This window comes from Priestia sp. SRI_019 (assembly GCF_057586255.1).
In genome coordinates this window covers 1-49,170 of sequence record NZ_JBYCZN010000011.1, presented here as the reverse complement: position 1 = coordinate 49,170, position 49,170 = coordinate 1, and the positions used below count along the sequence as shown (strand labels likewise).

51 protein-coding genes and 2 tRNA genes are annotated in these 49,170 nt (G+C 37.7%); 3 read left to right on the top strand and 50 right to left on the bottom strand.

The features are described 5' to 3' along the window. Positions 1–267: 267 nt before the first annotated feature. The 15 genes from lysS to spoIIE all read right to left on the bottom strand — a co-directional run bounded on the left by lysS (position 268) and on the right by spoIIE (position 17,202). Positions 268–1,752 (bottom strand): lysine--tRNA ligase, encoded by a 1,485-nt coding sequence (lysS, locus tag AC2YJL_RS26350; RefSeq protein ID WP_050691233.1) that lies wholly within the window; start codon positions 1,750–1,752, stop codon positions 268–270. Between the two features lie 272 nt (positions 1,753–2,024). Continuing rightward, entirely contained in the window at positions 2,025–2,570 is a 546-nt protein-coding gene (gene folK, locus AC2YJL_RS26345) for a 2-amino-4-hydroxy-6-hydroxymethyldihydropteridine diphosphokinase (protein WP_230931636.1), read from the bottom strand. Then, complete coding sequence (gene folB / locus AC2YJL_RS26340; RefSeq protein WP_013054892.1) at positions 2,571–2,930, bottom strand: dihydroneopterin aldolase; 360 nt, start codon at positions 2,928–2,930, stop codon at positions 2,571–2,573. A 21-nt stretch (positions 2,931–2,951) separates the two neighbouring features. Then, positions 2,952–3,815: an aminodeoxychorismate lyase gene (gene pabC / locus AC2YJL_RS26335; protein ID WP_251569143.1), complete on the bottom strand. Its 864-nt coding sequence runs from the start codon at positions 3,813–3,815 to the stop codon at positions 2,952–2,954. 4 nt (positions 3,816–3,819) lie between these two features. Next, positions 3,820–4,401, bottom strand: coding sequence for an aminodeoxychorismate/anthranilate synthase component II (gene pabA, locus AC2YJL_RS26330; protein ID WP_028412652.1), 582 nt, complete (start codon positions 4,399–4,401; stop codon positions 3,820–3,822). A 2-nt stretch (positions 4,402–4,403) separates the two neighbouring features. Continuing rightward, entirely contained in the window at positions 4,404–5,819 is a 1,416-nt protein-coding gene (gene pabB, locus AC2YJL_RS26325) for an aminodeoxychorismate synthase component I (RefSeq protein WP_195695615.1), read from the bottom strand. A 97-nt stretch (positions 5,820–5,916) separates the two neighbouring features. After that, on the bottom strand, positions 5,917–6,855 hold the full coding sequence (gene cysK, locus AC2YJL_RS26320; RefSeq protein WP_013054888.1) for a cysteine synthase A: 939 nt from the start codon (positions 6,853–6,855) through the stop codon (positions 5,917–5,919). 202 nt (positions 6,856–7,057) lie between these two features. Beyond that, the gene (gene hslO, locus AC2YJL_RS26315) at positions 7,058–7,936 is read right to left on the bottom strand and encodes an Hsp33 family molecular chaperone HslO (RefSeq protein WP_251569144.1); all 879 of its coding nucleotides are present in this window, start codon (positions 7,934–7,936) and stop codon (positions 7,058–7,060) included. 12 nt (positions 7,937–7,948) lie between these two features. Then, positions 7,949–8,716: a type III pantothenate kinase gene (locus AC2YJL_RS26310; protein ID WP_013054886.1), complete on the bottom strand. Its 768-nt coding sequence runs from the start codon at positions 8,714–8,716 to the stop codon at positions 7,949–7,951. A gap of 218 nt (positions 8,717–8,934) precedes the next feature. Next, positions 8,935–10,845: an ATP-dependent zinc metalloprotease FtsH gene (gene ftsH, locus AC2YJL_RS26305; RefSeq protein ID WP_013054885.1), complete on the bottom strand. Its 1,911-nt coding sequence runs from the start codon at positions 10,843–10,845 to the stop codon at positions 8,935–8,937. A 93-nt stretch (positions 10,846–10,938) separates the two neighbouring features. Further along, positions 10,939–11,478, bottom strand: a complete 540-nt coding sequence (gene hpt / locus AC2YJL_RS26300) for a hypoxanthine phosphoribosyltransferase (protein WP_013054884.1) — start codon at positions 11,476–11,478, stop codon at positions 10,939–10,941. A 27-nt stretch (positions 11,479–11,505) separates the two neighbouring features. Then, positions 11,506–12,882 (bottom strand): tRNA lysidine(34) synthetase TilS, encoded by a 1,377-nt coding sequence (gene tilS, locus AC2YJL_RS26295; protein ID WP_244658408.1) that lies wholly within the window; start codon positions 12,880–12,882, stop codon positions 11,506–11,508. A gap of 96 nt (positions 12,883–12,978) precedes the next feature. Continuing rightward, positions 12,979–13,944, bottom strand: coding sequence for a protein kinase domain-containing protein (locus AC2YJL_RS26290; protein WP_251569146.1), 966 nt, complete (start codon positions 13,942–13,944; stop codon positions 12,979–12,981). After that, positions 13,913–14,653 carry a VWA domain-containing protein gene (locus AC2YJL_RS26285; RefSeq protein ID WP_013054881.1) on the bottom strand — a complete coding sequence of 247 codons (741 nt, stop codon included), beginning with the start codon at positions 14,651–14,653 and terminating at the stop codon, positions 13,913–13,915. Before AC2YJL_RS26285 ends, AC2YJL_RS26290 begins: the two co-directional genes overlap by 32 nt. A gap of 71 nt (positions 14,654–14,724) precedes the next feature. Continuing rightward, on the bottom strand, positions 14,725–17,202 hold the full coding sequence (spoIIE, locus tag AC2YJL_RS26280; protein ID WP_013054880.1) for a stage II sporulation protein E: 2,478 nt from the start codon (positions 17,200–17,202) through the stop codon (positions 14,725–14,727). Positions 17,203–17,514: 312 nt separating this feature from the next. Between spoIIE and AC2YJL_RS26275 the strand changes: the two genes are divergently transcribed. Then, positions 17,515–17,588, top strand: a tRNA-Met gene (locus AC2YJL_RS26275). Positions 17,589–17,598: 10 nt separating this feature from the next. After that, positions 17,599–17,670: transfer RNA gene (locus tag AC2YJL_RS26270), tRNA-Glu, on the top strand. A gap of 119 nt (positions 17,671–17,789) precedes the next feature. On the opposite strand, the gene AC2YJL_RS26265 is transcribed toward AC2YJL_RS26270, so the two are convergent. The 25 genes from AC2YJL_RS26265 to metG form a co-directional block, all read right to left on the bottom strand. Next, positions 17,790–18,257 carry a S1 domain-containing RNA-binding protein gene (locus AC2YJL_RS26265; protein ID WP_013054879.1) on the bottom strand — a complete coding sequence of 156 codons (468 nt, stop codon included), beginning with the start codon at positions 18,255–18,257 and terminating at the stop codon, positions 17,790–17,792. Positions 18,258–18,345: 88 nt separating this feature from the next. Further along, the gene (locus AC2YJL_RS26260; RefSeq protein WP_013054878.1) at positions 18,346–18,717 is read right to left on the bottom strand and encodes an FtsB family cell division protein; all 372 of its coding nucleotides are present in this window, start codon (positions 18,715–18,717) and stop codon (positions 18,346–18,348) included. 4 nt (positions 18,718–18,721) lie between these two features. Further along, positions 18,722–19,345, bottom strand: coding sequence for a spore cortex biosynthesis protein YabQ (gene yabQ, locus AC2YJL_RS26255; RefSeq protein WP_050691224.1), 624 nt, complete (start codon positions 19,343–19,345; stop codon positions 18,722–18,724). After that, on the bottom strand, positions 19,342–19,647 hold the full coding sequence (gene yabP / locus AC2YJL_RS26250) for a sporulation protein YabP (protein ID WP_013054876.1): 306 nt from the start codon (positions 19,645–19,647) through the stop codon (positions 19,342–19,344). The genes yabQ and yabP overlap by 4 nt, the downstream gene beginning before the upstream one ends. 99 nt (positions 19,648–19,746) lie before the next feature. Then, complete coding sequence (locus AC2YJL_RS26245; RefSeq protein WP_230931633.1) at positions 19,747–20,013, bottom strand: RNA-binding S4 domain-containing protein; 267 nt, start codon at positions 20,011–20,013, stop codon at positions 19,747–19,749. A 20-nt stretch (positions 20,014–20,033) separates the two neighbouring features. After that, the gene (gene yabN / locus AC2YJL_RS26240) at positions 20,034–21,494 is read right to left on the bottom strand and encodes a bifunctional methyltransferase/pyrophosphohydrolase YabN (protein ID WP_050691223.1); all 1,461 of its coding nucleotides are present in this window, start codon (positions 21,492–21,494) and stop codon (positions 20,034–20,036) included. A 12-nt stretch (positions 21,495–21,506) separates the two neighbouring features. After that, positions 21,507–23,111, bottom strand: a complete 1,605-nt coding sequence (locus tag AC2YJL_RS26235; protein ID WP_251569148.1) for a putative polysaccharide biosynthesis protein — start codon at positions 23,109–23,111, stop codon at positions 21,507–21,509. 229 nt (positions 23,112–23,340) lie between these two features. Beyond that, positions 23,341–23,877: a stage V sporulation protein T gene (gene spoVT, locus AC2YJL_RS26230; protein WP_013054872.1), complete on the bottom strand. Its 537-nt coding sequence runs from the start codon at positions 23,875–23,877 to the stop codon at positions 23,341–23,343. Positions 23,878–24,126: 249 nt separating this feature from the next. After that, the gene (gene mfd / locus AC2YJL_RS26225) at positions 24,127–27,657 is read right to left on the bottom strand and encodes a transcription-repair coupling factor (RefSeq protein ID WP_251569149.1); all 3,531 of its coding nucleotides are present in this window, start codon (positions 27,655–27,657) and stop codon (positions 24,127–24,129) included. A 69-nt stretch (positions 27,658–27,726) separates the two neighbouring features. Then, positions 27,727–27,957, bottom strand: a complete 231-nt coding sequence (fin, locus tag AC2YJL_RS26220) for an anti-sigma-F factor Fin (RefSeq protein WP_013054869.1) — start codon at positions 27,955–27,957, stop codon at positions 27,727–27,729. 59 nt (positions 27,958–28,016) lie between these two features. Further along, a complete protein-coding gene (pth, locus tag AC2YJL_RS26215; RefSeq protein WP_025753163.1) occupies positions 28,017–28,574 on the bottom strand; it encodes an aminoacyl-tRNA hydrolase in 558 nt (185 codons plus the stop codon). Between the two features lie 139 nt (positions 28,575–28,713). Continuing rightward, entirely contained in the window at positions 28,714–29,343 is a 630-nt protein-coding gene (locus AC2YJL_RS26210) for a 50S ribosomal protein L25/general stress protein Ctc (protein ID WP_230931631.1), read from the bottom strand. A 186-nt stretch (positions 29,344–29,529) separates the two neighbouring features. After that, positions 29,530–30,483 carry a ribose-phosphate diphosphokinase gene (locus AC2YJL_RS26205; RefSeq protein ID WP_014462059.1) on the bottom strand — a complete coding sequence of 318 codons (954 nt, stop codon included), beginning with the start codon at positions 30,481–30,483 and terminating at the stop codon, positions 29,530–29,532. 18 nt (positions 30,484–30,501) lie between these two features. Beyond that, entirely contained in the window at positions 30,502–31,881 is a 1,380-nt protein-coding gene (gene glmU, locus AC2YJL_RS26200; protein WP_014462060.1) for a bifunctional UDP-N-acetylglucosamine diphosphorylase/glucosamine-1-phosphate N-acetyltransferase GlmU, read from the bottom strand. A 194-nt stretch (positions 31,882–32,075) separates the two neighbouring features. Next, a complete protein-coding gene (spoVG, locus tag AC2YJL_RS26195; protein WP_013054864.1) occupies positions 32,076–32,366 on the bottom strand; it encodes a septation regulator SpoVG in 291 nt (96 codons plus the stop codon). Between the two features lie 155 nt (positions 32,367–32,521). Next, positions 32,522–32,899: a RidA family protein gene (locus AC2YJL_RS26190; protein ID WP_013054863.1), complete on the bottom strand. Its 378-nt coding sequence runs from the start codon at positions 32,897–32,899 to the stop codon at positions 32,522–32,524. A gap of 21 nt (positions 32,900–32,920) precedes the next feature. Beyond that, positions 32,921–33,742, bottom strand: a complete 822-nt coding sequence (purR, locus tag AC2YJL_RS26185) for a pur operon repressor (protein ID WP_195695624.1) — start codon at positions 33,740–33,742, stop codon at positions 32,921–32,923. A 56-nt stretch (positions 33,743–33,798) separates the two neighbouring features. Further along, positions 33,799–34,668 (bottom strand): 4-(cytidine 5'-diphospho)-2-C-methyl-D-erythritol kinase, encoded by an 870-nt coding sequence (ispE, locus tag AC2YJL_RS26180; protein ID WP_025753156.1) that lies wholly within the window; start codon positions 34,666–34,668, stop codon positions 33,799–33,801. A gap of 198 nt (positions 34,669–34,866) precedes the next feature. Continuing rightward, positions 34,867–35,037, bottom strand: coding sequence for a small, acid-soluble spore protein, alpha/beta type (locus AC2YJL_RS26175; protein ID WP_013054860.1), 171 nt, complete (start codon positions 35,035–35,037; stop codon positions 34,867–34,869). A 194-nt stretch (positions 35,038–35,231) separates the two neighbouring features. Next, the gene (gene veg / locus AC2YJL_RS26170) at positions 35,232–35,465 is read right to left on the bottom strand and encodes a biofilm formation stimulator Veg (protein ID WP_013054859.1); all 234 of its coding nucleotides are present in this window, start codon (positions 35,463–35,465) and stop codon (positions 35,232–35,234) included. A gap of 273 nt (positions 35,466–35,738) precedes the next feature. Further along, the gene (gene yabG, locus AC2YJL_RS26165) at positions 35,739–36,611 is read right to left on the bottom strand and encodes a sporulation peptidase YabG (RefSeq protein WP_025601509.1); all 873 of its coding nucleotides are present in this window, start codon (positions 36,609–36,611) and stop codon (positions 35,739–35,741) included. A gap of 77 nt (positions 36,612–36,688) precedes the next feature. Beyond that, positions 36,689–37,567: a 16S rRNA (adenine(1518)-N(6)/adenine(1519)-N(6))-dimethyltransferase RsmA gene (gene rsmA, locus AC2YJL_RS26160; RefSeq protein WP_195695625.1), complete on the bottom strand. Its 879-nt coding sequence runs from the start codon at positions 37,565–37,567 to the stop codon at positions 36,689–36,691. After that, on the bottom strand, positions 37,561–38,124 hold the full coding sequence (gene rnmV / locus AC2YJL_RS26155; RefSeq protein ID WP_013081337.1) for a ribonuclease M5: 564 nt from the start codon (positions 38,122–38,124) through the stop codon (positions 37,561–37,563). Before rnmV ends, rsmA begins: the two co-directional genes overlap by 7 nt. Positions 38,125–38,347: 223 nt before the next feature. Next, a complete protein-coding gene (locus AC2YJL_RS26150) occupies positions 38,348–39,118 on the bottom strand; it encodes a TatD family hydrolase (RefSeq protein WP_050691219.1) in 771 nt (256 codons plus the stop codon). A gap of 71 nt (positions 39,119–39,189) precedes the next feature. After that, complete coding sequence (gene metG / locus AC2YJL_RS26145; RefSeq protein WP_251569150.1) at positions 39,190–41,172, bottom strand: methionine--tRNA ligase; 1,983 nt, start codon at positions 41,170–41,172, stop codon at positions 39,190–39,192. 565 nt (positions 41,173–41,737) lie between these two features. Between metG and abrB the strand changes: the two genes are divergently transcribed. Beyond that, positions 41,738–42,028, top strand: coding sequence for a transition state genes transcriptional regulator AbrB (gene abrB / locus AC2YJL_RS26140; protein WP_170836841.1), 291 nt, complete (start codon positions 41,738–41,740; stop codon positions 42,026–42,028). Positions 42,029–42,060: 32 nt separating this feature from the next. Here abrB and rsmI read toward each other — a convergent pair whose 3' ends face one another. From rsmI to AC2YJL_RS26090, 10 genes are all read right to left on the bottom strand, one after another. Then, entirely contained in the window at positions 42,061–42,933 is an 873-nt protein-coding gene (rsmI, locus tag AC2YJL_RS26135; protein WP_016762698.1) for a 16S rRNA (cytidine(1402)-2'-O)-methyltransferase, read from the bottom strand. After that, a complete protein-coding gene (locus tag AC2YJL_RS26130; protein ID WP_013054850.1) occupies positions 42,911–43,198 on the bottom strand; it encodes a GIY-YIG nuclease family protein in 288 nt (95 codons plus the stop codon). The genes rsmI and AC2YJL_RS26130 overlap by 23 nt, the downstream gene beginning before the upstream one ends. Beyond that, positions 43,185–43,931 (bottom strand): tRNA1(Val) (adenine(37)-N6)-methyltransferase, encoded by a 747-nt coding sequence (locus AC2YJL_RS26125; protein WP_013054849.1) that lies wholly within the window; start codon positions 43,929–43,931, stop codon positions 43,185–43,187. Before AC2YJL_RS26125 ends, AC2YJL_RS26130 begins: the two co-directional genes overlap by 14 nt. A gap of 78 nt (positions 43,932–44,009) precedes the next feature. Further along, a complete protein-coding gene (gene yabA, locus AC2YJL_RS26120) occupies positions 44,010–44,375 on the bottom strand; it encodes a DNA replication initiation control protein YabA (RefSeq protein WP_013054848.1) in 366 nt (121 codons plus the stop codon). 14 nt (positions 44,376–44,389) lie between these two features. Continuing rightward, complete coding sequence (locus AC2YJL_RS26115; protein WP_028410357.1) at positions 44,390–45,217, bottom strand: PSP1 domain-containing protein; 828 nt, start codon at positions 45,215–45,217, stop codon at positions 44,390–44,392. Positions 45,218–45,221: 4 nt separating this feature from the next. Further along, on the bottom strand, positions 45,222–46,214 hold the full coding sequence (holB, locus tag AC2YJL_RS26110; RefSeq protein WP_230931629.1) for a DNA polymerase III subunit delta': 993 nt from the start codon (positions 46,212–46,214) through the stop codon (positions 45,222–45,224). 33 nt (positions 46,215–46,247) lie between these two features. Next, positions 46,248–46,577, bottom strand: coding sequence for a cyclic-di-AMP receptor (locus tag AC2YJL_RS26105; RefSeq protein ID WP_063248177.1), 330 nt, complete (start codon positions 46,575–46,577; stop codon positions 46,248–46,250). A gap of 63 nt (positions 46,578–46,640) precedes the next feature. Continuing rightward, on the bottom strand, positions 46,641–47,267 hold the full coding sequence (gene tmk, locus AC2YJL_RS26100) for a dTMP kinase (protein WP_043979046.1): 627 nt from the start codon (positions 47,265–47,267) through the stop codon (positions 46,641–46,643). Positions 47,268–47,283: 16 nt separating this feature from the next. Next, entirely contained in the window at positions 47,284–48,708 is a 1,425-nt protein-coding gene (locus AC2YJL_RS26095) for an aminotransferase class I/II-fold pyridoxal phosphate-dependent enzyme (RefSeq protein ID WP_251569151.1), read from the bottom strand. A 153-nt stretch (positions 48,709–48,861) separates the two neighbouring features. After that, a complete protein-coding gene (locus AC2YJL_RS26090; RefSeq protein WP_230931627.1) occupies positions 48,862–49,044 on the bottom strand; it encodes a sigma factor G inhibitor Gin in 183 nt (60 codons plus the stop codon). Positions 49,045–49,170: the final 126 nt, after the last annotated feature.

The following is a 49,170-nucleotide window of genomic DNA, read 5'->3' as shown; positions in this document are numbered from 1 at the left end:
ATTTAAAAAAATAAAAATTAACGTTGACGTTTGTCGCTTTGTTCAGTTTTCAAAGTTCAACTGCCGCTCTTAAGCGACTTTACTATCTTATCAAGTTATTAACGTAATGTCAACAACTTTTTTTATTTCTTTTTGTTGTTTTCGCTTATCTGCGTTAGCAACAGATATAAATATACCAAATCGTTTTCATAAAAACAAGAGGTAAATTAAAAGTTTAAATTTTCTAATATTATTAACTAAAAAAAGATGGCCGTAGCCATCTCTTTTTTAGCGTTGACGCATATGTGGGAATAATAGTACATCACGGATTGACGGTGCATTTGTTAGTAACATAACAAGACGGTCAATACCGATTCCTAGACCACCTGTAGGTGGCATACCATATTCTAATGCCTCAATAAAGTCATCATCCATCTCATGTGCTTCATCGTTTCCTTGTTCTTTCTCTTTCAACTGAGCTTCAAAGCGCTCACGTTGGTCAATTGGATCATTTAGCTCTGTAAATGCGTTGGCGTGTTCACGTGCAACGATAAACAGCTCAAAACGGTCAGTAAAACGCGGATCTTCCGCATTTTTCTTAGCCAATGGAGAGATTTCTACAGGATGTCCGTAAATGAACGTTGGTTGAATTAACTGCTCTTCTACTTTTTGTTCAAAGAATTCATTTACAATATGTCCATATTGCATATGTTCAGTGATTTCTACCCCGTGTTCTTTCGCTAAAGCACGAGCTTCTTCAACAGATGTTTCTCCCCAGAAGTCTACGCCCGTATATTGTTTAATAGCATCGACCATATGAAGTCTTGTCCATTCTGGAGTTAAATCTACCTCTTGATCGCCATACTGAATCTTTGTTGTGCCAAGTACTTCTTGCGCAATGTGTGCAATTAAGTTCTCTGTTAAAGCCATGATATCTTTGTAGTCCGCATACGCTTCGTACAATTCGATCATTGTAAATTCAGGATTGTGACGTGTAGATATACCTTCATTACGGAATACACGGCCAATTTCATATACTTTTTCTAATCCACCTACGATTAAACGTTTTAAATGAAGTTCAATCGCAATACGCATATAAAGTTCCATATCAAGCGCGTTGTGGTGTGTCACAAACGGACGAGCTGCTGCTCCACCTGCGATTGAATGCATCATCGGTGTTTCAACTTCTAAATATCCATGATTATCTAAGTAACGGCGCATCGATTGAATAATGCGGCTTCTTGAGATAAATGTTTGTTTACTTTCTGGGTTTGTAATTAAATCTAAGTAACGTTGACGGTAGCGCTGTTCAATATCTTTTAAACCATGATATTTATCTGGAAGTGGACGAAGCGCTTTTGTTAGTAACGTAAAATCTTTTACTTTAATAGAAAGTTCGCCAACTTTTGTTTTGAATAAAACACCTTCAACCCCTACCAAGTCACCAATATCTACGCTGCTGAAGATTTCGTACTGTTCTTCGCCAATTGCATCTTTACGTACATAAAGCTGAATTTGTCCTGTTAAATCTTGAACGTGAGCGAAACCTGCTTTTCCTTTTCCACGCTTTGTCATAATACGACCAGCTAGTGACACAGGCACTTCATTTTCTTCTAACTGTTCTTTTGTTAACTCGTCATACTCACTAATTAATTGCTGTGATGTATGTGTACGTTCAAAACGTTGACCAAACGGATCAATACCTTGATCTCGTAGGTTGCTCATTTTTTCGCGACGAACGAGAAATTGATCATTTAATTCTTCATGACTCATCGTTTACTCATCTCCATCGTATAATTAAGTTTTCCGAAACAGAAAAAAGGCCAGCATGTTTACTGGCAACTACTACGTTTCTTTAAAATTATTATAGGTTCAGTCGTTTCTCTATGTCAAATCGCTTTATTCTTGCTTTGCTTCTCTTTTTCTTCGATTTCTCTAACAAGCTACCGAATAAACCAACAACCTGCGAACCCAAACCTCAAAGTTTTTACTCAGAACTCTACTTTACGCCAATATAAAAATGAATCAACTAATAAGATTCATTTTCACTTATGTAAATCATTACGATTATTTTCGAACATATCTAGTATACCCGTTGTTTGCTCTTGAAATAATTTTACATCTTTTAAATCTGATAAACGTGTTGTGATGGTTTCAACTTTTTCTTCTGCTACAGGGAGAATAAGAGATGGAGCTAGTTCGTTTAGAGGAACCATCACAAACGCTCGTTCAAACATTCGGGGATGAGGGACGCTCAGTCTATCCGTATGAATGATTTCATTACTATAAAGTAAGATATCTAAATCAAGGGTTCTAGGTCCCCATACAATCTCTCTTTTTCGGCCTGCCGTTTGTTCAATGGCTTGCAAACAATCTAAAAGGTGCTCTGACGAATACGTTGTTTGTATTTTTACTACCATGTTTAAAAAGCTTGCTTGATTCGTATACCCGACCGGGGCCGTTTCATAAACAGATGAAACAGCCACTACCTTAATCTCAGAGTGTTTCATCAAGCCAGTAACTCCTGACTTCAAATGTTCCATTCGATTTTCAATATTTGATCCTAATGCAATATATGCTTCTGTTGTCATTCAACGGCTCCTTTTAATTTCAATAGCTACCGATTGATAATAACCGGGAATTGGCGGATCGGGCTTATATACTTTTACTGTACAAGCCTGCACGAGTTCGTAATTAGCAAGCAATTCAGATGCAATCGTTTCAGCCACCGTTTCAACTAACTTGAACGTGCGCTTCTCTACAACTTCCTGGCATGTTTGGTATAAATCTGCATAGCTCACCGAGTATTCTAAATTGTCCGTAGTACCAGCTTGCTTTAAATCTAGTTCCACAGCTAAATCCACGTGAAAACGCTGCCCTAATTTATTTTCTTCTGGAAATACGCCATGATAGCCATAGAAACGCATATCATTCACATAAATTTTATCCATCTTTAGTCTCTCCTTTCGCTTTTATACATGTAGCTCGTGTCGACTCATTAGCGACATAGTGTAAGAGCGATACTCTTTTTGCAACTGAGCTGTCAGCGTATGGTCTCCTACTGAAAACTGCTTATCCTTTATACTTCGAAGAGGTACGATTTCTTGAATGGAATTTGTAACGAAAGCTTCATCACCCTCCAAGAGCTGTTCCACCGTAAATAAGCCTTCTACAACCTCTATGTTTTTCTTTTGTAAAAGCGTAAAGATAAACTGTCTCGTAATTCCATTTAAGATACCTGTTTCAAGAGACGGCGTATATACACAATCATCTTTTACAAAAAATAAATTGGACACAATACCTTCGGCTAAGAACCCTTCTTTTGTTAAAAAGATACCCTCTTTATTTAAGTCTGAACCAACTTCTCGCTTAGCTAGTACATTATTTAAATAATGATGAGACTTTAACCTCATGGTTCCTTCAGGCGTATTTCGTTTCGTCTCAAGAATAAGCCCCTCTTTTACAAGGGGGCTCGATGGATGAGGCATTGATTTCATATATACTATTGTAGATGGCTTGTCGTATTCTTCCACCTGCAAGCCAATTCCGCCATTTCCTGCTGAGACATTTAATCGAACATACGCATTCCTCTCATTGTTTTTCATTAACAGACTATTAATGATTTCCAACACGTCCTGTGTAGAGTAGTCCCATACAATATTTAATTCACGTAAGCTGCTACACAGTCGATCCAGATGGTCTTCCACTAAAAATGGATGACCTTCATAAACTCGTAACGTTTCAAACAGCCCTAGGCCATACATATATCCGTGATCAAACGGAGAAATAGTGGCTTCAGACGCAGGCTTTACTTCGCCATTTACGTATATATACATATCATTACACTCGCTTTTTTTCGTAAGTTTCAATAAAATTCTTCAACATTTCTTTACCGTAAGAAGTCATGATAGATTCAGGATGGAACTGTACTCCTTCAATAGGTAATGATTTATGGCGAATCGCCATAATTTCATCTTCTGCTGTCCACGCTGAAATTTCAAAACAATCCGGCAGTGAACTTTTTTCTACAATCAAAGAATGGTATCGCGTTGCCGTGAACGGATTATCAAGATCTTTAAAGATAGTACGGCCATCATGATGCATTTCAGATGTTTTACCGTGCATTAATTTATCCGCACGAATCACATTCCCTCCAAAAGCTTGCCCAATCGACTGATGCCCTAAGCATACACCGAATATTGGAATCTTACCTGCAAAATACTCGATGGCTTCTAGACTGATTCCCGCTTCATTAGGACTGCATGGTCCCGGGGAGATCATCAAGAAATCTGGATTTAGCACTTCAATTTCAGAAAGTGTAATTTCATCATTTCTTTTTACAAGAAGCTCATGCCCTAGCTCACCTAAATACTGTACTAAATTAAACGTAAAAGAATCATAATTATCAATCATTAATATCATCTTTACTCACCCTCACTCAGCTCATTTTCGCTCTGCTCTTTTGCTTTCCATAGTGCAATTGCTTTTTTCAGTGATTCTTTGTATTCGTGTTTCGGATTTGAATCAATCACAACACCCGCACCAGCCTGCACATAAGCTTGGCCGTCTTGAATAATCATAGTGCGAATCGCAATATTTAATTCCATATCTCCATTAAACCCAATCCAACCAATCGATCCTGTATAAATTCCTCGTCGAACTGGTTCAAGTTCTTCAATGATTTCCATTGTACGAACTTTAGGTGCTCCAGTAATCGTTCCTCCAGGAAAAACCGCATCTACGATATCTACAAAATCTTTGTTGCGCGCGAGCTTGCCTTTTACATTAGACACAATATGCATCACATGTGAATATTTTTCAATAACCATAAACTCGTCAACATGCACAGTACCATATTCGCTTACTCTACCAAGATCATTACGCTCCAAGTCAACAAGCATCACATGCTCTGCACGCTCTTTTTCGTTGTGAATAAGCTCATCCGCTAACTGTTGGTCTTCTTGATCATCTTTACCGCGAGAGCGCGTTCCCGCAATCGGTCTCGTACTGATTTCATCACCGGCTTTTTTCACTAATAGTTCTGGTGAACAGCTCACAATGTGAAATTCTTCTGTCTGCATATAAGACATGTAAGGAGACGGGTTGATTTTCCGTACCTGTTCGTAGATGTGCATAGGATGAGTTTGAAGCTGTTGAGACTGTCGAACAGATAAGTTCACTTGAAACACATCGCCTTGCCCGATGTACTCATGTACGCGAGTAGTGGCATCTGAAAAAGCAGCTTCAGACATCGAAACCTCAATCTTTTCGGCAACACGATGAATCCGCTCATATGAGAGTCCTTCATCACTTGCCTCCATCCAGTCCTTTTTGTATTGATCAATACGCTTATGTGCCTGCTCTTTGCAATCTGCTTCGTCATTAACGATAATCCAGAGCTTTTCCTTTTCTTGATCGTATACAAATACGTCATCGAAAATAAGGAAATAAACGTCCGGCGTTTTCAATGAATCTTCAGCAAGGTCAGGTATGGTTTCTACATAGCGGATATAATCATAGCTAATAAAGCCAATTGCTCCACCTTGAAAAGGAGGAAGATCTGGATTCACCTCTGCTTCAAACTTCTTCACCCAGTCTCGCATAAGATGAAGCGGATTACCTTTTTGAACAGTAGCTTGGTCATCCGTTTTGATATGAAGCTCGTTTTGTTCGCCTCGCAAAATGGCTACAGGTTTTAATCCCATCATTTGAAACTTTCCGCCTCGACCGCTTTCAAGCAGGATATGATTCGGTTCCTCTTTTGACAACTCTTGATATTTTTTGAACCATTGGTTTTTAGAGATAGAAATAGATTCGCCCCAAGTCATTCTTTGCTGCATTTGTTCACTCTCCTAAAAATAAATCACCTGCTTTCATTTTACATGATTCTTAGATGAAAAAAAACAGCTTCATATAGAAGCTGTTTTTTTATCGTTTTTATGCTTGTGTTTGTTCCTCGAATTGGAACAATGGAGTACTTAGGTAACGCTCACCGTTACTTGGAATAATCGCTAACACTTTTTTACCTTTTCCAAGCTGTTTTGCAGCTTTTAACGCAGCATAAATCGCAGCCCCAGAAGAGATACCTACTAGTACACCTTCTGTTTTTGCTACTTTACGGGCATATTCAAAAGCTTGGTCGTTTTGAACAGCGACAACTTCGTCATATACTTCCGTGTTAAGCGTATCCGGAACAAAGTTTGCACCAATTCCTTGAATTTTATGAGGTCCTGGTTGACCACCGCTTAAAATCGGAGAATCAGCTGGCTCTACCGCATAAATTTTGATATTTGGGTACTTTTCTTTTAACACTTCACCAGCACCTGTAATAGTACCGCCAGTACCAATACCTGCCACAAATCCATCTAACTGATCGCCAAACTGCTCGATAATTTCTTTAGCCGTTGTTTGACGGTGCACTTCTGGGTTCGCCTCGTTTTGGAACTGTTGAGGAATAAAGTAGCCGTGCTCTTTTGCAAGCTCAGTTGCTTTATTAACCGCCCCTTTCATTCCTTCTGGACCTGGTGTTAACACTAACTCTGCACCGTACGCACGAAGCAGATTACGACGCTCAATACTCATCGTTTCAGGCATTGTTAAAATAGCACGGTATCCTTTTGCTGCAGCTACCATTGCTAAGCCAATCCCTGTGTTACCACTTGTTGGTTCAATGATTGTGTCGCCAGGTTTTAACACACCTTTTGCTTCCGCATCTTCAATCATCGCTAATGCGATACGATCTTTTACGCTGCTTCCCGGGTTCATAAATTCTAATTTTAAATATACATCCGCCATATCTTCTTCAACTAGACGGTTTAGTTTTACGATTGGTGTTTGACCAATTAACTCTGTAATTGAATTTGCAATACGTGCCATATGACCACTCCTAATACCAACTAATTTTATTGATTTTGTATACAATTTATCAGATGTTTTCTAAATTGTCAATCATTTTGTCTTTCCATTTACCTAATTTTGTTATATTTTTAGATCAATATATACAGAAATAGAACTTAATATTTATAAAAAAAAGGCGCTCATTTATAAAATGACGCCTTTTAAGAATCTTTTATTTTTTTTAAATTGCTTGTTCTTTCATTTCTTCAAGCTGCTTTTTATCAAAACGATAGGTCTCATTACAGAAATGACACTGGGCTTCAGCTTGGCCATCTTCCTCAATCATTGATTGAATCTCTTCTTGTCCTAAGCTGATAATAGCATTGGCAATTCTTTCTTCTGAGCACTGACATTTGAACTCTACAGGCATTGTCTCCAGAAACTTTACATTTTCTTTTCCAAGAACTTCTTCTAAGATTTCCTCAGGAGAAAGACCTTTTTGAATCAGTTTTGAAATTGGCTCAATCGTCTGTAAGCGTTGTTCAATAGCTGTAATCGTTTTATCATCTGTTCCTGGCAGAAGCTGAATGATAAATCCGCCCGCAGCTAAGATCGTGTTATCAGGGTTAACAAGTACTCCTACACCTACTGAAGATGGGACTTGTTCAGATGTCACAAAATAATACGTGAAATCTTCTCCTAATTCTCCCGATACAATAGGTACTTGTCCGTTAAATTGATCACGCATTCCGATATCTTTTACGACACTCAGCGTGCCATCTGTACCTACAGCACGTGCTACATCTAATTTTCCATGCTGATTTAAATTGAAGTGCGTTTGTGGATTCGTTACATATCCACGCACTTCCCCTTTAGCATTGCTGTCTACTAAGATAACGCCAATTGGGCCGCGGCCTTCAATTTTAATTGTTAGCTTTTGCTCACCCTTTAGCATAGCCCCCATCATGACTCCCGCAGTCATTGAACGTCCCAATGCTGCAGAGGCTGTAGGCCATGTATAGTGACGGCGCTGCGCTTCTCCAACTGTATCCGTTGTTTTTACTGCATAAGCGCGAACTTGACTATTGTAAGCTAGTGCTTTTACTAAATAGTCACCCATAATATACACCTCTTACTCCATATTTTTTGTATAAATTATTTGCAATCCTTTTAAAGTCAAAAATGGATCCACAATATCAATAATATCCGACTCTTTAGCAATCAATGTTGCGAGTCCTCCAGTAGCAATAACTTTAGGATTTACTGTTGCTTGCTCTTTCATTCTTGCTACAATTCCTTCTACTTGTCCAACGTATCCATATAAAATACCTGCTTGCATCGCAGATACTGTATTTTTTCCCACAATGCTATTTGGTCGCGCAATTTCAATTCGCGGAAGCTTAGATGCTCTTGAATAAAGAGCTTCTGTCGAAATATTAATACCAGGGGCAATCGCACCACCCATATATTGCTTATTTTCATCAATATAGCAATACGTGGTTGCGGTACCAAAATCAACGATAATTAAAGGGCTTCCGTATAGCTGAATTCCAGCAACAGCATTTACAATACGGTCTGCTCCCACTTCACGCGGATTTTCATATTTAATATTTAAACCCGTCTTAATTCCAGGACCAACAACAAGCGGCTTTAAATGAAAATACTTTTGACACATTCTCTCCAATGCAAACATAATAGGAGGAACAACAGAGGAAATAATAATACCATGAATATCTTTAAAAGATAAACTAACGTGCTCAAGCAAGGCTTTGATTGTCATGCCATACTCGTCTTCTGTTTTATTACGGCTTGTTTCTACACGCCAGTGATACTTTAATTCATCTCCATCGTATACACCTAATACCGTATTCGTATTTCCAACATCTAATACAAAAATCATTTCAATCACCACTTTATATAAATTCAGTATTCACACTGAAACCATCATACCATAACTGGTAAATAGACGTGTATATTCTAGATAAAATAGGAATATAATGACACGATTCTCTAGTGGATATCCTACTTATCCACCATATATACGAAAACCTTTTACCAAACCTAACTTTTGCCCATTAAAAAAATCAGTGGAGAATATCTCCACTGATTTTAATTGTCTTATGCTTTTGGCTCTTCATCGTCTGTCTTTGTTTGGATGTTTACTTTAACATCTTCATCTGTTACGTGACTAGAACGGTCTGGAAGAGTTCCATGATCTACTAAGTGGTTGATTTGCTCAGCGTCTAACGTTTCTACTTCTAACAATGTTTGAGCTACAAGCTCTAACTTGTCACGGTTTTCCGTTAAGATCTGCTTCGCACGCTCATAGCTTTCTTTAATGAAACGTTGGATTTCATTATCAATTTCATGAGCAATCGCATCACTGTAGTTTTGTTCACTGTGTAAATCACGACCTAAGAATACTTGGCCTTGTTGTGATTGACCGAATTGCATTGGTCCTAACTTTTCACTCATACCGTATTCTGTTACCATTTTACGAGCGATGCTTGTTGCACGCTGGAAGTCATTGTGAGCACCTGTACTCACTTCGCCGAAAATAATTTCCTCAGCTACGCGACCACCAAGCAATCCAACAATTTTATCCAGCAGCTCTGGCTTCGTCATAAAGTAGCGATCTTCTTTTGGTAACATAACAGCATATCCACCAGCTTGCCCACGTGGAACAATGGTTACTTTATGTACCATATCAGCTTCGTCTAATACGACACCGATAATTGTATGTCCTGCTTCATGATAAGCAACAATATTGCGTTCTTTTTTAGAAATAACTCGACTTTTCTTAGCTGGACCTGCAATTACGCGGTCTGTTGCTTCGTCAATGTCAACCATTTCAATTTTCTTTTTGTCCTGTCTAGCAGCTACTAAGGCAGCTTCGTTTAACAAGTTTTCGAGATCTGCACCTGAGAAACCTGGCGTACGCATAGCAATTGCTTTTAAGTTTACTGATTCATCTAAAGGCTTATTGCGAGCATGTACTTTAAGCACTGCTTCACGGCCATTTACATCTGGACGATCTACCGTAATTTGACGGTCGAAGCGGCCTGGACGTAATAACGCTGGATCTAAGATATCCGGGCGGTTTGTTGCTGCAATGATAATGATACCTTCGTTAGCACCAAAACCATCCATCTCAACAAGCAATTGGTTCAATGTTTGTTCACGCTCATCGTGTCCGCCACCAAGACCTGCGCCACGTTGACGACCTACAGCATCGATTTCATCAATAAAGATAATACATGGAGCATTCTTCTTCGCATTTTCGAATAAATCACGAACACGAGAAGCACCGACCCCAACAAACATTTCAACAAAGTCTGAACCACTGATAGAGAAGAAAGGAACGCCTGCTTCACCAGCAACAGCTCTTGCTAATAATGTTTTACCAGTACCAGGAGGTCCCACAAGTAAGACACCCTTCGGAATTCTTGCACCTAGCTCTGCGAATTTACGAGGGTCTTTTAAGAACTCAACAACTTCCACAAGTTCTTGCTTTTCTTCGTCTGCACCAGCTACGTCTTTAAATTTAACCTTTTTCTTTTCTTCACTGTAAAGCTTAGCCTTACTTTTACCGAAGTTCATAACGCGGCTTCCGCCACCTTGAGCTTGGTTCAGTAAGAAGAAGAATAGGATGAAAATAATAACAAACGGAATGATTGACGTAAAGAACGTTACCCAGCCGCTTGTTTCATCAGCAGGTTTAAAATCAACTTCTACTTGATTATTTTCGGAAGCAGCGTCAATACGATCAAGTGCTTTGTCACCATCTACGATGTAAGTTTGGAACGTTTGATCCTTTTTGTAAGAATCTAACTTCCCTTGCACAACATACACGCCTCTTTCAGGTTTCATAGAGAGTGATTTCACATCACCTTTGTCTAAGTGTTGAACAAATGTATCGTATCTCATTGGTTCTGCTTTTTGATTAGAGCCACTAAAGAAGCTTACCACGCCAATAATGACTAAAAATATAAGTAAATAAAAGATGGTATTACGGAAGATCCGATTCATTTCTTACCTCCTCCCACGATAAACAAATACTGTATTCAATACTAACATAGAACATTTATCCTATCCAATAAATTGCACTTGGATATGTGCTTATTAATTGCTGTATACTTGCGGTTTAAGAACCCCAATATACGGCAGGTTACGATATTTCTCTTGATAATCTAATCCATACCCTACTACGAATGCATCAGGTACTTCAAATCCAACGTAATCTGCTTTAATAGATGCTTTACGACCTGTTGGTTTGTCTAAGAGTGTGACAATCTTAATTGACTTAGCTTTACGGTACTTGAATAACTCTACAAGATAGCTAAGCGTTAAGCCGCTGTCGATAATATCCTCTAAGATAAGAATGTCTCGACCTTCAACTGATGTATCTAAATCTTTTAGGATTTTTACTTCACCAGAAGAAACCATCGCATTGCCATAACTTGATACATCCATAAAATCCATTTCTAAATATGTATCAACACGCTTAATTAGATCAGACATAAAAGGCATAGCGCCTTTCAATACACCGATTACCAAAGGAAAACGGTCAGCGTATTCCTCAGATAATAGCTTACCCAATTCTTTTACTTTCTGTTGTATTTCTTCTTCTGAAATCAAAATTTCTTGAATATCCTGCTTCATTCCTTACTTGCCTCCTAGAAGTTTTCGCTACTTATAGTATAAAATAACATATCTGGACTTATGTGTATGCAGTTCATAAGCAGATTTTTTCAAACCAGGTAGCCACAAAATAGTTCCTTGGCTATCTTCCACTACCGGCCAATGATCTCTGAATTGTAAAGGGATTTTTTCATCGATAAAAATATCCTTTACTTTTTTATGTCCCTTCATGCCCTTTACTCGCATTTTATCGCCATTTTTTCGTGTCCTTACCTTTAATGATTGTAAATCGTGAGCTTCATCTAAAAGAAAAACATCGTTTCCTTTTATATCTTCGACTTTATTATGTATTTCACAAATAAGCTGGTGACCATTTGGAAGCTCGACGACCCCTGGAATCGGAACAATAAATTCATATGGCTCGATGTTCCCCTCATTAAAGGTGAAAAGACAGTCGTTGTAAGATCGGATAATGCGCAAACCATTTGGAAAGTCAAGCGTACCAGACGGTTTTTCACTTTCACAAAATCCTACTAACATGTCAACATGCGCTGAGGAAAGGGTTGGAGGAATTTCTTTATAGAGATAGTTTAATATTAGTTGAATACCACGCCTTTGTAAAGGCTTGCGTATCCTTAGAAAACAATCTCTATCAATGAGAATTTCATTTTGCAATTTCTTTCTCATTACTTTATTCATCACATCGGTCGTTAATTCCTCTAAGTATGCTTGATCTTCATGCAAGTTCTCGCTAAATTGTTGAAATTTTTCATGTACAGCGGCGTTTTCTTGCTTTAAAAATGGCAAAACGTAATGACGAAACCGATTTCTCGTGTACGAATCTTTCTCATTACTCGGGTCAACCCGAGGGGTAAGCCCATGTAGCTTACAGTAGCGATTGATTTCTTCTTTCGTTACGGCTAGGAACGGCCTAATAATAAATCCATCCCCATATGGCCGCTTGGGCTGCATCCCTGCGTATCCATTCATCGTACTGCCTCGAACCATTCGCATTAACATCGTTTCAATCTGATCATCTCCGTGATGTCCTAATGCAAGAAGATTTGCTTTGTGCTTCTTCATAACATGAGTAAAAAATGTATAGCGGCATTCCCTGGCTGCTACTTGAGAAGATAACTTTCTTTCCTTCTGATAGGCAATAACATCAATCTGCTTCGCCTCACATTTAATATTCAATTGTTTGCAGTAGTTCTGCACATATTCCATATCCTGCTGTGACTCTTTGCCCCGGAACATATGATCAACATGAGCAGCAATAATCGTGAGAGATTTTTGCTCTTTCAGACTCCATAAGAAATGCAGTAGTGCTAAAGAATCAGGACCACCAGAAATACCTACAACCACCGTAGAGCCTGCGGATAATAACTGATGTTTTGTCATAAAATTGTTCACTTGCTTTTCCATAGGAATGACTCATCCTTATAATGTACACGCAATAATGTATCATTAATTTACTTTATACGAATGACTATAAGGAAAGTTTCACAATTTCTCCAAACTTTATAGCACTTGAATAAATAGATACAAAATATAAATCAACATTACAGACGTACAAAGTAGTAGCGTCTCTAACACGTGAGAACGCTTCTTCTTTACTTTAACACGAGGGGCAGACGGTTGACGAACGTTTTGAGGCTTTGTTCCTTTACTTTTTGCCCCTCTTCTTTTTTCGACCGATAACACCTCTGTTTTCATTTCTTTAGCTGACTTATACTTTCCCGTAACCGCTTGATACAAAACGTCCCCGAAAGGTTCCAACTGCTTTGTTGTTAATATAAATTGTTTTAATTGTTCAGCCGGTTTGTCTGTTTTATTAATTCGCTTGCCATAAGCTGCGTGAATCAAAACCATAGATACAGCAAACAAATCATAAGTCGGTTCTGCTTTTCGGGAGCCAAGCCCCCAGTGCGCCCGATCATAAAAGTCGGTAAATTCTTTTATTGACCGCCCTTGCAGAGTTGTTCCTCCGACGTCAATCCATCGAACTTTTACGGGGTTAGATGTTACGACCAGGTTTTCTGGTTTTAAATCACCAAATACCCATCCTTCTTCATGAAGGTTTGCTAAGTCTGTTAAAAGCTGACTTGCAAATACTTGCAGCCATTCTGTCCCTCTTGTTGAGATAAAGGAAAGGAGAGGCTGCCCTTTTACATACTCCATTACATAGAAAGAAAGAGCGTGAGAACCATAGCTCCAATCATCTACATCAAGTAAGCGCGGTCCTAGCACTTTGTCTTTGACTTGAGAGAGCTTTTTTAATACATTCACTTCTGCTGTAACAGACATGTTAGAAAAGCTTATTTTTAACGCTGCTAGCGTTCCGTTTACTAATTGAACTAAATAGACAACTCCAGTTGCCCCCACGCCTAATTTCTCAAGAATTTTATAATGGACGTGATGCCATTTTCCTTGAATTTCTGTTCCCGGAGATAGGTTACATACCTGATTCTTCAATGTATTGTTCATTATTTTTTAACAACCCTCTCAATGAGCGCTTTTTGGTGAAATAATGAGTAGCCTCTTTGATAGCCGGTCCAGTAGGCGTAATACCTCCTGCTGTTAGTTTAGGAAAAATCGTTGAAAGCGACTCTAACCTTGGATTCCAGTCCATTAGCTTCTCTACGTCTTTCTTTTTCCCAGGAAATAAAAAGATTGAAAATTGATTATGCCCCATGCGAGCATTCAAGCTTAACGATAAATCTAACAGCGACTCCTTTACAGTGGGAAGCTTATTTTTCATACTTCCGCTCATGTCAACTAAAATAAGAATCTCTAAGTCAACCGTTTCCCCAAGTTCATCAACAACTTCCATGATTTCTCCTCGCTTCTCAGGAGATAACTCTTCTAATCTTGAATTAGAGGAACCTAGAATTTGCTGAAGTTCTTTATTTACAACGCCTTGAAGTGTTTGCGTCATTGCCTGCCTTGTAACCATTTGAACAGTTTGAGAAAGCTGTTTTACGTAAACAATTTGACTCACGCCACCGCCTGACATGGCAATGCCTTCTATTTCATTCGTGCTTTGCTCATCAATTGTGTCCTCTTCCATCACACCAATAACGTTTACACTAATCCCTTGTTCTTTAGCTAGTGCTGCCATTGCTACCGGATCTTCACCTGTATTCGAACCACCGTCCGTAATGACCAACATCTGTTTCAAAGTACCTTTTTTCATAAAAAAATCCCCTCCTCATTATCAGTATTAACATGATAGACGAGGAGGAGATAAAATATACTTCTATCTAACTATTGTGCTTTTTTACGATAAGCGTAAGAAGGGATCGACGACCATTTCGGAGTATTGTGCTGAAGTTTTGCCACAACTACCGTCATATCATCTTCAATTAAACCTGATTTTGTTCGAATAACTTCTTCCATAATTAAGTCTGCAATTTCTTGTGGATCGTTTGTTTGAAGCTCGCCAATTTTTCGCTTCATCCACATTTCGTAGTTCTCAACGTGTTTTGGTCCTTCAAATACGCCATCACTCATCATAATTAATAAGTCTTCGGCCTTCATTTGTTCATTCACAACATCCACTTCAAATTCTTCAATAATGCCCATTGGCAAATTGCTTGCCTGTATTTTAATCACCTTATCTCCACGTTTGATGAAGCTTGGCGTAGAACCGATTTTCAAGAAGTTTACATTGGCATCTTGTAAGTCGATCATCGCTAAATCTAACGTAGAAAAGATCTCATCGTTTGTACGCAGCGATAAAATAGAGTTAATCGATTTAATTGCAATTGTCTCTTCTATTCCTGTTTGTAAAATTTGTTTTAACAGCTGAAGCGTTTCGCTGCTTTCATAGTGGGCACGCTCTCCATTCCCCATACCATCGCTAATAGCTAGTGCATACTTACCGGCGTTTAGCTCAATCATGGAGTAGCTGTCACCGGATACAAACCCTCCGCCCTTAGCAGCATGTGCTACGCCTGTATCGACAACGTACGCTTTTGTACACCCAAACGAAACGTGGCAATAGCCTTGAGGGTATTTAGCACATTCTTCGTTCTTTACTACAATACTTTCACCTAAAATATCTGTAAGCATTGGCGCAATAATCTTCTCGCATTCTCCTCTTCCGTGACAATATGGCACCCACATTTCAATATCTACATTTCCAGGTTCTAAGCTATAAATTTCAATTTGATTGATTTCCATCCCAAAGTTACGAAGAGCTTCTAAAATCTGTTCTTCTTGTACATTTAAATTTTCGCGCTCTCGCTTAATTTCTTTTGCAAAATTCCCCATGACTTCAGAAACACCGTGAAGCTGTTCTGCTACAATCCTTCTACTTTCTTGAATTTGGGCTTTTAAGTGCTGATTGGCTTTAAAATACGTAAGTTCATGCTCAATCACATCGATGACTTTTTTCGATTTCACACAATGTTTGTCCATTTCTCGAATTAGTCTTGGGTTTTGTTCAAGGGTGCCATTATCAACTTCAAGCATAATTTCCTTCATATATTCATAGGTTGTATCAAACTGCTGTGCCCAACATTGTTCTTTTTTAAAACAAAATTGGCACGTCCTTTCGGTAACGCTGCTTAAGAAATAATCAACTTCTTTATCCGCGCTTGGCTTTTCATCATAAAACCCATTTTGCGTAAAGCTTTTGGAAAGTGCTTGAAAAACATTTGAGAACTGTTCTACGCGATTCGCTGTTACATCTCGGATCTTACGTACGTACTGCTGTTGTTCAAGCATATTTTCAGATGTCCCTGGTACTAATTTACTTAAGTTTTTCAAAACAAAAGATGGGGTTAATAAAAATAGAACAACGGCCGTCAGTGATTCATACAAATTAGTCGTCAATCCTTGATCTGCCTGAGCATATAGGCCAATTAGCAATGAACCAACAACTAGCCCAAGAGCTGCCCCTAGCTTTTTACCGTCTTTTAAAAGTCCTCCAAGCAAGCCGGAAAAAGCGAGTAAACTCATTTCGTACAAACTAGAAACATTCGCGAAACTTAAAATTAAACCGGTTACGACCCCCACCGTAGCTCCTATCGTAGGGCCAGATACAAACGCAAAAACTAATACTAAGTAACGAGATAATATATGTTCAGCCGAAAGCCCGTAAATCATCCACCCTATTGTCCCCGTCATAACAGATGCCAATAAAATAATAAGAGAGATCACTTCTTCTGTTTTTAATGATTGTTTTCGCTTTCGGTATGAAATTAAAGGCACGCTTTGTAAGAAAATCATTGTTAAGATAAAGCTTAACCCTGCTTCTACTGCCACAAATGTAAAATCATACATGGTGAATTCCTTGGTAAACACATAAAAAATAGTTAGTTTTGTAAGTAACATCGCGCTAAATACAGTGAACGGCAGCTTTTTTAACGGATCCATTGTCAGTATGCCGCTAAATCGATGAATTAGTAAGAAAACAAATAGTGTAGCAAATACAGTACCTCCATTTTGAATGGAAACACTAAATGCCCCTGCCAATACAGCTAAACTTGCTAACGGTGCTTTTTCTTTCTTTATAGCCATTACAGCTGCAAAGAATGGCAAAGCAAATGGCATGATTTTCATTAAAATTAACGCTCGTCCTAATAAAAAACCTACGACTAGCAGCAACAATCCCCATTGAAATAACACCTTTTCCGTTTTCATACCCGCCTTTGTAAACACACGGGACATTTCTAATCTAGTTCGGTTAAATACCGCCTCTGTTGTTGGACTTGCAAAATCTCTTTCCGTCTTTTGCATTCTCCCACCACCCGCTAATTATACTTATTCATTATTATATCGCGGCGAAAGGTGAAATTTTGTCAAACGGACTAGCAAAATACCTATAATCGTTCGACTATTTTCTAGTATTATATTGAAAACTATACAAAAAGATGTACAATCTTACATGGCAATTTAAAAAATATCAGAGATACTGTTTGCCTCAGAGAAAGCCTACGCTCATCATTCTTTTTTAAAAGCAAATAATAGTCTATAAAAATAACAAAAAAGTTATTGACAATATCCCAGCTTTTTTATATTATTATAAATGTCTTTTAGAGAACGTATAATGGCGGTGTAGCTCAGCTGGCTAGAGCGTACGGTTCATACCCGTGAGGTCGGGGGTTCGATCCCCTCCGCCGCTACTCGAATAACGGCCCGTTGGTCAAGCGGTTAAGACACCGCCCTTTCACGGCGGTAACACGGGTTCGAATCCCGTACGGGTCATCAAAAAGCATGTACAACAGTACATGCTTTTTTTCTACTCTTTTTTACATATAAAAAAGCACCTTTTAGATAAAAGGTACTTTCCAAAAACTCGCTATCTATTTGATATAAGCAGCAAGTTAACCGCGTTTTGCACCGCGTCCACCGCGTTTTGATTCGGTATGGCGCTTTAGGGAAGATAAACGTTCTTCACTGTCTTTTAAGAAACGATTCATTTTTTGTTCGAATGTTTCTTTTGTACGGAAATCATTACCGCCACCACGATTGTTATTACGTTGTGGGCGTGAATCACGTGGACGGTCTGAGCGAGGCGCTCTTGCAGGACGCTCCGGTCTTTCCGGACGTTCTGGTTTGTCTACCGCTTTCTTAATTGAAAGACCAATTTTACCATCTTTCTCAACGTTAATTACTTTGACTTCAACTTCGTCGCCCACTTTTAAATGGTCGTTAATGTCCTTTACGTAATTATCAGCTACTTCACTGATATGAACCAAGCCTGTTGAACCTCCTGGTAACTCAACAAAAGCTCCAAAGTTCGTAATACCTGTTACCTTTCCCTGTAACTTGCTGCCTACTTCGATTGACATAAAAAAAATGCTCCTCCTTAAATGATAAAAGAAATCAATTTATTATATTATACAAAAAGCAAAAATACACTGTCAACGAACCATACGTTTAGTCTTTTTTTACATTAAAGATAATTTCCCCGTCTTCTGATAAAAAATAATCTCTGCGGGCAATTTTTTTAATATAATCATCGTCATTTAACTTGACGATTTCACCTTTTAACTGCTTTTGCTTGCTTTGTAATTTTGTCAGCTGCTGTTCTAATTTCACCTTCTCAGCTTTTTTGTTCTCAATAGCTGAGGTTTGCGTAATTAAAGCTGATACCATCAATCCACCAATGATTAAGGCCAACACTCCAAAAACAGTCAAACGCCTAATTAAACCGATACGCTTTCGATCTGTATTTTGTTTAATTTGCTCTTGTTTATGGCTATAATCAGTATTTAACTTCGCGACCTTTTTTTTTCGTACCGCACTCATTGAATTAGTCGTCCCCCTTGTTTTTTAAAGTGTTCACCCATGCAACGATTCTCATTATCATATTCTTTGCACGATTGTAAATTCCTTCTATATACCGAAAACCCATATGTAAAAATCGTTTTACAGGTTTAGGCATCATTCTCCAAAATACGAAAAGAACCCACCTGGTCGGTACGTAAATAAGCTTTAGACAGAATACGAGCAGCTTATGAACGGCTCGGTAGATCCCTAAAGCGACTACAAGTAGAATATGAATAAAGAAGCGGATAGGCTTGACCAAAAAAATATTACTAAGCGTTAAAACACCTCGATATAAACTTAATACGCTCGAGACAGTAAATGTTAATACTTTTAAATACAGTGATTGAAATAAGCTTTGATACGCGGCAAAACCGCAAAACAAAGCAAGAAACGCATACAAACGCAGTTCTCCTTCATTCACTAAAAACAACACATAAAAAATGAGAAGAGCTTGCACCATCCAAAACAATACGTCATTCACAAATACAAACCATGGGCGTGATTTAGAGCGATTAACAAAGTAACGATAAGTATCGAGAGAAGCACCTAAACCGCTTCCCATCGATACCATCGCAAGCATTGTATAGAGCTGAATGTTTAAACTCATCGAAACAACTTACTAAAGAATCCTTTAGCCTTCTCCGATTGGTTCTCATCTAAGTAAACTATATCAAAGATTTTTCCTTTTATCGATACAATTCCTTGATCAACGTCTAAATTTTTCATTTGCAGATTTTGCCCTCTAACTGACAAGAAACCCATCACTGTTTCAAGTAAAAATTCCTCATTGTCAAAGCTCTCTACCTGCTTCACACCCGTGATATCTAAGAGACGCCGACCCTTCATCACTAAATCATGATTTGGAGTATGGTCTTTGTTTGAATTGCTTGTTTCGTAAAATTGGCTCATATCTTCATCCCCACCTCATTCATTAAGAGCATTCGCTCTTGTTATCTGTTGTTTAAAACATATGAATGAGAAAGGTGATTTAGAACAAGCCTTCATCAGTTATACTTCAGATGAAACACGCTCTTCTTTGACAATTGAGTACAAATTAGCTGCTTCTTCTTTTTTAGCTGCTTCTTGAAGAGCCTCTATTTTAACGGTAATTTTCTTCGTGCCGAATGTGATCGCTAATTCATCTCCTACTTTCACATTTGTGCTTGCTTTTGCAACGATACCATTAATGGTAATACGGCCCTTGTCTGATACTTCTTTTGCTAATGTACGGCGCTTAATTAAACGTGATACTTTTAAAAATTTATCTAACCTCATAATTCCCTCACCTTCCTGTTTTACAAACCTGTTTTTTTGGCTTCTTCCCAAAATTCATCTAACTCTTCTAACGAAAAAGATTCAAATGGTTTTTCAGAAGCTCTCACTTTTTCTTCAATATATTGAAATCGATTTAAAAATTTTGTATTCGTTTTAGCTAATGCAGCTTCAGAATCAATTTTATAAAATCTTGCAATATTCACTAAAGCAAATAAAATATCTCCAAATTCATCGCTCATTTTTTCTTTATCAGCATGCTGTACTTCCTCTTGGAATTCAGCAAGTTCTTCCTGTACTTTTTCCCACATAGGTTCAACTTCTGACCAATCGAAACCAACTTTTGCAGCTTGCTTTTGATATCCATGCGCTTTCATTAAAGAAGGCATAGCCTCAGGTACAGAAGCTAACAGAGAAGAAGGTTCCTCTCCTTTTTCTTCTTTTTTGATTTCATCCCAATTTTTCAAGACCTCATCTGCATCATTCACGCTCTCTTCCCCAAATACATGCGGATGGCGTCTTACCATTTTCTCTGAAACACTGCGAATGACATCATCAATTGAAAACATTCCTTCATCTTCACCGATTTGTGCATGAAGCAATACCTGCAGCAATACATCGCCGAGCTCTTCAATCATATTATCGTCATCTTGACGGTCAATTGCATCTAATAACTCATAAGACTCTTCTAGCAAATAGCGCTTGAGCGATTCATGCGTTTGTTTTTGATCCCAAGGACATCCGTTTGGTCCTCTGAGCGTGGCAATAATCCTTCTGAATGCGTCAAATTGATGGTATAAAATTGTTTCGTCTGCTACTGGAGGGACATAAATAGTCGTTAAGTTATTGAGCGACATTTCTCTATCCAATTCATACAGCTTGACCGGCTGGATTTTTTCTTCACTGCTTCCCGCTGCTGTTACAATGTAAACGAGGTAATCATCAGGAACGTGTTCCATCAGCGTGAGCTTTACCTCTGAGGCAACGAACTGATCGTACACTTGAGCAATTAGAACATGACCGGTTAACTCTATTTCGCTTCGCTTTAAATCTGTTCCGTCTAGCAGCTGAAACCCTTCGATAGGATCGATCTTTAGCGCACCAAAAATTGGGTCTAAGAAGCTTTGTCCTCCTTTAATTTCAACAGGAATGCCTCGTTCTTTTCCTTTTTGTAAAAGTAATTGAACCGTACGTTCTGCCACTAAAGGGTGCCCAGGAACGGCATACACCACTTCTTCTATTGAAGCTTTATCGATTAAATCATTTGATATATGTTCATATACCTCTTCAAATGCATCATACGATTCGTATACGCCATCATAGGATACATACGTCAAGCCTTCACTTTCTAATTCTTTGATTACAGGATGTTCTTTTGTACGCATATAAATATGCTTTTCCTGCTGTAGCAAGCGATAAATGCCTACAGGTAGCTGTTCTAAATCGCCTGCTCCTAAACCAATAACTGTTACTTTCCCTGTCATTGCTTCACCTTCTTATTTATTTTTTAATACGTATTTAGCTAAAACACTTCCCATTGGAAGTAAACGTAATTCCTCTTCGGTAAAAATATGTTGTTTCATAATAATAAACAAATAAAACAAACCGCCTATTAAAACACCAGCTCCGGTTTCAACCACTTGTTTGCTTGTATCTAAAACATTAGACCATACAAAGTGATGTAAACAAAATAAATAGCTTTGCAAAAGAACGACCATTGCTATGCCCGTTATAAAAATACCTCCACTCACCTTTTTCGGAACAAGAGGTACAGCAAGCTTTTTATATAGACAAAATAGATTGATTGTTGCAACGATAGCGAATCCAGCTGAGGAAGCAATGGCTGCTCCTATAGTTTGAAAATCTGGTATTAGCCAAAGATTCAATATTAGTTTGACTGCCATGCCAGCGATAACGGCTATTACAGGCGCGAAAACAGCTCCCATCCCCTGCAGTACAGCTCCAGCAGTTGCTGCTACTGTTGTAAATATAACTAACAAGCTCAAAATTTGTAAAACGTCCGTTCCGTGGGAGTCACCGTATAAAAGCATATTAATGGGTTTCATCAGCGCAATCAAGCCAAAAGCTGCTCCAACTCCGACTACAAGCGATAGACGGAGAGACAGCTGAACTTTTCCAACTACAAATGACAGATTTTTTTTCGCAATGGCTGAAGAAATAACAGGTACAAGCGAAAGCGAAAAAGCTGTACCTACTACTGTACCTAATTGAATCAACGGAAGCCCGCGGTCATAAATACCTTTTAAAATTTGTGCTGCTTCTTCAGCCATGCCGTGCGCCGTTAGGCTAGAATATAAAGTAAAGGAGTCAATAAGCTGGATAAACAGCAGACCCATACCGCTAATACAAATTAATAAGCCTTGAATAATAAGGATTTTAAATATTCTCTTGATGTCTGCTTTTTTTATGCGTTGAAATACTCCCTTAGAATTTGTCTTTGTTCTAAAAACAAATAAAAATAAAATAATAAGGGATGTGATACCGCCTGTTATAGAACCAAAAACAGCTCCCGCCCCTGCAGTATATAGATCATAACCATGTTGGATCAAGAAAATAGACAGATACAAAATAGTCCCTACCCGTACAACTTGTTCTGCAATTTGAGACAGCGCTGTAGGAAACATATTATGTAATCCTTGATAATAACCACGAATAACAGCAATAAACGGAATAAGTAAAAAGGAAAATGAAATAATTTGAATGAGAACCGTTAATTTACGATCACCCATCCACTCGGCAATCGTTTCTGCGAAAATATATTCAAACGCAAATATCGTGCAGCCTACTACAAACAAAAAAGCAAACGAAACTTGAAGTATTCCCCGTATTTCCTTTCTTCGATTTGTTACCGCATACTCAGCTACTAACTTTGAAATAATTACAGGGAAACCATATGTACCTAGCTGTAGCGCAATTCCATATAGCGGATAAACTTGCTGATAGATATAAAACCCTATATCTCCCGCGATATGATGATATGGAATACGATAAGTGGCACTTAAGATTTTCGTAAATAAACCTGCGAGCGTTAAAATAACGGCGCCGTTAAAAATAGAATAGAGCTTTGATTGTTTCTGCATTCCTACACCTTTCACCTGCAGCTTGTAATGATATGAACAACTCTTTTTATTAGCCGCTAACCACACTAGAATAGAGCTTTGTTCTTATAAAACATCCTGCACTTTCCAATAAATAAAATACCGTACCATTATATCATGTTCTCTTTATTTCTAAGGTAAGACAGCATGAAAAAAGGCAGCAGAAACTGCTACCTTTTCAGTAAATAATGTAAAATAAAGATAATTACGCTTACTGCTCCATTTGACGAGATAAGAAGCTAGCTGCTGTTTCGGCTGCTTTATGCTCTACTTCACCAAGAGACTTATCTTTTGAGAAAATGACAACAGCTCCAATCGGATCTCCATTTGCAATAATCGGACCGATTGTGTAAGAAGAAATATTTTCTTCGTATCCATCGACAAATTCAAGGTTTTTGCCATCAGTTACTAAAGAAGAACTGCGGCTTTCCATAACAGATTCCACTAACGAACTAATGTTTTTATTTAAGTATTCTTTTTTAGAACTTCCTGCTACCGCAATAAATACATCGCGGTCACAAATAAGTACAGGATGACCTAAGCTGTCGTATAGCGCTTCGCCATACTCTTTTGCAAAGTCTCCCAATTCACTAATTGGCGAATATTTCTTTAAAATAACTTCTCCATCGCGATCGACGAAAATCTCTAGCGGATCTCCCTCTCGGATGCGAAGCGTTCTTCTAATTTCTTTTGGAATCACAACGCGACCCAAATCATCAATACGACGAACAATACCTGTTGCTTTCATTCATTGAAGCCTCTCTTTCATATGATGATTAAAATAGTTGGTGAATATCACTGATGGCTATATGATAAAAGGTTCACCTTTGTTGAGGTTAGTATTCTTCACTCTACAACTTCTATTCACCAACCATCTCTTTTTTTGTTAAAAAGTGTGCTTTTATTAAAAAAATGTCCAAAAAACCGCCAAAACATGGGGATTTGGCGGTTTTTATTTCGGCTATATAAAAAGAAGGCTCAAAAATGAGCCTTCTTTTTAATTCGTAACTTGTTCTTTTTTAACAGTGGCTACTCCTTTTACTAACTGATACACAATATTGAGCCATTCTTTTTGAGCAAGTCCTTTTACATTAACCACTAATTTTACTTTCTTGCCTTCCATACCTAAGCTGACCATTCTGCCAAATTGATCACCTAGCATGAATAATTTTTGGCCGTCTATCGTTGAGCTCGCTTCTTCAGACAGCAGAATAGAAATTTCTTGTTTTGACTGAAGAATAGATTCTACTAAGTTCTGCGTTGCATATACTTTTGTTTCCGCTACTTTAAACAAATACTCAACCTCAGCCGGATACTCTCCAAAACGATCAATCATTTCATCCTGCAATTCTTGAATATCTTCTAATGCTTCAATTCCTCTAAAGCGCTTATACATCTCAATTTTCAAGCGGCCGTCTGTAATGTACTGATCAGGAATATACGCGTCTAAGTCCAGATTCATTTCTACATTAAATTTCACATTTTCTCCGTCAGACCCGCGTCTTTCCTCTATCGCTTCTTTAAGCATTTGAGAGTAGAGATCGAAACCGACAGAATCGATAAATCCATGCTGCTGAGCACCCAGTAAGTTTCCGGCGCCACGTATTGAAAGATCACGCATAGCAATTTTAAAACCAGAACCTAATTCGGTGAATTCTTTAATAGCTTGCAGACGCTTTTCAGCTACTTCTGTCAGTACTTTGTCTTTGTGATACGTAAAGTACGCATATGCCACGCGATTTGAACGACCTACACGCCCTCTTAATTGGTACAGTTGTGATAATCCCATCTTATCAGCGTTGTTGACAATAAGCGTATTTACATTTGGAATATCTACTCCCGTTTCGATAATGGTTGTACTCACAATCACGTCATATTCGCCTTCTAAAAAGCTTAAAATAACCGCTTCGAGTTCGGTTTCGTTCATTTTTCCGTGGGCATACGTTACCCTAGCATCAGGCACAAGCATCGAAATTTCTTCTGCTTTTCGTTCAATATCTTCTACGCGATTATATAAAAAGTAAACTTGGCCATCACGCGCTAACTCACGCTCAATCGCTTCACGAACTAACACCGGATTATACTCCACTACATATGTTTGAACCGGAAAACGATTTTCAGGCGGCGTTTCAATAACAGACAAATCCCTTACGCCCAACATAGACATATGTAATGTTCTTGGAATAGGCGTTGCTGTAAGTGTAAGGACATCAACGTTTGCTTTCATTTGCTTGATTTTTTCCTTGTGCGTTACACCAAAACGCTGCTCTTCATCGATAACTAACAATCCTAAATCTTTATAAATCACGTCTTTAGATAGTAAACGATGTGTACCAATCACTACATCTACGGTCCCGTTTTTTAGCCCTTTAATTGTTTCTTGCTGCTGTTTACGGCTGCGAAAGCGGCTCAATAGCCCAATGTTGATTGGATAGTCTTGAAAACGCTCACGGATGGTTTCATAATGCTGCTGAGCTAAAATAGTGGTTGGCACTAAAATAGCCACTTGTTTTCCATCTGTCACAGCTTTAAACGCAGCACGAATGGCTACTTCCGTTTTTCCATATCCAACGTCTCCGCAAAGCAGACGATCCATTGGTCTTTCATGTTCCATATCCTTTTTAATTTCTTGTACAGAACGAAGCTGATCTTCGGTTTCTTGATAAGGGAACGCTGTTTCAAATTCTCTCTGTAAATCGCCATCCGGAGAAAATGCATAACCTTTACTTGCTTCACGCTCTGCATACAGTTTAATTAAGTCATCAGCGATGTCTTGAACAGAAGACTCAACTTTTCGTTTCACTTTCTTCCAGTCATTTCCGCCAAGTTTATATACTTTTGGCTCTTTCCCTTCAGAGCCTACATATTTTTGTACTTGATCAATCTGTTCAACAGGAACGTACAGCTTGTCAGAGCCTTCATATTTGATATGGATATAATCTTTATGATTACCGTTAATCTCTAACGTTTCCATTCCTAAGTAACGGCCAATACCGTGGTTCACGTGTACGACATAGTCACCTACGTTTAACTCTGAATAGCTTTTAATACGCTCTGCATTGGAAAGCTTTTGACGACGCTTTGATTTCTTTACCCGTTTTTTAAACAATTCTTCCTCGGTTAAGACAGCTAATTTTTGCATCGGCAGTTCAAAGCCCATTTGTAAATCGCCTTCAATGATTTGAACAAGACCTGGCACAAGCTGACCATTTCCATCTAAAATAGATGAATCAATATCATAATCTGCCAGCACACCTTCAAGTTTTTTCACGCGCTCTTTATCTGCTCCTAAGAGGACTACCGTATAATTAGCATTTTTCCAACGTTCAATTTCACTTTTTAATAGGTTCATTTGGCCGTAAAACTGTTGCATCTGCTTACATGAAATATTAATAATATTTTGCGGACTCGTATACGATACGTGCTTCAAAAATAACGATAAGTATAAAAACTGATGTTTTGCTCGCTGAATAAGAGATGGGAGCTTATGAGATAATTGAACTTCTCGAACAATTTGCCCCTGTCCTAATAATTCGGTTATCCATTCAGCTTCCTCTGTTTCAAGCTGATCAGACGTTTCTTGAATTCGAGTGGTTTCATCAAAGATGACAAGGCCGCCTTCTGGTAAATAATCTAGTAAACTAGCAGGCGATTCGTAGAAGAATGATAAATACTTGAACATATTTTCAAGAAGTTGACCTTGACGCAGCTGTTCGATTTCACCTTTAATATTTTCTGTTAAGGTAGCTTTTAGTGCTGCGTTTTTTACTTGTTGCAGCGTCGAAGCCAGCTGTGCTTCTAGTTCTTCAATTCCTTGGGCTACTTCATTTTGATTCACAATGATTTCCGTAGCAGGGCCGATTGAAATTTCTTTTAACTGCTCTTGAGAGCGTTGATCCTCGATTGTAAAAGTACGAATGGAATCAATCTCCGTATCAAATAGTTCAATTCGGACAGGTAGCTCTTCTGTTAACGGATAAATGTCAATGATTCCTCCGCGCACACTAAACTCACCCGGAGCTGAAACCATCGATGCCCGCTCATAGCCCAACTCAACTAACCTTTTTAAATAATGATCAACGTCGATGTCAATCCCCATTTGAAACGGCAGCTGTGTTTGCTCCCATCTTGCTTTAGGAGGCAGCAGCTTTCGAATTCCTGCAAGCGGTGTTACAACTACTCCACCTGTATGTTGACTCCAATAATTGAGTACTTCAATGCGCTGAGCCTTTAATTCTGGACTTGCAATCCCCACTTCTGTAGCAACTAAATCGTTAACAGGGTATAAGAAAACGTCTTTTTCCGGTAAAAGATGCAAAAGGTCTTCATACACTTTTTGAGCTTGATATAAATTATGAGTCACTACTAATAAGGGGTATTTTTTATCCTCATTTAAGAGTGCCATTAATACAGATCGAGCTGAACCGGAAATTCCCGTTACTAACTGTTCTTTCAAACCTTCTTCTAAACTGCTGACAACAGCTCCAATTTCTTTATTTTCTTCAAATTGCTGTCTAATCCCTCGCAAAGGAATTCCCTCCTCCCATGATATGTCTAAACTAAACAGAAAAACGCTTTGGTTTGAGACCAAAGCTTTTTATTGTATAAATGTTTCGTACTGATGATAGTCTGGATTTCGTTCTAGCGCTTCTTGACAGTCTTCACAAATAATTTTAACCACGATATCTCCACTATTGTGGTAGTGAATAAAGTCTTTTCGTTCATCTGCGGTCAGGTGATTAAAACCGAGTGCTTCCGTATTGTGAGCTGTCTTTTCTATCATACCGACTTTTGCGCCACAATGTCTACAGAAATAATGAATAGACATACAAATCCTCCCAAATCTTTTAGTGTTAGTATGGACGATTGAGAGAAATTTTATTCTACTTAATTATAGCGATTCATTACTTCTAAGAACGGTTTACCTAAAAAATCTTCACTCGCGTGTATAGACGTTTTCATCGCTTCTTCCATATGAACCATTTCATCTGCTGTAAAGCGCCCTAGTACGTAATCAACTACTTTCATACCGTTTTGCGGACGATCAATTCCAATACGAATTCGGTTAAATTCTTGGGTTTTTAAATGCTGAATAATTGATTTTATTCCGTTATGGCCGCCTGGACTTCCTTTTGTACGCAATCTTACTTTTCCGCACGGTAAATCTAAGTCATCGTAAATAACAAGCAAGTCTTCGACGTCTATATCAAAATAGTCCATTAATGGGCGAATACTTTCTCCTGATAAATTCATATATGTTAGAGGCTTTAATAATATGACTTTTTCTCCTTTTATTATACCTGTTCCATATATTCCGTTAAACTTTGTTTTATCTAATGAAATCATAAACTGTTCAGCAATTTTATCAATTGCCATAAATCCTATGTTATGACGAGTTCGGTCATATTCTTTTCCAGGATTCCCTAAACCAACGATTAATTTCAAAATAGATACTCCTTTCCACTCTATGTAAGTTGTACATAATAGGTAAATGTCTTTAATGTTTTACATTACTATATAGTATCACTTTTATTATAATCAATTCACACAAAAAGACGTAACCTTTTGGTTACGTCTTTTTATATTATTCTTCGTTATCTTTTTCTTTTGTTGCTTCAACATTGCCTTCAGCATCCTGAACTTCGCCGCTGTCCGGCTCTTCTTCCTGTTGAGGAGGTAGTACAGAAGCAACTGTATCTTCTGCATCATGCGTAATTTCTAGCTTTTTATCTACTTTAATATCCGCTACTGTGATTGTATCATTAATTCCTAAATCTGATACATCTACATCAATAGATGATGGAATATCTTGCGGCAAGCCTTTTAATGAAATTTCATATAGAGACTGCTGTAATACGCCGCCTTCTTTTGTTCCTTTTGCTTCTCCTACTAGAGATAAAGAAACTTCAGTATCAATTTCTTTCTTCATGTCGACCACTTGGAAATCCGCGTGGACAATTTCGTTTTTTAATGGATCAGTTTGAATATCATGTAACATTACGGAATATTTTTGCTTATCCACTTGTAATGTTAACACTCCATTGCGCCCTGCTTCACGAATAGTCTTAATAAAATCAGCACTGTTTAAGTAAATAGCTGTGGATTCTGTTTTATTTCCGTAAACAACCGCTGGGAAGTTTCCTTCGTCGCGAATCTTTCTATTTGTAGAATTTTTGAAATCCGTTCTTTTATTTGCTTGAATTGAAATACTCATTTTATTCACCTTCCAGTATGTTTTCTACTTAAAATGTACCCTTTTTAGAAGGTTGCTAAACATGAAACCCAGTTTGAACATTAATATATCTTTGTTCATCCTGTCCAGATCCCTTTAAAACAAAGGATTAGCGCATTTAATTTTTTTCAAAAAAACCTCTTTCCATTTGGAAAGAGGTTCTGTTTATCAATCAAATAACGTACTAACTGATTGCTCTTCATGAACACGAATAATCGCTTCACCGATTAACGGAGCTACTGAAAGTTCTGTTACTTTACCAATTTTCTTATCTTCTGTTAAAGCAATAGAGTTTGTTACAGCTAGCTCTTTGATTGTAGAGTTTTGAATACGCTCAATTGCAGGGCCTGAAAGCACTGGGTGTGTACAACAAGCATATACTTCTTTTGCACCTGCTTCAATTAATGCACTTGCACCAATTGTAATTGTACCGGCTGTATCAATCATGTCATCAATCAAGATTGCTGTTTTTCCTTCCACTTGTCCAACGATGTTCATAACTTCTGCTACGTTTGGACGAGGACGACGTTTGTCAATGATAGCGATCGGCGCTTTTAGACGTTCCGCTAAACGGCGAGCACGCGTTACGCCACCGTGGTCCGGAGATACAACAACAACGTCATCAAGGTTTTTACTCTTAAAGTATTCACCTAAAATTGGAACACCTACTAAATGGTCAATTGGAATATCGAAGAAACCTTGAATTTGAGGAGCGTGTAAATCTAATGTGATAATACGAGTAGCTCCCGCTTTTTCAATGATATTTGCTGCTAATTTTGCAGTGATTGGTTCACGTGCACGAGCTTTACGATCCTGACGAGCATAGCCATAGTAAGGCATAACGATGTTAATTGTTTTAGCTGATGCACGTTTTAATGCATCAATCATAATTAATAATTCCATTAAGTGTTCGTTAACTGGAGCACTTGTTGATTGAATGATAAATACATCACAACCACGGATACTTTCTTCAATGTTAATTTGAATTTCACCGTCACTGAAACGATCAACCGAACATTTACCTAATTCCACACCAATTACTTTTGCGATCTCTTCAGCTAAAGCCTTGTTTGAATTTAGCGTAAATAACTTTAAATTTTCATCAGCATATACATTTGACATTTTATTGTGAAACCTCCGTCAGGATTTTTTATTAATATCAAGCTTTTCAGCATAGTTTTCTTTATTTACTTGTTTCGCACGAGCAATTGATAATGCTTTTCCTGGCACATCATCCGTTACCGTTGAACCAGCTGCAACATAGGCGCCTTCCCCAATTGTTACAGGTGCAATTAAGTTTGAGTTACATCCTACGAATGCCCCATCTTCAATCTTTGTTAAAAATTTATTTTTCCCATCGTAGTTAACTGTAATAGATCCGCACCCTAAGTTTACACCTTTTCCGACCTCTGCGTCTCCAATATAACTTAAATGAGAAGCTTTGCTACCTTTGCCAAAAGATGCTTTTTTAATTTCTACAAAGTTTCCTACGCGCACTTCATCTCCAATTAATGATTGAGGACGAATATGTGCAAATGGGCCAATTGTGACTTCGTGACCAATTTCACTATCGTGAGCAACAGAATGGCGAATAGAAGTATTATTACCTATTTTGCAGTCTTTAATTTCACTGTTAGGGCCTACTTCACAATTCTCTCCAATTACAACTGTTCCTTGAATAACCGTACCAGGATAAATAACCGTATCTCTGCCAATAACAGCATCTGCTGAAATGTACGTGTTAGAAGGATCCACAATCGTCACTCCATTTAACATATGCTGCTTGTTGATGCGCTTCTTCATTGTTTCTTCTGCTTGAGACAGAGCAAATCGATCATTAACGCCCAATGTTTCAGCAAAATCGGATGTTTGATATGCAGAAATAATTTGACCTTCATTTTTTAGAATTTCGATAACATCAGGTAAATAATACTCTCCCTGTACATTATCATTTGAAACTTTTGAAAGTGTCTCAAATAATTTCTCATTATCAAAACAATACGTACCAGTATTAATTTCCTGTACAAGACGTTCTTGTTCTGTGGCATCTTTATGCTCCACAATCTTTTCAACAGACCCTTGTTCATTTCGAATGATGCGTCCATATCCTGTTGGATCTTCTGCATGAGCTGTTAAAATAGTTGCCATTGCATTTGTTGCTTCATGATGCTTTAATAAAGATTCAATTGTTTCAGCTGTAATAAGCGGAGTATCTCCACATACAACAATTGTCGTACCTTTTTCATGTGCAAGTAAAGATTCTGCTTGCATCACTGCATGAGCTGTTCCTAACTGCTCTTCTTGTAAAGCAAATAAGCTTTTATCTCCAACATGTGATTTCACTTTTTCGGCACCGTGACCTACAACTGTAATTAAATTTGTTAAATCTAAACGTGATAACTGATCAATTACGTGTTGCACCATCGGTTTGCCACACACAGGGTGTAACACTTTATATAAAGATGACTTCATACGTGTACCCTGACCAGCTGCCAATATGACTGCATATCTTTTTGACATAACAGGCCTCCAATTTTACCTTTTTATCCATTAAGAATATTATATCAAAAATGACAGCATTTCAAGGAATCATTTATAAGTCATGAATTTTATTTTTTGGTAATGCTAAAGTTTTACAAAGGTGTGAAATTATATAAGTGGTAATCAAAAAGAAAAGAGCCTACTTTTCAGTAGACTCTTAATGTATCATATGTTTACGAAGCACCCGCTTCTTCGAATTCAACTTCTACCTCACCTAAACGATGATATTCTGCTAAAACAGCATCTTGAATCTTTCCGCGAGTATTTGAATTGATTGGATGTGCAATATCACGGAACTCACCATCCGGTGTACGTTTACTTGGCATGGCTACAAATAAGCCATTATTACCATCAATCACACGAATATCATGAACAACAAATTCACCATCTAATGTGATTGAAGCAATCGCTCTCATACGTCCTTCAGTGTTCACGCGGCGTAATCTTACGTCAGTTACTTCCATCTTGTTCACCACCTTTTTCTATGCGAAGCTTTACATACTTAATTCCACAGAATTTTGTGTTTTCCTGCTATTCAGAAAAAATTTTTAGAAAATTTTCGCAAAAAAAGTGAACAATTGGAAGTTACTTGCTTTTTGTTAGAAATTTGTTAATTTGATTACCCTTTAACGAGCGCAATAACTTCAATTTCAACAAGTACATCTTTAGGTAGTCTCGCTACTTCTACACATGAACGTGCCGGCTTATGGTCCCCAAAGTAGTCGCCATAGACTTCATTTAACGCTGCGAAGTCGTTCATATCTTTAATGAACACGGTTGCCTTTACAACTGTATTTAGAGAAGCTCCAGCTTCTTCAAGAACTGCTTTTAGATTTTCAAATACCTGAGTAGCTTGTACTTGAACATCTCCTTCGACCAACGTACCATCTGGACGAAGTGGAATTTGACCTGAACTGTAAAACAAGTTATTCACAACAATTCCCTGTGAATATGGACCAATAGCTTGCGGTGCATTTTTTGTTTGAACCTGTAACATATGTTCCTCTCCCTTACTGGATCAAATATATTTTAAGTAATTGCCTTCTTGTACACGAATTTGTTTATCTTTGATATTTACATCTGTTAATTGTACAAGGGACACATACTCATCCACTAAACGTTCTTCAATATCTTCTGATTCTACTAAAACTCCAATACCAGCAACAGTTGCATCGAACTCTTCAAGCAAGCTAACCATTCCATTTACAGTACCGCCAGCTTTCATGAAATCATCAATGATGAGTACATTTGACCCCACCGCTAAACTTCTTTTAGCTAACAGCATCGTTTGAATGCGCTTAGATGAACCCGATACGTAGTTAATACTAACGGTCGATCCTTCAGTTACTTTACTGTCTCTGCGCACAATAACAACGGGCACATCTAAATACTGAGCAACCGCATACGCAATAGGAATACCTTTTGTTGCTACAGTCATCACCACATCGATTTTGCGGTTAGCAAAAAGCGACGCATACAAGCGACCGATTTTATTCACAACGCGGGGGTTCCCTAAAATATCAGTTAAATATAAATATCCACCTGGCAATAAACGCTCAGGTTTTTCAATCAACCCACATAATTCTTGAACAAGCTGACCGGCTTCTTCATTCGACATCTTTGGAATGAATTTAACTCCGCCGGCAGCCCCTGGTAGCGTAACCAAAGTTCCGATACCCTGCTGTTCAAAAGTTTGTTTAATAATCGCCATATCTTCGCTAATAGATGATTTTGCGGAATCATATTTATCTGCAAAATACGTAAGAGGGATAAGGCGCTGAGGGTTTTGAATGAAATAGTTGGTCATATCAATTAATCGTCCACTACGTCGAAACTTCATAACATCCTCCTGAAAATCCGAATATTGTAATGTAAATATAACATTAACATACGGATTTATTCAAGCGTTATTCGTTCACCTAGTAGCCTAACTGCATAAACTTTATCACAAAAGCCACGTAATCCATTGTAAATGCGATGCATACGTGAATCATGCTGTACAAGTCCGAATACAGTTGGCCCACTGCCGCTCATGAGCACAGCATCGGCGCCAAAACGCTTTATTTGTTCTTTAATGAGAGCTACTTCCGGATGCATTTTCAGCGTTACTGCTTCCAATACATTTCCGACAAGGCTACACATTTCATCATAATTTCCTGATTGTATGGCGTGAACCATCTCATCTACTTTAGGATGATCCATCTCTTCAATTTTTAAGTTTCGATATACATCTGCTGTAGAAACACCTATTTCAGGCTTAGCCAAAATCACCCAGCAGCTTGGAGGTGCCTCAATATGCTCTACAATCTCTCCGCGCCCTGTAGCAAGAGCTGTCCCTCCGTACACGCAAAAAGATACGTCAGAGCCAATCTCAGCCCCTATTTCTGCAAGTGTGTCTAATGATAACCCTAATTCCCATAACGTATTTAAACCGCGTAATGTAGCAGCCGCGTCACTGCTGCCTCCAGCTAATCCGGCAGCTACTGGAATATGTTTATCAATTAATATATTTACACCTTTTGAAATGTTATAACGTCGTTTCAAAATCTGCGCTGCCTGATAAGCGAGATTTCGCTGGTCATCTGGAACAAAGCGATTATGAGAATAAATAACAATTCGTCCATCTTCACGGTCAGAAAGTTCAATTCTGTCCGCTAAATCAATTGTTGTCATAATCATCTTAACTTCATGGTAACCATCTGGACGTTTATGTAACACATCAAGTGACAAATTTATTTTAGCCGGTGCTTTCACCATTAATTTCAACTTACTTCACCTACTTCATCTTATCGAGTTTAACGCTATTTTATCATAAAATGAACAAGATATAGCTGTTCATTTAAACATCTTTGTTTAATCCTCTTTTTTATCTTTCATTTTGGGACAAAAAAACCGAAGCGGTTATACACTTCGGTTTTCCTCATTTCACTTTAAATAATCGTATAAGCATTGATTTTCACTATGCTATTGCTTTAGCTGCTGCTGTGCAAGCTCTACAGCTCGCTTCACCATATTGCCTGCGTCTTTTGCCCGAATAGCGCCCCAGCCTTCTGCTTGTACAGTATCGTAAAAACCAAGTTCTTTAGCCAGTTCTTCTTTCAGCTTCGATGACATAATCCCTCTACGCCTTGACATTGCACATGGCTCCTTTACGTATAAAATGAAATTTCAACCTGAATCTCCTCGCTCTTTTACATAAGAAACGCGAGGACGATATGTATAGTATGTATAAAAAAGATTGCATATATAATTTGAAAAAAAGACCAATAAAAAAGCAGTAAACCAATGTCCACTGCTCATCACCACTTGCTATATTGCCTATGTCATTCTTAGAAAAATTTTAGTTGCACTGTTTCCGTTAACACATCTGCGTAACTATACGAAACGCGCTCCAAAGAGTTTTCCTCTTGATCTAATTCAACGATAAAAACAGATGGGTACGTTTCTGTTAATACACCTGAACGTTCTACTGTTTTTCTACGACCACCGTTTGCTTTTAAAGTTAATCGTTGGCCTAGGTGCAAATCCAGCGCTTGCTTAATATCAGACAAAGTTTTCGCCATATTGGTCCACCTCACTATGTATAGTGTAACACATGTTAGAAAAATAGTCAAAAACATAAAATTATAACAATCTATCTCTAATTGTGTCAATAAATAATTTTCAACATGAATCTACATTTCGCTGTTAGTATGCTCGTTTTTCAACGAAATATGTATATCTTTAGCAAATATTGAAAATGATTTTGTGTAATTAAGCGTATACTTTGGCTTCATACGAAAAAACAACTGGTTGCACATCATGCGTGTACATGCTGTAACCAGTTGTTTTTATTTCTACTCATCGCTTTCATAAGGCATGCCCGTGCGAAGCAGCCCTTTTGTTTCTACTCCTCCTAAACCTTTAGCACCCGTTAATGTATTACGTAAGACGTCCCATACATTAATACGATCCGTGAAAGGAGTAAAACTTAGTTTTGCTACTACATACACAGGGTCAAGAGCATGAATATTTACACGTGAAGGTGAACTAGCAAAGTTTGCTCCAGCTTGAATCAATAATTCAAAATGCGATTGACAGGCACCTGCAAAGATCACCAGCTGATCTAAATTACCAACTCTTTTTCTTGCTTCTTGGACTGTTTGAATATAGTGCTTGGAATGTCTATAAGCAAGGAGATCATCTTTATTTCCTTTTCCTTTGGAATAGGCATCATGACCTGTCAGCACTAGAATATCAGGTCTTACATCCTCAATTAGCTTTCCAACCTTCTCCGGCATTTCTGACTCAACGCAATGAACACCATAAACAGGAACACCAATTTTTTCGTAAACCAACAAACATTTACGTAAATAATTAGGGTCTCCGTCTACGTGCAGGACCTTTCCTGGAATTTGAAATAAGCGATGTGAATGGCTGTATCCATTTGTCATGCTATATTCAGTTTTCTCTCGAACGAGCCGATAATCCTGTTGAATAAGCTCCAAGGATCTTTCTAAAAGTTCTTCTTCTTGTTTTTTTCTTTGATCCTGTTCTTTAGCATCCACAACCTCTAGATCTGTACAAGGAGCGTCGGCAATCAACCGAACGTCTTCTCCTATTAAAGTCGCATATTTCCCCGCTTCGCTGTCATTAATAGCTATAACACGAAAAAGCAAATCTCTTTGATAAGAAGGTCGTGTAACTATATCACCAATTTTGATGTTCATATGCTTCACTCCGTCTTTGCTACTTCAAAAATAAATTCTCTTCATAGCCTATGACTTCATGATAAAAATGTGATAATTTAGCGAAATGATTTTAAAAGTTGATCACTTAACTTTCCAAATTCTTGAATAGATAACGTTTCGCCTCTTCGTTTCGGATCAATTTCAGCAGTTGAAAGTGCTTGCTCAATGTCCGCTTTTTTCTGCTTCCCATTTGGTAAGTTGTTCACTAGATTGTTTAAAATTGTTTTTCGACGCTGTCCGAAACTTGCTCGTACAACTTGAAAGAAGAATTCTTCATCTTGTACTTCTACCGCTGGCTTCGGTCTTCTTAACAATCGAATAACAGCTGAGTCTACATTAGGCTGCGGATTAAACACTGTTTTAGGCACAATCATAACCGTCTCAGCCTCTGTATAGTATTGAATCGCAATAGAAAGTGAACCGTACTCTTTTGTTCCCGGTTTAGCTGCTATACGGTCAGCAACTTCTTTTTGAAGCATAACGACGATTCCACGTACCGGAATTTGCTCTTCTAATAATTTCATCAAAATGGGTGTCGTCACGTAATACGGTAAATTCGCAACGACCATTAAATCTTCTATGTTTTCGAATTCTTGTTCGAGCGTCTCTTTTAAATCCGCTTTTAACACATCTTGATGAATAACTTTTGCATTTGGGTAAGGAGAAAGCGTATCAGCTAAAATCGGAAGCAGACGCTGATCGATTTCAAATGCCAGTACTTTTTTTGCGCGCTTTGCTAGCTGTTCAGTTAAGGCCCCGATACCAGGTCCAATTTCAATAGCTCCCGTTTCTTCTGTTATTTCCGCATGATCAACAATACGATGTAAAATGTTTGTATCAATTAAAAAATTTTGTCCCAAACTCTTTTTAAATGTAAAACCGTATTTCTTTAAAATTTCCTTGGTTCGATTAGGCGTTGCAATATCTTTTAACACGATCCCTTTTCCTCCTTATTTATCTGCTCAACAGCTCTGATAAAGTCCTCTTTTGAAATCTGGAACATCTGTAAGCGTTTATGGAGCTGCTTTCCGTTGGCATAGCCAATTTTTAATAACTTTCCTATTCTTTCACGTCGAGATTTGGCTTTACTATCTCCTATCAAACGAGCTACGATTAAATCCTCTTGAGAAATCTCCATAGCTGCCCCCATCCACTCTTGCTTCACATCTTTTAGTGCTTTTTGAATAGACGCAATAGAAGCATGTTCAACTCCAATACCTTTGCCATTTTTAGGGCGAGCCTCTTCTTTATCTAAGAATGCATGTTTACATCCGGGAACACGTTCTGAAACAATATTTCGAATTCGCTGTCCCGGATAATCTGGATCTGTAAAAATAATCACGCCTCTTGTTTTTTGAGCTAATTTTACTTTTTCAATGGTTTCTTCATTTACAGCTGATCCATTTGTCTCGATGGTATCCGCATCCACTGCACGTTTAATCGCTACAGTGTCATCTCGGCCTTCTACTACAATAATTTCTTTAATCTTCATTGCTTCCTCCAAAACATTCAGTTTTGTTCATTTGCTTTTCAGTAAAAATGAAATGCTCGTTACGCACATCATTTTTCTTCTATGAAATCAACGTTTTATCTTATTATCAACTAAATTAAAAAGCATTTACCTGTTATTTTAACTGAAAAAGGCAGAGGATAACATTCTCCTCTGCGCCTATCTTTACTTTAACACGAAAATGATTGTTATATGAGAAAAAGTTTTAATCATTAATGCCAAATAGCTTTTTGGCGTTAGCTGTTGTAATCTCGGCCAATTCTTCATACGTTATCCCTTTTAACTCTGCAATTTGCTCTGCTACGTATGAAACATAACCAGGTTCATTGCGCTTGCCGCGGAATGGATGAGGAGTTAAATAAGGACAGTCTGTTTCAATTAATAGTTTATCTAAAGGAAGCTCTGTAGCAACTTCTTTTGGTTTTTTCGCATTTTTAAAAGTAACAGGTCCACCAAAAGAAATATACATATTCATATCCATACACTGCTTCGCTACTTCAATACTGCCCGTGAAGCAATGCATAATTCCGCCTACTTCTTCTACGTGCTCTTCTTTTAAAATGGTTACCACGTCTTCCGTTGCATCACGATTATGAATAATGATAGGTAAATTCACTTTGCGAGCTAAGCGAATTTGACGGCGAAATACGTCCTTTTGAACCTCTTTAGGTGATTTATCCCAATGGTAGTCTAATCCCATTTCCCCTAAAGCAACAACTTTCGGATGCTGAGCTAACTCTTCAATCCAAGCTAAGTGCTCATCCGTCATATCAATTGCATCTACTGGATGCCACCCTACACTAGCATAGATAAAGTCATACGTTTCAGCTATTTGAATAGCCTTTTTGATGGTAGGTTCATCGAATCCCACAACTACCATGTTTTGAACACCTTTTTCTAACGCACGATTAATTACTTCTTGCAAATCATCTTCATACTGTTCTGCGTTTAAATGAACATGTGTATCAAATAACATCTAATCGATCCTTTCCATGAATAAAAGGGGGTCCTCGCATGTTACACGTGAAACGCCCCTTTTGCCTATACTTATTTTATCTTCGTGCCATTTGCTAAGTTTTGATCTACGCTTGCTAGGGAAAGACCATTCTCATCTTCACCCGCTAAAATCATTCCTTGTGATAGTTCACCGCGCAGTTTCACAGGTTTTAAGTTGGTTACACAAATTACTTTTCGACCTACTAATTCTTCAGGCTTATAAAACTTGGCAATCCCTGATACAACCTGGCGTTTTTCATAGCCAAGATCAAGCTGAAGCTTTAATAGTTTATCTGCCTTTTTAACTGTTTCTACTTGCGTAACTTGCGCTACACGAAGCTCTACTTTCATGAAATCATCAATTGTAATCTCTTCAGAAGACTCTTCCTTCACAACAGGTTTTTCTTCTTTTGGAGCACTTCCTTGCATCTGCTCTTTAATAAACGCTACCTCTTCTTCTCGATCTAGACGAGGGAACATTGGCTCACCTTTTTCTACTTTTGTGCCTTCTTTAAGCATATTAAAACGCGTCGTGCTTTCCCACGTTTTTAATACATCTTCTTTTACACCAATCTGAGCGAAAATTTTCTCAGGTGTACGTGTTAAGAATGGCTGCAGCAATACCGCAATGTGACGAATTGATTCAGCTAGATGTGTCATAACAGAAGCAAGTTCTGCACGCTTATTCTCATCTTTTGCTAACGCCCAAGGCTGCGTTTCATCAATGTATTTATTCGTGCGGCTTACATATTGCCAGATAGAAGCAAGAGCCACTGAAAACTCCATATCTTCCATCGCTTCTTCATATTTATTCACTGTATCTTTTTGTGCTTGGACGATAAGTGCATCAAACTCTGTTACATTGCCTTCATAAGTCGGAATAACACCATCAAAATACTTATTAATCATCGCCACTGTACGATTAATTAGGTTGCCAAGGTCATTTGCTAAGTCAAAGTTAATACGTTCAACAAACGCTTCTGGTGTGAATACACCGTCTGAACCGAATGGAACTTCACGAAGTAAGTAGTAACGAAGGGCATCTAGTCCATAGCGGTCAATCAATGTCACTGGGTCTACTACATTCCCTTTTGACTTCGACATCTTTCCATCTTTCATTAATAACCAGCCGTGAGCAAATACTTTCTTAGGAAGTGGCAAATCAAGTGCCATCAACATGATTGGCCAATAAATAGTATGGAAACGTACGATTTCTTTTCCTACTAAATGTACATTGGCTGGCCAATATTTCCGATAGTTTTCATCGTTCTCTGTACCATACCCAAGAGAGGTGATATAGTTAGAAAGCGCATCAATCCATACGTAAATAACGTGTTTTGGGTTACCTGGAACTTTTACCCCCCAATCAAACGTCGTACGAGAAACAGCTAAGTCTTCAAGGCCAGGCTTAATAAAATTATTGATCATTTCGTTTTTACGGGACTCTGGTTGAATAAATGAAGGGTTTTCTTCATAAAAAGCTAGTAAACGATCTACGTATTTCCCCATTTTAAAGAAATAGGACTCTTCTCGAACGAGCTCTACAGGGTGTCCGCTATCCGGGCTTTTTCCGCCTACAACTTTTCCATTTTCAACGATTGGATCTACTAGTTGATGCTCTGTATAGTACGTCTCATCGGGAACTGAATACCAACCTTCATACTCATCAAGATAAATATCACCTTGTTCTAAAAGGCGCGCGAAAATCTTTTCCACGATTTCTTTATGTCTGGATTCTGTTGTACGGATAAAATCATCATACGAAATATCCATCTTATCCCACAGTTCTTTGATTCCAGATACAATATCATCTACGTATTGCTGAGGTGTCACGTTTTTCTCTTCTGCTTTTCGCTGAATTTTTTGACCATGTTCATCTGTACCTGTTAAATAACGTACGTCAAACCCTCTCAAACGTTTATAACGAGCCATTGCATCTCCTGCTACTGTCGTGTATGCATGCCCTATATGTAATTTACCACTCGGATAATAAATCGGCGTAGTAATATAAAATGTATTATTTCCATCTGCCATGTTCATAACCTCCAACATTCCATTTCAACATTTTGATTTATATGTACGTAATCATATAAACCCTGTCTTCTTATTCTACTATCTATCATACTATTTTACATGATAATTTCAAAACATTCTCTTCCTATATACAAGGGAATATGACGGATTCACTTCATTTTTAAATAATCGTTATTTTCCCAAAAAATAATCCTGTTAATTGTATCAGCTTCGCCCTATTTTTATATAAAATATACCCTCATTCAAAAAGTCACTTTGATGAAACGACAAATAGCTCTAATTTTGTCGTTTTATGTCGAATTACATTTACCCTATCTTCAAAATAGTTAATATCAAGCTATTTAGACAATTAATCTTTTTTCCAATGAAACCCCTTGTCATTCCTTGACTGACGGTCACAATTAGCTTGTAAACACGTCGAGAAAAAATTTTTTTACCAGCTACATTTTTTTACATATAAAATGATTGACTAGTTTTGGAAACGCTGGTATTATGAAAGTACGTTGAAATTGTCGAATAATGACGAAAGTAATAACATAGAAAAACGATTACTGAGAGGAGAACGATTAACATGAAATCTACAGGTATTGTTCGTAAAGTTGATGAATTAGGACGCGTAGTAATTCCAATTGAATTACGTCGTACATTAGGAATTGCAGAGAAAGATGCTCTAGAAATCTATGTAGATGAAGAGCGCATCATCTTAAAAAAATACAAACCAAACATGACTTGCCAAGTAACAGGTGAAGTATCTGATGATAACATTCAACTTGCTAGCGGCAAATTAATTCTAAGCCGTGAAGGTGCAGAACAAATCATGAAAGAACTTCAAGATTCTTTACAAGCTTCTAAATAAAACGAAAAGCTGTCTATGATAGACAGCTTTTTTTAATGTACGTGATATTCACTATAAATGTCTCGCTTTGACACATCTCGGTCTTTCGCCACTTGCTTAATAGCTTCTTTGTTTGAAAGCCCTTCTTCTACATAGTGATCAACATGCTCGATAATGGTGAGCTGTTCCCACCATAGATTACTTTCATCTGGTGCTTCTTCATTTGTCCCTTCAAGAATTAAGCAGAATTCGCCTCTAATATCTGTGGCATTTGTCCATTCAATTGCTTCTAATACGCTTCCTCTCAAAAATTCTTCATAGCGTTTTGTTAACTCTCTACATAACACAATAGATCGGTTCCCTAAAATTTCTTCTATACTCTTTAGCGTTTCTTTTAGTCGATGAGGGGCTTCATAAAATATCATGCTTTCCTTAATATACTGAAGCTCTTGAAGCTGTTCTTTACGTTGCTTTTTGTTTCTGTTTAAAAATCCATAAAAATAAAACTGCCCCGTAGGTAAACCAGAAGCAATTAAAGCTGTTAATGCTGCGTTGGGCCCCGGCAGCGGAACAACCGTATATCCTTCTTTAACGGCAGCTACCACTAACTCATAACCAGGATCTGAAATACAAGGCATACCCGCATCGCTTACTAAAGCAATATTTTTTTCACTGTCTAAGTCGCTTAACAGCTGTTCACTTTTTGTATGTTTATTATGTTCATGATAACTTGTAATAGGCGTATCGATTTCAAAGTGGTTACATAGTTTTTTCGTTTGTCTCGTATCTTCTGCGGCAATATAATCAACTTCTTTTAAAATCCGAATCGCACGAAACGTCATATCCTCTAAGTTTCCAATAGGAGTAGGAACTAAATATAAAACGCCTCGTTCATTCGATACATCATAACTTTTTTGTGATTTCATTCTGCTTTTCTTGCTCCCTTCGAATGTAAGCCTGTTTTTGCACTCTGCTTAACTGTTTGAACCAATATTCTTTTTGCATAGCTTCTGTTTTAGAAGTAAATACCTCATGCCAAATTAATGAAACAGGCCTTCTTGCTCTCGTATATTTTGCCCCTTTTCCTTCATTATGGACAGAAATACGTTTTTGCAAATTATTCGTGTAACCAGCATAATACGTACAGTCCTTGCATTCAACTACGTAAAAATAATGATTATTTTGTTCCATATAAAATCCTTTTTAATTCGTCCGTGTATTCATCATTATCTTGGTAGACCACCAGCGGAGGAAGAATCTTTAAATCTGGACTTCCATCCTTCGTACCTTCAATTAAAAGTGTATTTGCTTCTTTCCCATCTTTAGGATAGACAAACTGAAGTCTCTTTGGCTCTAAACGGTACTGCCTCATTAACGTAACGATATCTAACAGTCTTCCTGGACGGTGAACTAATGCCACTTTTCCGCCTTGCTTCACTAGTTGACTGCTGGCTCTAATCACATCTTCCAACGAACAATGAATTTCGTGGCGAGCGATTGCAAAGTGTTCGTTTTCATTTATCTCTTCTTTATTGGATGTGGTGAAATAAGGAGGATTACATGTTACAACATCATATTTTCCATAACCCAGTTCTTGAGGCGCATTTTTTAAATCACCATGTATCATTTTAATCTGCCCATCGAGCTGATTATACGCAATACTTCTTTGCGCCATACTATGTAGCCGCTCTTGAATTTCTACACCAATAATTTTTCCCTTTGTTCGTTTAGATAAAAACAGTGGGATTACACCGTTTCCTGAACATAAATCAACCAAGTTACCTTTACGAATTGGGACATAAGCAAAGTGAGATAAAAGCACAGCATCCAATGAAAAGGAAAAGACAGACGGACTTTGAATAATGCGCATCTCCTCATCGGCTAATAGATAATCTAAACGTTCATCTCCATATAACTCAACCATAGTCGTTCTTCTCCTTGTACATCTTTTATTTACATCTTTTACTCATAAAAAGAACCTCTCCAAAAGGGAGAGGTGTTGTTACTTTTTATTTAAAAATGACAAGCAAAACAAACAGTCTCCATCTTTACGCACACTTCCATAATGAATGTTACAAATATGAAAACCCTCTTGGTAAAGGCGAGCCAAATTGTCATATCCTTCTCCGATATCAATTTGTTTTTGCTCTTTTGTTTGAGCGCTTGCTTTTGAATGTCTATTTTTCAGCTTCGTTTCGAAGTTTGTCTGGTCAAGGCGACGGCGCAAATGATCATTTTCTATTTGCAGGTGATGATTTTCTTCAATTAGCTCAGCAAGATGCTCTTTCAACTCACCTAACTGCTTATATAAATGACCAATTTGTTCCTCCATGTTTGTCACCGAATCAAAAATCTCTTTTTTATCCACCTTTGCCCACCTCGTTAATCTGTGGCTTGAAACGAAACAGCACCTTCATTATTGATCTCATCCAGAGTATACTCTAAAATTTGTTCGTGATCTGACAGTTCCACTTGAATAATTCTTTCCAAAATATTCAAACCCACTACACGTCCTGAACCATCTGAAGTTTTAATTGTTGAGCCTATATCAGGAAGCTGTTCTTTTGCCGTTTCATACTCATCATTTTCATATTTTAAACAACACATCAAACGTCCGCATAAACCAGAAATTTTCGTTGGATTAAGCGATAGGTTTTGGTCTTTGGCCATCTTAATAGAAACCGGCTCAAAATCACCTAAAAACGTTGAGCAACATAGCATACGGCCACAAGGACCTATCCCGCCCAACAGTTTTGCCTCGTCTCGTACACCGATTTGACGAAGCTCAATTCGCGTACGGAAAATAGCAGCTAAATCTTTAACTAACTCTCTAAAATCAATACGGCCGTCTGCTGTAAAATAAAAAATGACTTTATTACGATCAAACGTATATTCTACATCTACTAACTTCATATCTAAATCGTGTGATTGAATTTTTTGCACGCATACGTCATACGCTTCTCTAGCAGCTTGTTTATTTTCATCCACAATCAGCCTGTCTTTTTGTTCGGCAATGCGGATTACTTTTTTCAAAGGAAGTACGACATCGTTTTCACTTACTTGCTTTTTATTAATAACCACTCTGCCAAATTCAACACCACGAACTGTTTCTACAATAACAAACTCACCATCTGGAATTGTAAGTTCTCCAGGGTCAAAATAATATATTTTTCCCGCTTTTTTAAAGCGAACGCCTACTACATCATACAAGCTTTTATCCCTCCTGCAAATCCAACACCAGCTGTTCCATTAATAACTGTAGATTCATATTTGAATTTAATTTATTTTTGGCCTTCAAGATAACCTCTAAGCGATAAATCGCTTTTTCCTGCGTTGTCTGAAGAGCTTGCTGTTTTAATTCTTCTATTTTATGACGATAGACGATTTTAGACTCTTGTCCAACTTGCAGCGTCAACAAATCACGATAAAGAAGCATCAATAAAGTTAAACCAATATGTGCTTGTTCTTTTTCTTTAAAATGTGTTACCCACTTTTCATGAATAAAAAGAAGAGCTTGTTGAGGTCTCGTTGTTAACACTTCATATAATTGTATCACTAACTTTATTGCAAGTCCAAACCATTCATCTTTACTTAATTCAATTGCTTCATCAATGCTGTTTGTTAAATTAGACAAGATGGACGCATCTACTGCGGAAAGGCCATTTTCTACTAGTTTTTCAGCTAACTGTTCTGGTGTAAGAGATCGAAATGATATTACTTGGCAACGTGAGATAATCGTATCTAATAAGCGCTGTATATTTTCTGTTAATAAAACTGCATAAGTTCCGTTGCCAGGCTCTTCTAAAAATTTCAGTAAACTATTTGCTGCGCTTACTGTCATTTTATCAACATGATTCACAATATATAACTTTTTATTAGATTCAACACCGGTTTTTGTGAATTCTGATTGCAAAAATTGAATTTGCTCTTTTTTAATCGATAAACCAGCTGGCTCAATCAAGTGAATATCTGGATGATTACCTGAATCAATTCGCCGGCAGTTACTGCACTCATGGCATGGCCTATGATTAACTGGATTTTGGCAAAACAGCGCTTTAGCAAACAAAAAACTAATTTGTTTTTTACCTGTTCCTTTGCTTCCTTCAAATAAATAAGCATGAGCAACTCGCTCTTTAAGTAAGCTGTTTTGTAAAATCTTTAATACGTTCGGCTGAAGAGCTTCAAGCTGTTCCCATGTATTTCTCATTCAATCATCACTTTCTATTTAAAATCTTCTCTCTTAAAATTGATGAAATTGATCTACTGGTAGTACGAATACTGTAGCTCCGCCCACTTCAACTTCAACAGGATACGGAATGTATGAATCTGCATTACCACCCATCGGTGCCACAGGAGAAATCATCTGTCTGCGGTTTTCACATTGGCCCTTAATAATATCAAGTGCTTCATCTACTTTATGATCATCTGTACCAATCATAATTGTTGTATTCCCTGATTTTAAAAATCCGCCCGTACTTGATAATTTGGTTGAACGAAACCCTCTTTCTACAAGTGCATTTAAAAGCTTTGAGCTATCTGAATCTTGAATAACGGCCATTACTAATTTCATGAATAACACCTCATTTTACTTTTTTGTTAAGAATAGTATAGCAAGAATAACGATCATCTGTATTTATTTTAAAATCAATTTTATTTGTTTATAAGCTTCTTCACAGACTTTTTCAACGGATTGATTTGCATCAATTCGTCGAATACGCTCTGGAAATTCACTCAAAAGAGATAAATATCCATCTCGTACTTTGTAATGAAAGTCTAAGGATTCTAAATCTAATCGATTAATCTCATCTTTTCGACCTTTATTAATTCTTTCTAACCCTACCTCAGGCTCAATATCAAAATATAAAGTGGCCTGTGGCATCGTTTGCTCAATAGCAAATTGATTGATAGCAAAAATATCTTCTACGCCTATACCCCGCGCATTTCCTTGATAAGCAAGTGAGCTATCAATAAAACGGTCGCATAATACTATATTCCCTTTATTTAGCTCAGGAATCACTTTTTCTACAAGATGTTGTCTTCTAGCCGCAGCATAAAGAAGTGCTTCGGTTCTGGCATCCATTTCCGTATTAGATGGATTTAAGATGATTTCACGAATTTGTTCAGCAATTCGTATGCCTCCAGGCTCTCTTGTTAATACAATGGTATAGCCCTCTTGTATTAATTTTTGTTGAACCATATGGATGATCGTCGTCTTACCAGCACCTTCTGGCCCTTCGAATGTAATAAACGTTCCTGACATGTATAAATTCCTTTCTCTATTTAAATACTTCTATCTTTCCTTCTTCCATACAAGAGCCGCCCTGAATATGACCATTTAACCTTTGAATATGCAAAATATAGTCAATATGATTGCTCGTAATCGTTTCTCCCTCCATTAAAATAGGAATTCCAGGAGGATATGGAATAACAGATTGTGCGCTTACACGCCCAATCGCTTCTTCAAACGAACACATATGCTTTGATCTTAGTTTTCTTTCTTCCACAGGCAGGAGAACCGTTGCTCTTGAAAAACGAAATGGTTTGATTAGTGGTTTTTCATATGACTTACGCTGTATATTCTCTACTGCTTGTCTAACCCGCTTAATTGTATCATTAAAATCCCAACTGCTGCTTAAAGGTAGCACAAACAATACATAGTTAACATCAGCTAGTTCTGTATAAATATCTTGCTTTTCCAGTTCCTTTTGCAAATGATATCCTGTTGCAGCCGAACAAGTCAACGTCATTTTCAAAAGGTCGGTAACAGTTTGATCTGTTTCCACATCAATAGTTGAAAGTGTATCAATCTCATTAATCTTTTCAACAAACGAATGAATATTGTCAGTCATTCTATCAATATCATGCTGAGTAAACTGCTGCAGATAATACCTTGCTAAATCGAGAGAAGCCATAATAGGGTATGAGGGACTGCTTGACTGCAGTACTTGTAGGTAATGCCGAACGCTTTGCTTATTTATCAACGTCCCCTGCATATGTAAATAAGAACCCATAGTCATAGCTGGCAGCGTTTTATGTGCTGACTGAACAACAAGATCCGCTCCATACGTAACAGCTGACGACGGAAAAGGATTACCTAAAATAAAGTGGGCTCCATGAGCTTCATCAATAATTATAGGAATATTGTAGCCATGAATAAAATCAATGATCTCCTTTAAATCTCGCGCTACCCCGTAGTAAGTAGGATTTGTTAATACAAATGCTTTTATATCCTGAGAACCCTCTAAAGCTGCTTTAATTGTTTTAATGGATACACCTGTACTAAGATGTGTTTTTGAATCTATTTCAGGAGCTAAAAAAATAGGCGATGCCTTTGATAAAGCAATAGCATTAAAAATAGATTTATGAGAATCTCTTTGAACAGCAATTTTATCTCCTTCTTGACAAAGAGATAAAATCGCGGCGAGATTGCCTACAGTAGAACCATTAACTAAAAAAAAGCTTTCATCTACTCCATACAACTTTGCCGTTAACTCTTGTGCTTCTTTAATAACAGATTCTGCTTCATGTAAATCATCTAATCCGCTAATTTCTGTTAGATCGTATTGCAAAAAGTCTGCGTAAGAAGACTGAATATGTGAAGGTAGAATTTGACCATTTTTGTGGCCGGGCACGTGATAAGAGAGTGACCTTTTTTCGCTGTGCCTTACTAAACGGTTATATAAAGGTAAATATGTATCCATACATCCATTCCTTACTTTTTGTAAATATAACATTGTTAACTTGATAAAAGAATATGTAAGTATTTTTCCTATCAAAATTCATTTTTCTTTCATTATAACAAACTTAGTTGATTTTTTTGAGCCATATAAAGAAGCCCTTATAAAAAAGGGCTTTTAGTAAGAAAACGCTCCTGATATTCTCTTTAATTGATCTACTAACAATTGATAACGAAAATGAGATGAATCTACCTCTACAATCTCTACCTCGCAGTGTTGGCATATAAAGCTGGAAAACACCTCAATACCCTGTGTATGCTGTTCATGACAAACGGAACATGTCTTAATTTGTTTTTCCATTACTCTCCACCTCCACTAATTAAGTATCGACAAGATGTAACTTCTTTATGCAGTTCATTTACCCCATTTTATGTAGATAGCTTATACTCTGTGAATAATAAAAAAAGGACTAGCTAAAATAGCTAA

What these genes read in the sequence shown, in the direction of transcription:
- spoVG (WP_013054864.1), bottom strand. Translation starts at nt 32,366, where the DNA reads ATGGAAGTAACTGACGTAAGATTACGCCGCGTGAACACTGAAGGACGT.
- AC2YJL_RS26265 (WP_013054879.1), bottom strand. Translation starts at nt 18,257, where the DNA reads ATGTCAATCGAAGTAGGCAGCAAGTTACAGGGAAAGGTAACAGGTATT.
- tmk (WP_043979046.1), bottom strand. Translation starts at nt 47,267, where the DNA reads ATGTCAGGAACGTTTATTACATTCGAAGGGCCAGAAGGTGCTGGTAAG.
- AC2YJL_RS26125 (WP_013054849.1), bottom strand. Translation starts at nt 43,931, where the DNA reads ATGGTTGAGTTATATGGAGATGAACGTTTAGATTATCTATTAGCCGAT.
- fin (WP_013054869.1), bottom strand. Translation starts at nt 27,957, where the DNA reads ATGTCTATTCATTATTTCTGTAGACATTGTGGCGCAAAAGTCGGTATG.
- hslO (WP_251569144.1), bottom strand. Translation starts at nt 7,936, where the DNA reads ATGGGTGACTATTTAGTAAAAGCACTAGCTTACAATAGTCAAGTTCGC.
- spoVT (WP_013054872.1), bottom strand. Translation starts at nt 23,877, where the DNA reads ATGAAAGCAACAGGTATTGTTCGTCGTATTGATGATTTGGGTCGCGTT.
- purR (WP_195695624.1), bottom strand. Translation starts at nt 33,742, where the DNA reads ATGAAGTTTCGACGTAGTGGACGATTAATTGATATGACCAACTATTTC.
- hpt (WP_013054884.1), bottom strand. Translation starts at nt 11,478, where the DNA reads ATGAAGCAGGATATTCAAGAAATTTTGATTTCAGAAGAAGAAATACAA.
- holB (WP_230931629.1), bottom strand. Translation starts at nt 46,214, where the DNA reads ATGAGAAATACATGGGAACAGCTTGAAGCTCTTCAGCCGAACGTATTA.
- glmU (WP_014462060.1), bottom strand. Translation starts at nt 31,881, where the DNA reads ATGTCAAAAAGATATGCAGTCATATTGGCAGCTGGTCAGGGTACACGT.
- AC2YJL_RS26290 (WP_251569146.1), bottom strand. Translation starts at nt 13,944, where the DNA reads ATGAACAATACATTGAAGAATCAGGTATGTAACCTATCTCCGGGAACA.
- rsmI (WP_016762698.1), bottom strand. Translation starts at nt 42,933, where the DNA reads ATGAAATCACAAAAAAGTTATGATGTATCGAATGAACGAGGCGTTTTA.
- AC2YJL_RS26150 (WP_050691219.1), bottom strand. Translation starts at nt 39,118, where the DNA reads ATGTTATTTGATACACATGTTCATTTAAACGCAGAACAGTATGAAGAT.
- AC2YJL_RS26090 (WP_230931627.1), bottom strand. Translation starts at nt 49,044, where the DNA reads ATGGAAAAACAAATTAAGACATGTTCCGTTTGTCATGAACAGCATACA.
- ftsH (WP_013054885.1), bottom strand. Translation starts at nt 10,845, where the DNA reads ATGAATCGGATCTTCCGTAATACCATCTTTTATTTACTTATATTTTTA.
- tilS (WP_244658408.1), bottom strand. Translation starts at nt 12,882, where the DNA reads ATGGAAAAGCAAGTGAACAATTTTATGACAAAACATCAGTTATTATCC.
- rnmV (WP_013081337.1), bottom strand. Translation starts at nt 38,124, where the DNA reads ATGAAGATTAAAGAAATTATTGTAGTAGAAGGCCGAGATGACACTGTA.
- AC2YJL_RS26130 (WP_013054850.1), bottom strand. Translation starts at nt 43,198, where the DNA reads ATGGAACAAAATAATCATTATTTTTACGTAGTTGAATGCAAGGACTGT.
- folK (WP_230931636.1), bottom strand. Translation starts at nt 2,570, where the DNA reads ATGACAACAGAAGCATATATTGCATTAGGATCAAATATTGAAAATCGA.
- veg (WP_013054859.1), bottom strand. Translation starts at nt 35,465, where the DNA reads ATGGCGAAAACTTTGTCTGATATTAAGCAAGCGCTGGATTTGCACCTA.
- yabP (WP_013054876.1), bottom strand. Translation starts at nt 19,647, where the DNA reads ATGAGCCAATTTTACGAAACAAGCAATTCAAACAAAGACCATACTCCA.
- yabG (WP_025601509.1), bottom strand. Translation starts at nt 36,611, where the DNA reads ATGAACATCAAAATTGGTGATATAGTTACACGACCTTCTTATCAAAGA.
- AC2YJL_RS26175 (WP_013054860.1), bottom strand. Translation starts at nt 35,037, where the DNA reads ATGTCAAGGCGTAGAGGGATTATGTCATCGAAGCTGAAAGAAGAACTG.
- AC2YJL_RS26095 (WP_251569151.1), bottom strand. Translation starts at nt 48,708, where the DNA reads ATGGATACATATTTACCTTTATATAACCGTTTAGTAAGGCACAGCGAA.
- AC2YJL_RS26205 (WP_014462059.1), bottom strand. Translation starts at nt 30,483, where the DNA reads ATGTCAAATGTATATGCTGATGAAAATTTAAAGTTATTTACGCTAAAT.
- AC2YJL_RS26245 (WP_230931633.1), bottom strand. Translation starts at nt 20,013, where the DNA reads ATGAGGTTAGATAAATTTTTAAAAGTATCACGTTTAATTAAGCGCCGT.
- folB (WP_013054892.1), bottom strand. Translation starts at nt 2,930, where the DNA reads ATGGATAAAATTTATGTGAATGATATGCGTTTCTATGGCTATCATGGC.
- AC2YJL_RS26285 (WP_013054881.1), bottom strand. Translation starts at nt 14,653, where the DNA reads ATGAAAAAAGGTACTTTGAAACAGATGTTGGTCATTACGGACGGTGGT.
- yabN (WP_050691223.1), bottom strand. Translation starts at nt 21,494, where the DNA reads ATGACAGGGAAAGTAACAGTTATTGGTTTAGGAGCAGGCGATTTAGAA.
- cysK (WP_013054888.1), bottom strand. Translation starts at nt 6,855, where the DNA reads ATGGCACGTATTGCAAATTCAATTACAGAGTTAATTGGTCAAACACCA.
- AC2YJL_RS26105 (WP_063248177.1), bottom strand. Translation starts at nt 46,577, where the DNA reads ATGAAATTAGTAATGGCCGTTATTCAAGATTCAGATAGCTCAAAGCTT.
- AC2YJL_RS26260 (WP_013054878.1), bottom strand. Translation starts at nt 18,717, where the DNA reads ATGAGTGCGGTACGAAAAAAAAAGGTCGCGAAGTTAAATACTGATTAT.
- yabQ (WP_050691224.1), bottom strand. Translation starts at nt 19,345, where the DNA reads ATGAGTTTAAACATTCAGCTCTATACAATGCTTGCGATGGTATCGATG.
- pabA (WP_028412652.1), bottom strand. Translation starts at nt 4,401, where the DNA reads ATGATATTAATGATTGATAATTATGATTCTTTTACGTTTAATTTAGTA.
- AC2YJL_RS26190 (WP_013054863.1), bottom strand. Translation starts at nt 32,899, where the DNA reads ATGTTACAGGTTCAAACAAAAAATGCACCGCAAGCTATTGGTCCATAT.
- pabC (WP_251569143.1), bottom strand. Translation starts at nt 3,815, where the DNA reads ATGTATATATACGTAAATGGCGAAGTAAAGCCTGCGTCTGAAGCCACT.
- lysS (WP_050691233.1), bottom strand. Translation starts at nt 1,752, where the DNA reads ATGAGTCATGAAGAATTAAATGATCAATTTCTCGTTCGTCGCGAAAAA.
- AC2YJL_RS26310 (WP_013054886.1), bottom strand. Translation starts at nt 8,716, where the DNA reads ATGATTTTTGTATTAGATGTTGGAAATACGAATACGGTATTAGGTGTA.
- pabB (WP_195695615.1), bottom strand. Translation starts at nt 5,819, where the DNA reads ATGCAGCAAAGAATGACTTGGGGCGAATCTATTTCTATCTCTAAAAAC.
- AC2YJL_RS26210 (WP_230931631.1), bottom strand. Translation starts at nt 29,343, where the DNA reads ATGAGTATTTCAATTCAAGCAAATAAAAGAACGGATTTCAAAAATTCT.
- metG (WP_251569150.1), bottom strand. Translation starts at nt 41,172, where the DNA reads ATGGCAGATGGAAATAATACATTTTATATTACTACGCCGATTTATTAT.
- AC2YJL_RS26235 (WP_251569148.1), bottom strand. Translation starts at nt 23,111, where the DNA reads ATGCAGAAACAATCAAAGCTCTATTCTATTTTTAACGGCGCCGTTATT.
- spoIIE (WP_013054880.1), bottom strand. Translation starts at nt 17,202, where the DNA reads ATGCAAAAGACGGAAAGAGATTTTGCAAGTCCAACAACAGAGGCGGTA.